The 55,918-nt window shown below is 69.8% G+C and carries 50 protein-coding genes, 1 tRNA gene and 2 pseudogenes (2 of these 53 cut by a window edge); 24 read left to right on the top strand and 29 right to left on the bottom strand.

Annotation, left to right across the window (positions count from 1 at the left end; genetic code table 11):
• On the top strand, positions 1-332 hold the 3' portion of the coding sequence (locus ID810_RS03540; protein ID WP_342355780.1) for an MFS transporter. It extends 115 nt beyond the left edge of the window; 332 of the gene's 447 nt are visible here — the last part of the coding sequence; its start codon lies beyond the left edge, outside the window; it ends in the stop codon at positions 330-332.
• On the opposite strand, the gene ID810_RS03535 is transcribed toward ID810_RS03540, so the two are convergent.
• From ID810_RS03535 to ID810_RS03525, 3 genes are read right to left on the bottom strand one after another with little or no spacing between them, the layout of a single operon-like run.
• Complete coding sequence (locus ID810_RS03535) at positions 308-1,744, bottom strand: sugar porter family MFS transporter (RefSeq protein WP_166855134.1); 1,437 nt, start codon at positions 1,742-1,744, stop codon at positions 308-310. The genes ID810_RS03540 and ID810_RS03535 overlap by 25 nt on opposite strands.
• A complete protein-coding gene (locus tag ID810_RS03530; protein ID WP_166855135.1) occupies positions 1,741-2,610 on the bottom strand; it encodes a TIM barrel protein in 870 nt (289 codons plus the stop codon). The genes ID810_RS03535 and ID810_RS03530 overlap by 4 nt, the downstream gene beginning before the upstream one ends.
• On the bottom strand, positions 2,607-3,632 hold the full coding sequence (locus tag ID810_RS03525; RefSeq protein WP_166855136.1) for a Gfo/Idh/MocA family oxidoreductase: 1,026 nt from the start codon (positions 3,630-3,632) through the stop codon (positions 2,607-2,609). Before ID810_RS03525 ends, ID810_RS03530 begins: the two co-directional genes overlap by 4 nt.
• A 314-nt stretch (positions 3,633-3,946) precedes the next feature.
• On the opposite strand from ID810_RS03525, the gene ID810_RS03520 reads away from it, so the two are divergent.
• Complete coding sequence (locus tag ID810_RS03520; protein WP_235931741.1) at positions 3,947-4,987, top strand: LacI family DNA-binding transcriptional regulator; 1,041 nt, start codon at positions 3,947-3,949, stop codon at positions 4,985-4,987.
• 29 nt (positions 4,988-5,016) lie between these two features.
• Here ID810_RS03520 and ID810_RS03515 read toward each other — a convergent pair whose 3' ends face one another.
• Genes ID810_RS03515 through ID810_RS03500 form a run of 4 tightly spaced genes read right to left on the bottom strand, consistent with a single transcriptional unit; the run spans position 5,017 to position 8,178 of the window.
• Positions 5,017-5,961, bottom strand: coding sequence for an ABC transporter substrate-binding protein (locus ID810_RS03515; protein WP_413227901.1), 945 nt, complete (start codon positions 5,959-5,961; stop codon positions 5,017-5,019).
• Positions 5,962-5,963: 2 nt separating this feature from the next.
• Entirely contained in the window at positions 5,964-6,638 is a 675-nt protein-coding gene (locus ID810_RS03510; protein WP_166855137.1) for an ABC transporter permease, read from the bottom strand.
• Positions 6,635-7,312, bottom strand: a complete 678-nt coding sequence (locus ID810_RS03505; RefSeq protein WP_166855138.1) for an ABC transporter permease — start codon at positions 7,310-7,312, stop codon at positions 6,635-6,637. The genes ID810_RS03510 and ID810_RS03505 overlap by 4 nt, the downstream gene beginning before the upstream one ends.
• Complete coding sequence (locus ID810_RS03500; RefSeq protein WP_166855139.1) at positions 7,309-8,178, bottom strand: ABC transporter ATP-binding protein; 870 nt, start codon at positions 8,176-8,178, stop codon at positions 7,309-7,311. The genes ID810_RS03505 and ID810_RS03500 overlap by 4 nt, the downstream gene beginning before the upstream one ends.
• A gap of 89 nt (positions 8,179-8,267) precedes the next feature.
• Here ID810_RS03500 and ID810_RS03495 point away from each other — a divergent pair, with 89 nt between their 5' ends.
• Positions 8,268-8,789: a PadR family transcriptional regulator gene (locus ID810_RS03495; protein WP_166855140.1), complete on the top strand. Its 522-nt coding sequence runs from the start codon at positions 8,268-8,270 to the stop codon at positions 8,787-8,789.
• A gap of 156 nt (positions 8,790-8,945) precedes the next feature.
• On the opposite strand, the gene ID810_RS03490 is transcribed toward ID810_RS03495, so the two are convergent.
• Together ID810_RS03490 and fumC are read right to left on the bottom strand one after the other, a co-directional pair.
• Positions 8,946-9,332: a DUF1304 domain-containing protein gene (locus tag ID810_RS03490; protein ID WP_166855339.1), complete on the bottom strand. Its 387-nt coding sequence runs from the start codon at positions 9,330-9,332 to the stop codon at positions 8,946-8,948.
• Positions 9,333-9,593: 261 nt separating this feature from the next.
• Complete coding sequence (gene fumC / locus ID810_RS03485) at positions 9,594-11,015, bottom strand: class II fumarate hydratase (protein WP_166855141.1); 1,422 nt, start codon at positions 11,013-11,015, stop codon at positions 9,594-9,596.
• Between the two features lie 586 nt (positions 11,016-11,601).
• Here fumC and ID810_RS03480 point away from each other — a divergent pair.
• From ID810_RS03480 to ID810_RS03470, 3 genes are all read left to right on the top strand, one after another.
• On the top strand, positions 11,602-13,203 hold the full coding sequence (locus ID810_RS03480) for an SLC13 family permease (RefSeq protein WP_166855142.1): 1,602 nt from the start codon (positions 11,602-11,604) through the stop codon (positions 13,201-13,203).
• Between the two features lie 2,182 nt (positions 13,204-15,385).
• Positions 15,386-15,928: a hypothetical protein gene (locus tag ID810_RS03475; protein WP_166855143.1), complete on the top strand. Its 543-nt coding sequence runs from the start codon at positions 15,386-15,388 to the stop codon at positions 15,926-15,928.
• Between the two features lie 320 nt (positions 15,929-16,248).
• Complete coding sequence (locus ID810_RS03470; RefSeq protein ID WP_166855144.1) at positions 16,249-16,584, top strand: recombinase family protein; 336 nt, start codon at positions 16,249-16,251, stop codon at positions 16,582-16,584.
• Between the two features lie 17 nt (positions 16,585-16,601).
• On the opposite strand, the gene ID810_RS03465 is transcribed toward ID810_RS03470, so the two are convergent.
• From ID810_RS03465 to ID810_RS12780, 8 genes are all read right to left on the bottom strand, one after another.
• The gene (locus ID810_RS03465) at positions 16,602-17,555 is read right to left on the bottom strand and encodes an IS3 family transposase (RefSeq protein ID WP_243856513.1); all 954 of its coding nucleotides are present in this window, start codon (positions 17,553-17,555) and stop codon (positions 16,602-16,604) included.
• Entirely contained in the window at positions 17,483-17,770 is a 288-nt protein-coding gene (locus tag ID810_RS03460; protein ID WP_166855145.1) for a transposase, read from the bottom strand. The genes ID810_RS03465 and ID810_RS03460 overlap by 73 nt, the downstream gene beginning before the upstream one ends.
• 289 nt (positions 17,771-18,059) lie before the next feature.
• Complete coding sequence (locus tag ID810_RS03455; protein WP_166855146.1) at positions 18,060-18,386, bottom strand: gamma-glutamyltransferase; 327 nt, start codon at positions 18,384-18,386, stop codon at positions 18,060-18,062.
• Between the two features lie 381 nt (positions 18,387-18,767).
• The gene (locus ID810_RS12390; protein ID WP_342355787.1) at positions 18,768-19,238 is read right to left on the bottom strand and encodes a tyrosine-type recombinase/integrase; all 471 of its coding nucleotides are present in this window, start codon (positions 19,236-19,238) and stop codon (positions 18,768-18,770) included.
• Positions 19,239-19,680: 442 nt separating this feature from the next.
• Positions 19,681-20,361 carry a DUF6036 family nucleotidyltransferase gene (locus tag ID810_RS12385; RefSeq protein ID WP_243856503.1) on the bottom strand — a complete coding sequence of 227 codons (681 nt, stop codon included), beginning with the start codon at positions 20,359-20,361 and terminating at the stop codon, positions 19,681-19,683.
• Entirely contained in the window at positions 20,358-20,858 is a 501-nt protein-coding gene (locus tag ID810_RS03445) for a hypothetical protein (protein ID WP_166855147.1), read from the bottom strand. Before ID810_RS03445 ends, ID810_RS12385 begins: the two co-directional genes overlap by 4 nt.
• Positions 20,859-20,978: 120 nt before the next feature.
• The gene (locus ID810_RS03440; RefSeq protein ID WP_166855148.1) at positions 20,979-21,368 is read right to left on the bottom strand and encodes a hypothetical protein; all 390 of its coding nucleotides are present in this window, start codon (positions 21,366-21,368) and stop codon (positions 20,979-20,981) included.
• Positions 21,365-21,535, bottom strand: a complete 171-nt coding sequence (locus ID810_RS12780; protein ID WP_166855113.1) for a hypothetical protein — start codon at positions 21,533-21,535, stop codon at positions 21,365-21,367. Before ID810_RS12780 ends, ID810_RS03440 begins: the two co-directional genes overlap by 4 nt.
• On the opposite strand from ID810_RS12780, the pseudogene ID810_RS12380 reads away from it, so the two are divergent.
• Positions 21,510-21,906 (top strand): annotated as a pseudogene (locus tag ID810_RS12380) (transposase). The gene ID810_RS12780 and the pseudogene ID810_RS12380 sit on opposite strands and share 26 nt — an antisense overlap.
• A 38-nt stretch (positions 21,907-21,944) precedes the next feature.
• Here ID810_RS12380 and ID810_RS12635 read toward each other — a convergent pair.
• Positions 21,945-22,271: pseudogene (locus ID810_RS12635) on the bottom strand (ParA family protein); the annotation flags it as partial.
• Between the two features lie 74 nt (positions 22,272-22,345).
• Between ID810_RS12635 and ID810_RS03420 the strand changes: the two are divergent.
• Positions 22,346-22,687: a ribbon-helix-helix domain-containing protein gene (locus tag ID810_RS03420; protein WP_166855150.1), complete on the top strand. Its 342-nt coding sequence runs from the start codon at positions 22,346-22,348 to the stop codon at positions 22,685-22,687.
• Positions 22,688-22,885: 198 nt separating this feature from the next.
• Here ID810_RS03420 and ID810_RS03415 read toward each other — a convergent pair.
• A tRNA-Met gene (locus ID810_RS03415) sits at positions 22,886-22,962 on the bottom strand.
• Between the two features lie 272 nt (positions 22,963-23,234).
• Positions 23,235-26,669, bottom strand: coding sequence for a UPF0182 family membrane protein (locus ID810_RS03410; RefSeq protein WP_243856505.1), 3,435 nt, complete (start codon positions 26,667-26,669; stop codon positions 23,235-23,237).
• A gap of 181 nt (positions 26,670-26,850) precedes the next feature.
• Between ID810_RS03410 and ID810_RS03405 the strand changes: the two genes are divergently transcribed.
• Complete coding sequence (locus ID810_RS03405) at positions 26,851-27,420, top strand: PPA1309 family protein (RefSeq protein ID WP_166855151.1); 570 nt, start codon at positions 26,851-26,853, stop codon at positions 27,418-27,420.
• 40 nt (positions 27,421-27,460) lie between these two features.
• On the opposite strand, the gene ID810_RS03400 is transcribed toward ID810_RS03405, so the two are convergent.
• Positions 27,461-28,963: a zinc-dependent metalloprotease gene (locus ID810_RS03400; RefSeq protein ID WP_166855152.1), complete on the bottom strand. Its 1,503-nt coding sequence runs from the start codon at positions 28,961-28,963 to the stop codon at positions 27,461-27,463.
• 163 nt (positions 28,964-29,126) lie between these two features.
• Between ID810_RS03400 and ID810_RS03395 the strand changes: the two genes are divergently transcribed.
• Complete coding sequence (locus tag ID810_RS03395; RefSeq protein WP_243856507.1) at positions 29,127-30,386, top strand: YlbL family protein; 1,260 nt, start codon at positions 29,127-29,129, stop codon at positions 30,384-30,386.
• Positions 30,387-30,522: 136 nt separating this feature from the next.
• Positions 30,523-31,470 (top strand): thiamine biosynthesis protein ThiF, encoded by a 948-nt coding sequence (locus ID810_RS03390; protein WP_166855153.1) that lies wholly within the window; start codon positions 30,523-30,525, stop codon positions 31,468-31,470.
• 5 nt (positions 31,471-31,475) lie between these two features.
• Here ID810_RS03390 and ID810_RS03385 read toward each other — a convergent pair whose 3' ends face one another.
• On the bottom strand, positions 31,476-33,557 hold the full coding sequence (locus tag ID810_RS03385) for an ATP-dependent DNA helicase UvrD2 (RefSeq protein WP_166855154.1): 2,082 nt from the start codon (positions 33,555-33,557) through the stop codon (positions 31,476-31,478).
• A gap of 105 nt (positions 33,558-33,662) precedes the next feature.
• On the bottom strand, positions 33,663-34,664 hold the full coding sequence (nudC, locus tag ID810_RS03380; protein WP_188232572.1) for an NAD(+) diphosphatase: 1,002 nt from the start codon (positions 34,662-34,664) through the stop codon (positions 33,663-33,665).
• 55 nt (positions 34,665-34,719) lie between these two features.
• On the opposite strand from nudC, the gene ID810_RS03375 reads away from it, so the two are divergent.
• The 8 genes from ID810_RS03375 (at position 34,720) to mnmA (ending at position 42,979) form a co-directional block, all read left to right on the top strand.
• Positions 34,720-35,937: a cysteine desulfurase family protein gene (locus ID810_RS03375; protein ID WP_166855352.1), complete on the top strand. Its 1,218-nt coding sequence runs from the start codon at positions 34,720-34,722 to the stop codon at positions 35,935-35,937.
• Positions 35,938-36,342: 405 nt separating this feature from the next.
• Complete coding sequence (locus ID810_RS03370) at positions 36,343-38,715, top strand: protease PrsW (protein ID WP_166855155.1); 2,373 nt, start codon at positions 36,343-36,345, stop codon at positions 38,713-38,715.
• 58 nt (positions 38,716-38,773) lie between these two features.
• Positions 38,774-39,319: a DUF6301 family protein gene (locus ID810_RS03365; protein WP_166855156.1), complete on the top strand. Its 546-nt coding sequence runs from the start codon at positions 38,774-38,776 to the stop codon at positions 39,317-39,319.
• A gap of 37 nt (positions 39,320-39,356) precedes the next feature.
• A complete protein-coding gene (locus ID810_RS03360) occupies positions 39,357-39,902 on the top strand; it encodes a DUF6301 family protein (protein ID WP_166855157.1) in 546 nt (181 codons plus the stop codon).
• Between the two features lie 37 nt (positions 39,903-39,939).
• Positions 39,940-40,485 (top strand): DUF6301 family protein, encoded by a 546-nt coding sequence (locus ID810_RS03355; RefSeq protein ID WP_166855158.1) that lies wholly within the window; start codon positions 39,940-39,942, stop codon positions 40,483-40,485.
• Positions 40,486-40,518: 33 nt separating this feature from the next.
• On the top strand, positions 40,519-41,064 hold the full coding sequence (locus ID810_RS03350; RefSeq protein WP_166855159.1) for a DUF6301 family protein: 546 nt from the start codon (positions 40,519-40,521) through the stop codon (positions 41,062-41,064).
• Between the two features lie 39 nt (positions 41,065-41,103).
• The gene (locus tag ID810_RS03345; protein WP_166855160.1) at positions 41,104-41,649 is read left to right on the top strand and encodes a DUF6301 family protein; all 546 of its coding nucleotides are present in this window, start codon (positions 41,104-41,106) and stop codon (positions 41,647-41,649) included.
• A gap of 208 nt (positions 41,650-41,857) precedes the next feature.
• Entirely contained in the window at positions 41,858-42,979 is a 1,122-nt protein-coding gene (gene mnmA / locus ID810_RS03340; RefSeq protein WP_166855161.1) for a tRNA 2-thiouridine(34) synthase MnmA, read from the top strand.
• Positions 42,980-43,014: 35 nt separating this feature from the next.
• On the opposite strand, the gene ID810_RS03335 is transcribed toward mnmA, so the two are convergent.
• From ID810_RS03335 to ID810_RS03325, 3 genes are read right to left on the bottom strand one after another with little or no spacing between them, the layout of a single operon-like run.
• Positions 43,015-43,830, bottom strand: coding sequence for a hypothetical protein (locus ID810_RS03335; RefSeq protein WP_166855162.1), 816 nt, complete (start codon positions 43,828-43,830; stop codon positions 43,015-43,017).
• Complete coding sequence (locus ID810_RS03330; RefSeq protein ID WP_166855163.1) at positions 43,827-44,609, bottom strand: ABC transporter ATP-binding protein; 783 nt, start codon at positions 44,607-44,609, stop codon at positions 43,827-43,829. The genes ID810_RS03335 and ID810_RS03330 overlap by 4 nt, the downstream gene beginning before the upstream one ends.
• Positions 44,606-44,986, bottom strand: coding sequence for a GntR family transcriptional regulator (locus ID810_RS03325; protein WP_166855164.1), 381 nt, complete (start codon positions 44,984-44,986; stop codon positions 44,606-44,608). Before ID810_RS03325 ends, ID810_RS03330 begins: the two co-directional genes overlap by 4 nt.
• 409 nt (positions 44,987-45,395) lie before the next feature.
• Here ID810_RS03325 and ID810_RS03320 point away from each other — a divergent pair, with 409 nt between their 5' ends.
• Positions 45,396-45,668, top strand: a complete 273-nt coding sequence (locus ID810_RS03320; RefSeq protein ID WP_166855165.1) for a DUF1540 domain-containing protein — start codon at positions 45,396-45,398, stop codon at positions 45,666-45,668.
• Between the two features lie 133 nt (positions 45,669-45,801).
• Here the strand turns inward: ID810_RS03320 and ID810_RS03315 are convergent, their stop codons facing one another.
• From ID810_RS03315 to ID810_RS03305, 3 genes are all read right to left on the bottom strand, one after another.
• Positions 45,802-46,674, bottom strand: a complete 873-nt coding sequence (locus tag ID810_RS03315; protein ID WP_243856509.1) for a hypothetical protein — start codon at positions 46,672-46,674, stop codon at positions 45,802-45,804.
• A gap of 108 nt (positions 46,675-46,782) precedes the next feature.
• Complete coding sequence (locus tag ID810_RS03310) at positions 46,783-47,820, bottom strand: electron transfer flavoprotein subunit alpha/FixB family protein (protein ID WP_166855166.1); 1,038 nt, start codon at positions 47,818-47,820, stop codon at positions 46,783-46,785.
• An 11-nt stretch (positions 47,821-47,831) separates the two neighbouring features.
• Positions 47,832-48,608 (bottom strand): electron transfer flavoprotein subunit beta/FixA family protein, encoded by a 777-nt coding sequence (locus tag ID810_RS03305; RefSeq protein WP_166855167.1) that lies wholly within the window; start codon positions 48,606-48,608, stop codon positions 47,832-47,834.
• Positions 48,609-48,770: 162 nt separating this feature from the next.
• On the opposite strand from ID810_RS03305, the gene glgX reads away from it, so the two are divergent.
• The 4 genes from glgX to treS all read left to right on the top strand — a co-directional run.
• A complete protein-coding gene (gene glgX, locus ID810_RS03300) occupies positions 48,771-51,131 on the top strand; it encodes a glycogen debranching protein GlgX (RefSeq protein ID WP_166855168.1) in 2,361 nt (786 codons plus the stop codon).
• A gap of 69 nt (positions 51,132-51,200) precedes the next feature.
• Positions 51,201-52,334, top strand: coding sequence for a tryptophan--tRNA ligase (trpS, locus tag ID810_RS03295; RefSeq protein WP_166855169.1), 1,134 nt, complete (start codon positions 51,201-51,203; stop codon positions 52,332-52,334).
• 109 nt (positions 52,335-52,443) lie between these two features.
• The gene (locus tag ID810_RS03290) at positions 52,444-54,546 is read left to right on the top strand and encodes an alpha-1,4-glucan--maltose-1-phosphate maltosyltransferase (RefSeq protein WP_425321779.1); all 2,103 of its coding nucleotides are present in this window, start codon (positions 52,444-52,446) and stop codon (positions 54,544-54,546) included.
• Positions 54,547-54,554: 8 nt separating this feature from the next.
• Positions 54,555-55,918 carry the 5' portion of a maltose alpha-D-glucosyltransferase gene (treS, locus tag ID810_RS03285; RefSeq protein ID WP_166855170.1) on the top strand. It continues 382 nt past the right edge of the window, so the window shows 1,364 of its 1,746 coding nt (coding positions 1-1,364); its start codon is at positions 54,555-54,557; its stop codon lies beyond the right edge, outside the window.

Raw genomic sequence — 55,918 nt, 5'->3', positions numbered from 1 at the left:
TCGCACCCACGCTGTGGCTCATGGCGACGGCGACCTTCTGCGTCGGCCTGGCCAACGGGCTGGTCGCGCCGGGCTACAGCGCGGGCGGCTCACTGGCGGTCAGGGCCGAGGAACAGGCCGCCGTCGCGGGGGTCCTCAGCGCGTCGGCGTCGGTCACCTGGATCTTTGCGCCGGTGATGGCAACAGCCCTGTACGGCTGGCACCCGGACGTGCCCTTCGCCCTCGCCCTGGCGGTCCTGTCGCTGAGCGCGGCGACCGCCTGGTTCAGCCCCGCGCTGCGCAGCCAGCACCGCCAGGGCAAGGAGGATCAGGAGTACTTCTCCTCGAAGTGACGCTCCAGCGACTCCAGGGAGTGGCCGAAGGTCTCCGGCAGGAACCTGGCGTAGAAGGCCAGCGTGCCGGCGTTGATCACCGCGAAGACGAAGAAGGTGTTGCCCTGCACCGCCGCGATGAGGTTCGGGAAGGCGAAGGCCACGATCACGTTGCCCATCCAGTTGCAGAACACCGCGACACCGTTGGCCAGGCCGCGCACCCGCATCGGGAAGATCTCCGAGAGCATGAGCCAGAAGGTCGGGCCGATGAAGCACTGCATCGAGAACAGGAAGGTGAGCATGAACAGCAGCACGAGGTAAGAGCGGGCCGTTGACTCAGGCAGGAGGAACATCGAGCCGAGCAGAATGAGCGAGAGGACCACGCCCGTCTGGCCGATGAGCATCATGCGCCTGCGAGGCAGCCTCTTGAGCAGGCCGATACCGATGGACACCGCCACGACCGACACCACGCCGTTGGCGATCGTGGCGACGAGAGCCGCCTGAGTGCCCAGGCCCGTGGTCTGAAGGATCGTCGGGGCGTAGTACATGATGCCGTTGACCCCGGTGAGCTGCGACAGTGCCGCCAGACCGATGCCGATCGCAGTGATCTTGCCGATCCACGGCGTCGCCAGATCCGCCCATGAGCCGGTGCCAAGCGCGGCCTCCTCCTCGACACGATGGAGGATGTCCTTGCCCTCGGCCTCGACGCCGTCGGCCATACGCACCTCGTTGAGCACCCTCCACATGTCGGCCACGCGCCCCCGGCTCGCCAGCCAGCGTGGTGACTCGGGCAGCAGGTGCATGCCGATCCACAGCCCGATGGCCGGGATCGAGGCGATGACGAGCATCCAGCGCCAAACGTGGGCCTGCGGCCACATGACGGCGATGAAGGCGTTGAAGGAGTACGCGAGCAGCTGGCCGGTGACGATCATGAGCTCATTGCGCGCCACCATGGTGCCGCGGATCGTCACCGGTGCCATCTCGGAGAGGTAGACGGGAACGGTCGCAGAGGCACCGCCGACGGCGAGGCCCAGGAAGAACCGGAAGCCCACCAGGACCGAGTAGTTCGGGGCCAGGGCGCAGCCGAGTGCACCGATGAGGAAGATGATGGCGACGGTGTAGATGTTCTTCTTGCGTCCATACCGGTCGGAGAGCCTGCCGCCCACGATGGCGCCGATGGCGGCGCCCATCGTGAGGGAGGAGGTGACAATTGATTCCTGGAAGGGCGACAGTCCCAGTCCCCCTTCCTCGGCGCCACGCGCGAGGAAGGGCAGGGCGCCGGAGATGACGCCGGTGTCGTAGCCGAACAACAGACCGCCGAGGGTGGCGATCGTGCGGATGGTGAACAGCCGCGCGTCGACCCGCTTGACCTCCGCGGGGGTTCCCGCGTCAGGGTGAGGGGCCGGTGCTGCCGCACTCGTGTACTGGCTCATGGCTGCGCCTCCACCGTGAAGGTGCGGATGAACTGGTCTAGGGCCTGGTCGGAGGCGCTGGTCGAGCCGGCCGGGGCGCTCGGGTCATCGGCGCCGGCGGGTCCCCAGGCGAAGGCCTCCATGCCGATGTTGCCGCGGTAGCCCATGTCTGCCAGGGCCAGGGCGACGTTGCGGTAGTTGACCTCGCCGGTGCCGGGCTGGGCGCGGCCGGGCACGTCCGCCACCTGCAGCTCACCGATGTGGTCCAGGGCCTGGCGGCACAGCTCGATGAGGTTCCCCTCGCCGATCTGAGCGTGGTACAGGTCGAGGTTCATCTTGAGGTGCGCATCGTCGACGGCGCTGACGAGGGCCAAGGTGTCCTTGGCCAGGGCGAAGGGGGTGCCGGGGTGGTCAACGGGCAGGTTGAGGTTCTCCAGGGTGAAGACCCGGCCCTCGCGTCGTCCGAGCTCGGCCAGGCGGCGGCAGGTGTCGGCGGCGCGCAGCCAGTCGCCGGGGGTGGGGTGTGCGTTGGCGACGACGGGGATGCCGCCCTCCCCCAAGCCTGTCCCGTGGAAGTTGAGGACGGGGCAGTCCAGGGTGTCGGCGGCCTTGAGGGAGTCCTCGGCGGTGGCGAGCATGTGCGTCACGCCGTCGTCGGTGGTCAGGTCCCCCTCGACGTATCCGGTCATGGAGACCACGCGCACGCCGTCGGCGCGGCGGGAGGCCAGGGCGTCCAGGTCCTTGGTGGTCCAGTCCCAGATCTCCACGCCCAGGCCGCGCGCAGCGATGGCCTCGACACGGTCCATGAAGGGCTTGTCCTGGTAGATCATCTCCGCGCAGGCCGCCAGGGTGAAGGCGTTGGTCGTGGGCACGCTCAGGATGCTCATCGGGCGACCTCCGTGAGGGCGACGGTCCGGGACTGCTGGACGGACAGGATCGCGGCGCGGGCGATCTCCAGCGCCTTGACGCCGTCCTCACCCGTGGGGATGGCGACGTCGGCCCCGTTGCTGGCCTCGACGAAGGCGGCGAACTCGGCGACGTAGGCCCCGTGAAGCAGGTCGGTGTCGGCTCGTGAGGTGTCGTAGGAGACCCCGGCCGGGCCGTAGTACTCCATGTCGCTGGTGCGCCCGGAGCCGGCGACGGCCATGCCGCCGTCGCCGAAGACCTCACCGCGCACGTCATAGCCGTAGGTCGCGCTGAAGGAGGCCTCGGCGGTGGCGAAGGCGCCGTTGTCGAAACGCAGGTGGACCACCGAGGTGTCGAGGAAGCCTGCGTCCCGGGCGTCGGGGCGCACGAGGGCGTCGGCGTGGGCGGTGACCTCGGTGACCTCGGAGCCGGGGTTGAGGAAGCGCAGCGTGTCGAAGTCATGGATGAGGGTCTCCAGGAAGATCGTCCACAGCGGAGTCCGTGCGGGGTCGCCGCCGTAGGGCCCCGGGTCACGGGTGAGGGAGCGCAGCAGCTGCGGGGTGCCGACGCGTCCGTCGTCGACGGCTGCCCGTGCGGCGACGAAGCCGGGGGCAAAACGTCGGTTGAAGCCGACCTGGAGGATGACGTCTGCCTCGCGGGCCGCGGCTACGCACTCGTCGGCCTCGCTCAGCTCGGTGGTGATGGGCTTCTCGGTGAAGATGTGCTTGCCGGCTCGGGCCGCCTCGATGATGAGGTCGCGGTGCAGGGCTGCCGGGGTGGTGATGACGACGGCGTCGATCTGCGGGTCGGTGAGGACGGCTGCAGTCTCCGACTCGGGGCGCGCTCCCGTCTGCTCGGCCACGGTGGTGGCGGCGTCGGTGCGGGGGTCGACGACGGCGACGAGGGTCGCTGTGTGCAGGTCGTGGGCGATGGCGTTGGCGTGGTGGGTGCCGATGCGTCCAGCACCGATGAGTGCTGTTCGCAAGGGCTTCGGGGGTGTCATGGTTCTTGACTCCTTCGTCATGGTCTGGGTGAAGAAGCCGGGCCCAACAGCGTCCTCGCTGCGGGTCCCGGCGACGTTTGCGACGGTAGTACGTTGCAATGACGCTAGAACATGAGCTCACGAAGTCTGCGTCATCAACCGAGGGTTTTCATTGCCATACCAACGTTTATACGACAGAGTCTTTCGACGGAACGTTCTATAATTCTCATCATGCAATCGCGTAGAGTGCGGCCAGGACGCCGCCCGCCACTGTGGCGGCGCACACACGATTGGGTGTGCCGGGCACGCAGTGACGCACAGGGACGGAGGACCACATGGCCGAGGGGGGCAAGGGCAGGAGAGTGACCCTGGTTGACGTCGCCCGGGAGGCCAACTGCTCGGTGTCCATGGCCTCGATCGTCATGAGGGACGCGGCCGGCGCCTCCGACGAGACTCGGCGTCGTGTCAAGGCCGTCGCCAAGCGGCTGGGGTACCGCACGGACCAGCGGGCACGGGCCCTGCGCTCGGCACGCTCGGGCCTCATCGGGGTGACCTTCGCCGTTCACCAGCCCTTCCACGCCGCGCTGGTCGAGAGCCTCTACCACGCGGCCGAACGCGTCCCCACGCACCGCCTTGTGCTGTCCGCGGTCATCGACACGATCGATGACCGCCGTGCCGCCGAGACCCTGCTGCGCGACCGCGTCGACGCACTCATCATGGTGGCGCCATCGACGGGGGTGGCGCGCCTGCGCGTCCTGTCCGACGAGGTGCCGGTGGTCACGGTCGCCCGCCCGATCTCCTGCGCGGCGGTGGACATCATCAGGATCGACGACCGCGGCGGGGTGGGCCTCGCGGTCGACCACCTGGTCTCCCTCGGGCACCGCAGGATCGTCCATGTCGACGGCGGGGCGGCGCCGTCCTCCGCGGAGCGCAGCGCCGGGTACCTGGAGGCGATGGGCTCGCACGGGCTGAGCGGTGAGGCCGAGATACTGCCGGGCGGCCTGGAGCAGGAGCACGGCCTGGCGGCAGCCGCCACCATGGTGGTGCGGGCGCAGGCCGCGGGCGGGCTGGAGCACCTGCCGACCGGCGTCGTCGCCTTCAACGACCGGGTGGCCGGTGGCATCGTGCTCGGCCTCCAGGCGGCCGGGGTGCACGTGCCGGTGCAGGTCAGCGTCGTCGGCTTCGACAATGCGCGACGGGCGCATGCCGGGCCGGTGTCGCTGACGACGATCGACCAGAACCCGGACCTCATGGCCCGGCTGGCGCTGGAGCGTGCGATCGGTCGCGCCGCGAACAGCTACCTGCCGACCGAGCAGGTGATCGTGCCGCGTCTGGTCGCCAGGGACTCGACCGCGGCCGCGCCCGGGCAGCGCTGATCAGCCCGGCCAGCGCCGAGAGTCCTGGGTCAGCCCAGGAGCCCCTGGGCGGTCAGCCAGTCCTTCGCGATCTTCGCTGACTCCAGCCCCTCGGAGGTCGAACGCTTGTTGAGCGCGCGCAGCTCGGAGGAGGTCAGGGCCGCCTGGACCTGCTCGACAGCCGTGCGCACGGCGGAGGGCAGACCGTCGGCCACGACGGGAACGACGTTCTGGGGCAGGATCAGGCCCTTCGGGTCCTCCAGGACGGTCAGGCCGTTGTCCTCGATGGCGGGGTCCGAGGTGTAGATGTCCGCGACGTCGACGTCGCCGTCGAGAAGGGCCTTGACGGTCAGCGGGCCACCGGAGTCCTCCACCGGTGTCACCTCGGCGTCGACGTCGTACTCCCGCGTGAGGCCCTGCGGGCCGTAGGGGCGGGTGGCGAACTCGGAGTTGGCGGCCACCTTGACGGTGCGGCCCAGCTTCGCCAGGTCCGCGAGGGTGACCAGGCCGCGCTCCTGGGCGAGGGCGGCGGTGACCGTGTAGGAGTCCTGGTCGGTGGCCTCGGCGTGGCGGTAGGCGGTCAGGCCCTGGGGCAGCGCCTTGACGAGGGCGGCGTGCAGAGCGTCGGCGTCGGTGGCGGAGGTGTCGCCGTCGAGGTACTGCAGGAGGTTGCCGACGTACTCGGGGATGACGTGGATGGAGCCCTTGGTCAACTCGGGCATGTAGATCTCGCGCTGGCCGATCTGGAACTGGCGGTCGACGTCCAGGCCCGCGTGCTCGATGGCCTGGGCGTAGATCTCGGCGAGGATCTCGTTGGAGTAGTACTGCTGGGATCCGACGACGATGGTTGTCAGGGTGCTGTTGTCCCTGCTGGCACTGCCTCCGGACGGCGTCTCGGACAGCGGGTCGGAGGAGGAGCAGGCGGCCAGGACGGTAGCGGCGGCGAGCGCGCCCGCGCCGGTGAGCAGCGAGCGGCGTGTGAGGGTGTTCATCATCATCAGGTGTCCTTTCGGGGACGGGAGCCTGCCGGTACGGCGAGCCTCTGGAGAGGAAGGAAGACGATGTCACTGACCAGGGCCAGGGCGATGACGAGCAGCGCGGAGGCGAGCATCATCGGGTAGTCCTGCGTCTTGAGACCGAGGAACATCAGCCGTCCCAGCCCGCCGGCACCCGTGTAGGCGGCGAGGGTGGCGGTGGCAATGACCTGCAGGACGGCTGCGCGCAGGCCGCCGACGAGCAGCGGGGCGCCGAGCGGGACCTCCACGCGGGCCAGGACCTGCAGCTCGGTCATGCCTGAGGCGCGGGCGGCGTCCACGGCGAGGCGGTCAGCGGACTCGACGCCCGCGTAGGCACCGGCCAGGACGCTGGGTAGGGCCAGGACGGCGAAAGCCAGCAGGGGCGCGGTCAGTCCGATGCCCAGCCAGAGGCCGAGGACGGTAACCAGGCCCAGGGTCGGCAGGGCGCGAGCCGCTCCCGAGAAGGCGGCGACGGCGTCACGGCCTCTGCCGCTGTGCCCCACGGCCCAGCCGAGCGGCACGCCGACGGCGGCGGCGATGACCACGCCCAGGAGGGAGTAAATGACGTGCTCGGTGAGCAGGTGGGCGATGCCGAGGGAGCCGGACCAGTTGGCGGGGTCGGCGATGTAGGCGAGTGCGGCGAGCAGGTTCGTCATGCTGCGGCCTCCTCGGTCTCGCCACCCGTGTTGCTCGGGCGCCTGCGCCGGGTCCACGGCATGAGCAGCCGGCCGACGGCGACGACGAGCAAGTCGAGGATGAGCGCGAGGGCGACGGTGAGGACCAGGCCGCTGAGGACCTCACTCCAGAGCCCGCGCTGGAAGCCGTCGGTGAAGAGGAAGCCGAGACTGCGCACGCCCAGCACCGCGCCGACGGTGGTCAGTGAGATCGTCGAGACGGTCACGACCCGCAGCCCGGCCAGGAGGGCGGGGCCCGCCAGGGGCAGCTCGACGGTGAGGAAGCGGCGCTCGATGCCCATGCCCATGGCGGTGGCGGCGGCGAGAGGGCCCCGGTCGACGGACTCGAGGGCCTCGACGGCGGCGGGGACCATGAGGGCCAGGCCGTAGAGGGTCAGGGCCACGATGACATTGAGGGTGTCGCGCACGCCGGTGCCGATGATGAGGGGCAGGACGATGAACAGGGCGAGGGAGGGGATGGCGTAGAGCAGTGAGGAGCCGGTGACGAGCAGGCTGCGCACGGGGCGTGACAGGCGAGCCAGCCGGGCTGCGGGCACGGCGAGCAGGAAGGTGGCGATGATGGCGGGCACTGCCTGGGTCAGGTGCGCAAGCGTGTACTGGCCGAGCAGCGGCAGGTTGGCGAGGACCCAGGTCACGAGTGCGCTCCAGCCCCGGGGCACACGTCGGTGGCGTCGGCGACCTGGCGCAGCCGGCGGGCGCGGGCGTCGTCGTCGAGTCCGAGGAAGCGCACGACGAAGTCGTCGGCCGGCGTCTGGAGCAGCTCGCTGCCCGTACCGCGCTGGGCGACCTGGGCGCCCTCGCCCAGGAGGATGATGTCGTCACCGAGGGCCAGGGCCTCGTCGACGTCGTGGGTGACGAAGACGATGGTCTTGGCCAGGCCGCTCTGGATGCGCCACAGCTCGCGCTGGAGCTCGCGGCGCACGAGGGGGTCGACGGCCCCGAAGGGCTCGTCCATGAGCAGGATCCCGGGGTCGGAGGCGAGGGCGCGGGCAACTCCGACGCGCTGGGCCTGTCCCCCGGAGAGCTCGTGGGGGTAACGCTCGGCGAGCGTGCTCGCCAGGCCAAGCATGTCCATGAGCTCGGCGGCGCGCTGGCGGGCGGTATCGCGGGGGACGCCGTCGAGCCTGGGGACGAGGGTGATGTTGTCGATGACGCGGCGGTGCGGCAGGAGCCCGGCGTTTTGCATGACGTAGCCAATGGAGCGGCGCAAGGTGACGGGGTTGCGGTCGGCGATGTCCTCGCCGTCGAGCAGGATCCTGCCTGAGGTGGGGTCGACCATGCGGTTGACCATGCGCAGCAGGGTGGTCTTGCCACAGCCGGAGGAGCCGAGCAGAACGGTGACGTGACCGGCTGCGAGTGTGGCGCCGAAGCAGTCCACGGCGGGGGCGGCGGTGCCGCGGTAGCGCTTGGTGACGGCCTCAAAGGTGAGGGCCGGGGCGTGGCGGAGGCTCGGGGCGCTGGTGCCGGGGCGCGCAGAGGAGGGCGCCGTCGGGGTGGTCATGGGGGACCTTCCTGTCGATAACGGCATCCACCGTAGTGCACACCCCCCGTTTATGTCGATTCGATGTAAACCTGGGGTAGCATGGCCCGGTGCTCGACCTCCAGATCCTCGGCCTTCTCGACGACGGCCCCCTCCACGGCTACGAGATCCGCCGCCGTCTGCTCGACCTCTCCGGCCCCGGCACCCGCTTGTCCGACGGCGCCCTCTACCCCGCGCTCTTACGACTCGAGCGCGCGGGGATGGTGACGCGCAGCCAGGACGCCGGAGCCCGCGGGCGCTCCCGCCAGGTTCTCACCCTCACAGACGCGGGCCGCGAGCGCCTGCACGCCCTCCTGCGCGACGTCAACGGCGCGGACGTCGAGTCCATGCCCCGCTTCATGATGGTGCTCGCCTTCTTATCCCACCTGCCCGATGCGGGCGAGCGCGAGGCCGTCCTCAGGCGGCGCCTGGCCGCCATGGAGACGGCCCCGGCCTTCTTCACCGACGACGGCGTCCCCCGGCGGCTCGCCCAGGAGACCGACCCCTACCGGCGGGCCATGCTCCTGATCGCTCGCGCCGCCCGCCAGGCCGAGCTCGCCTGGCTGCACGAGCAGCTGGGCGAGAGCGTCTGAGCCCCGCCCGCCTCACACACCGCCTACGCCGTCGGCGCCGGTGGGCTGACACCCCCAGGCCATGAGGTCGGATGCCCAACGAGGCGCGCCCGACCGCCTACTCGGGCGAATCGAGTGATGTGCCGACGGCGGAGCCGCAGCGGGTCCTGGACCGGATCAGGCCAGGAGCGCCACGACTGTGGAAGCGACGGCCAGCAGCGGCAGGGCCCCCTGCTTGGCGGCCGCAACACGGTGGGGCGCCGAGGACACTCCCAGGACGAGCGCCGCTGCCAGCATCGCCCCGGTGCCGGCAAGCATGAGGGCGGCCCCGACTCCCGTGTGCCCCAGGGCCGCGAGCGCGACGCCAATCAGCGCCTGCAGGGCCAGGAAGAGGTTGTAGAAACCCTGGTTGAAGGCGTAGAAGGCGTGCGGCCGGGCCTCCTCGGGCGTACCGCCGAAGGTCGAGCGGGCCAGCGGCCCCTCCCAGGCGATGGACTCCATGTAGAAGATGAGGACGTGGAGGGCAGCGGCCAGGACGGCAAAGACCATGCCAGCGGCAAACATCACAACTCGATTCTCGACGACGAACAGACAACGACGGTTTGAACCGGACGGGTGGTTTCGCTATTCCTGCCGCCGAGTCGCTCGGGCGGCGCCAGACCGGGGCGGGTCAGGAACCGATGCCACTGCCCCTGGCGCCAGCAGCGCCGCCAGGAGTACCGGCGCGCGGGGGTCTCGCGCACCGACGCACTGCTCCACACGCCAGCGGCGCCGCCACCCTCGTACGGGGTGACGACGCCGCTGGCGGATGGGTTGGGCAGAACCTCAGTTCTCAGCAGCGCTGGGGTGGGTCATGTCCATCGGGACGACCCAGGCGTCGAACTCCTCATCGGTGACGTAGCCGAGCTCGAGGGCGGATTCGCGCAGGGACAGGCCCTTCGTGTGCGCGTTCTTGGCGATCTTGGAGGCCTTGTCGTAGCCGATGTGGCGGTTGAGAGCCGTGACCTGCATGAGGTTGGACTCGAGGTTGGCCCGGATCCGCTCGTAGTTCGGCTCGATGCCGTAGGCGCAGTTCGTGTCGAAGGAGACGCAGGTGTCGCCCAGCAGCTGGATGGACTCCAGCACGCACCAGGCCATGACCGGCTTGAAGACGTTGAGCTGGAAGTTGCCCTGGGAGCCGGCGAAGCCGACCGTCGCGTCGTTGCCGAAGACCTTCGTGGCGACCATCGTCATGGCCTCGCACTGGGTGGGGTTGACCTTGCCGGGCATGATGGACGAGCCGGGCTCGTTCTCCGGGATGATGAGCTCGCCGATGCCGTTACGCGGGCCTGAGGCGTACCAGCGCACGTCGTTGGCGATCTTCATCAGGGCATCGGCCAGCACGCGCAGCGCACCGGAGACCAGCACCAGGGCGTCGTGGGCACCCAGGGCGGCGAAGAGGTTGTCGGCCTGGCGGAACTCGACGCCGATCTCCTCGGAGATCCTCTTGGCGGTCAGGGGGCCGAAGTCCGGGTGCGCGTTGAGGCCGGTGCCCACGGCGGTGCCGCCGATGGCGAGCTCGCGGGCGCGCGAGTCGGCGTAGCGGATGCCGTCGAGGGCGAAGTCGATCTGGGCGACCCATCCGGAGATGACCTGGCCGAGGGTGATGGGCGTGGCGTCCTGCAGGTGGGTGCGGCCCACCATGACGACCTCGGCGTACTCCTCGGCCTTGGCGTTGAGGGTGTCGCGCAGCTGGAGGACACGCGGGTACATGCGCTGGAGCTCGTCGACGACGGCGATGTGCATGGCGGTCGGGAAGGTGTCGTTGGAGGACTGGCCGCGGTTGACGTGGTCGTTGGGGTGGACGGGCGTCTTGGAGCCCATCTCGCCGCCGGCGAGCTCGATGGCGCGGTTGGAGATGACCTCGTTGGAGTTCATGTTCGACTGCGTGCCCGAGCCGGTCTGGAAGACGACGAGCGGGAAGTGGGAGTCGAGCTCACCGGAGATGACCTCGTCGGCGGCCGTGGCGATGAGCTGGGCGATGTCGCCGGGAAGCTCGCCCAGCTCGCCGTTGGCGAGGGCGGCGGACTTCTTGAGCACGCCCATGGCCTTGATGAGCGGGCGGGTGAGCACGAAGGTCTCGCGACCGATGTCGAAGTTCGTCAGGGAGCGCTGCGTCTGGGCGCCCCAGTAACGGTCGGAGGCGACCTCGACGGCGCCCATGGAGTCGGTCTCGGTGCGCGTGGTCGCGCTGGTCTCAGATGCCATGATCCCAGGCTATCGGGCCGGGGACGTTCGTAGGCGAGGACGGGCGTCCTACTGCCTGCACTGCCAGCACTGCCAGCACTGCCAGCACTGCCAGCATCGTGACCTGACGACGTCGCGCCCCGGCGGCCGAGGGTGGCGCGGGAGCCGCCGGGACGCCGTCGGGAGCTGCGGGGGCGCCGTCGGACACCGCCCAGGACTCAGGAACCGGTCACCACGCCTGCTCCGCCCTCTCAAGCGCACCCCAACTCCTGGGTCCTTCGTCCCCCCAGCCACCACGGGCGAGGCGGCGCCGCGGCCGACGGCGAGGCGGACGGAGCGCCACGCAACTGACTCGCGGCGGAAAACGGACTGCAATCTCGCCGATGTCGCATGCCGACGAGCCACCACTCCCCCGGGGGCACAACCACTGAGAGTTGGCGTCGCGCCCAATCCACGCACGAGGCACCACTCCCCCGGGGGCACAACCCATCTGAACAACATGGGTGTGCATTCCGACACATTTAGGACCAAATACCCCTATCGTGGGCACCTATGCGTCCGGTCTACCCCGCCTGCTCTCCCCACCCACGTCCCGCAGGAGATGAACATGAGCGTTCCCCATACCCTGACATCCTCCTCCAAGGCGCCAGCTGTCAACGAGGACCTTCCCGACAAAGCCACAGTCCGTCGACGGTTGATCGGCTTGTTCGTCGGCCTGGCCCTGGCTGCGCTGGCCTACTACCTGTTCCCGGCCGGCGGCGCAGAGCAGGTCAACGAGGTGGGCCGGGCCGCAGCCGAGGCAGCGGACAAGCCCTACACCGACGTCACCGACACCGGGCTGCGCACCGTCGCAGCCGCCGCGATCCTCATGGGCGTGTGGTGGATGACCGAGGCGATCCCGCTCGCCGCCACCGCGCTCCTGCCGCTGGTGCTGTTCCCGGCCATGCAGGTGTCGACCTTCAAGGAGACGGCCGCACCCTACGCGTCGGAGACGATCTTCCTGTTCATGGGCGGGTTCATGTTGGCCCTGGCCATGCAGCGGTGGAACCTGCACCGGCGCATCGCGCTGGGCGTGGTGATGGTGGTCGGCACCAAGCCCCGGCAGCTGATCCTGGGATTCATGATCGCCACCGGATTCCTCTCCATGTGGGTGTCCAACACGGCAACGGCCGTGGTCATGCTCCCCATCGGCATGTCCGTGCTCGCCCTGGTCTCAGACCTGGTGGGCGGCATCGACAAGATCAAGAAGTTCTCCACCGCCTTGATGCTCGGCATCGCCTACGCCGCCTCCATCGGCTCGGTTGCCACGATCATCGGCACGCCCCCCAACGCCCTCCTGGTGGCCTACCTTTCCGAGAACCACGGCATCCACATCGGATTCGGCCAGTGGATGATCCTGGGCGCCCCGCTCGCAGTGACGCTCATGGGTTTCGCCTGGTGGCTCATGGCCTTCGTGCTGTTCAAGCCTGAGGTCTCGGAGATCCCGGGCGGCCGCGAGCTCATCGCCCAGCAGTGGAAGGAACTGGGCAAGATGTCACGCGGAGAGGCACTGATGGCCGTCATCTTCGTCCTGACCGCCGTCTCCTGGGTGTTCGTGCCCATCTGGCTGGACAAGATCGGCTCGGAGCTGAAGATCCCGGACGCTCTGATCGCCATGACCTGCGCCGCCCTGCTGTTCCTCATCCCGGCGGACAGCAAAGGCCGGCGCCTGCTGGACTGGAAGTCCGCCAACGAGCTGCCGTGGGACGTGCTGCTCCTGTTCGGCGGTGGCCTGTCCCTGTCCTCCATGTTCGGCAAGCTGGGCTTGTCGGTGTGGATCGGTGAGCAGGCCAAGGGACTGGGAACGCTGCCGATCGTGGTGATCGTGGCAGCGGTTGCCACGATGATCATCTTCCTGACCGAGCTGACCTCCAACACGGCCACGGCCGCCGCGTTCCTGCCCATCATGGGCGGCGTGGCCACCGGTATCGGCATCACCTCGGACAACCCGATGAACATTCTGCTGCTGGTGGTCCCCGTGGCCCTGTCCGCAACCTTCGCGTTCATGCTGCCCGTGGCCACTCCCCCGAACGCCGTGGCCTACGGCTCCGGCTACATCAAGATGGGAGACATGGTCCGCACCGGCATCTGGCTGAACCTGGCGGGCATCGTCCTCATCACGCTGGCCATGCTGACGATCGGGGTGCCAGTCTTCGGGCTGACCTTCTGATCCACTCGGGGCTCACGCTCGCGCCCACCTGGCTCAGCCGGGGCGAGGCCGTGACGACCACCTGACGCGAGCCGGGGCCGATGAAAGCGCCTGAAGCGTCCTGGGTTTTGTTCCGATCTGCTTCCTCAAGTGAAGCGTCCTGGGTTTCGTTCCAACCTGCTTCCTCAAGGAGGATCGGAACATGCCCCAGAAGTACACCCCCGAGTTCAAGGCGAGGGCCCTGCCGCTCATCGAGGAACGCGGCCGGGCTTGTTGATATCAACGTGGACCAGCCCGCCCGGGCTGGTCCACTCGTAGCACGCCGGGGCCCGGCGGGGCACCACCAGCCCCGTAGCATGGTCCACCTCGGCCAGGCGAGGCACCACCAGCCCCGTAGCATGGTCCACCTCGGCCAGGCGGTGCACACGGTAACGCTTAAAAGGACCCGCCCCACCGTCGAGCGCGCCAGGCGCAGGTGCAAGGCGATGCGGCGGCCCCCACCGGCAGGGCGGTGGTGCACCGCTGGGCGCGGGCCGGCAGCCGACCCGGGCTGTGGCGGCAACGGCAGGAACACTCGCCCATGGCCTGACCAGCCCGGCAGCGCCCCACCCACCGGCCGACCGTCGTCGGCCAGACCTGCAAGCACCCAGCCACCCGACGCACAGACCAGCCCCCTCCACCACCAGACGACAACGCCCCTCAGGCGTCAAAGGAGCATCAGCGCCAGTCACGAAGGCCACCTCGGACTGTCCCGCGTCAAGTGGTTGGCAGGATTTCCTTGGATTTGAATGTTGGGATGCTCGGGTCGGCCAGTCCCAAGTGGACCTCCTTGCTCGTTCCTCGCCCATCCATCTCGTTCCTCCCCCGTCCATCTCGTTCCTCCCCCGTCCATCTCGTCCCTCCCCCGTCCATCTCGTCCCTCCCCCATCCATCTCGTCCCTCCCCCATCCATCTCGTCCCTCCCCCATCCATCTCGTCCCTCCCCCATCCATCTCGTCCCTCCCCCATCCATCTCGTTCGGTTAAGGAACGAGATCGACTTCTGGGGAACGAGATCAGAACCTGAGGAACGAGATCGACGGCAGTAGTCGAGTCCTCAGTGGGCCGCAACGGGTGCCAGCCGCGCTCAACCAAGCCCGACCATGCCCGCCACGCCAACCAGGCCCGCCACACCAGCCGTGTGCCGTGTCAAGTGGTTGGCGGGGTTTCGGGCTCTGGATAGTTGGGGATCGTCGGGTTGGCCTGTCCCAGGTGGGCCTGCTTGGGCTGGTTGCATGAGGTGGCCTCGTGTGGCTGGATCTCGTTGTGCTCGGCCCTGTGGTCCTTGGCCCGCTCAGCACAAGCATGAGTGTGTGTCGTCACTGTCGTCGGGGTGGGGCCGCTCGTGCTTCAGCGTGCCCAGGCAGCGTTCACGTGACCCGTTCTGCCCCGGACACCTTGACCCTGGTGCGCACGTGGGCCAGCGCGTGCTTGACCACCAGGTCCCGGGCTGCCCGGCGTGCCGGTTGTCGCGGCCACGCCCCCCTTGACCACCGTCACCGTGCGGGCCTGCCAGCGGCGCCAGGCCCGCACCGGGCACGCCGAGCATGCTCACAGAACCTCACGGTCGACATGCCCGCCTCCACACCGATCACCTCGAGGCCCTAAGGGCCCAGCCCGCCCCCGGCAGGCCTCTTCCACACACCCCCTGGCCTCCAGGTGCGCCTCACCCAGGGCCTGGGCCAGCCCCGCGACCCCGGCCTCCAGCTGCTCCTCCCGGGACAACGGCCCTGACCCGCCGACCACCACAACGCTCTTGCCGGCCACCAGGAAACCAGCCTTCCACCACCCGACGGACTGCACGCTGACTCTCTCCCTGCGTGCCGCCCCAGCAACGCACACCTCACCAGCCAGCACGCCAAACACGACCCGGACCCTCCTCCCCGCCAGCACCAAGGATGGCCTCCCCATGCCCACACTCTCCTCCAAGACCCACACAACAACCCCGCCACACACCCCGACGCGCGACGGGACCACACGTGAGCGTGTTAACCCACAGCCTGCCCAGGAAGCCTCCACCTACCCAACCCATCCACAACCCCCAAGGAGGTACAACTAGCGGGGTGAGGGAAACGCTGCGGGAGAGGGCCGAGCACGTACGTCAATTCTTGATCTCGATGGCGCGGCCTATACGGCATGGGATCGAGAGGAGTAAACTCACTTAAATGACAGACATTATTCCATTTGCGGTCGGGGTTGTTGGTGTCGTGGCCTTGATTGGTTTCGCGCTCTTGGTCGGGGAGGCTGTCAGCCGATATTTTCAATCTCACCTTGAAAGGTCCGATCCGCAGCCCTGGCAGCACTTTCCGGCCGTGTCGCGATACATATTGCTTGTCATACTGACGCCACTTTTGGTTTTTTTCATATATGCATTTTTCCTAACCAGCTCGACTCCAAGTGACCGTCTGCCGATTGCGGTACTTATCCTCATGGTTGCCGCTGGATACGGCTACGCGCTCCATGTGGCTTCGTATCGGATCCGAATTTATGAGGGCATTTTCCAGATCCGGTCGTTGTTCCGTAATATCGACTTCACCGCCGATGACGTCGCAGAAACCACAGAAGAATCATTAGGAAACCAAGCAATCTTCCGTGTGAGACTGAAGAGCGGCAAGAGGGTCTCGATTGACTACAACAAACTCAACCTTGGAGAGTTCCGGCAGGTCTTTCAAGAGAAGATGCGACGCCGGACCAAGAAGCGCAAATAAAGGCTAATCCTCCAGCGGAAGGACAGTACGAGCCGCCGTGCCGACGGCGTCGACCGCCTGCGGGTTGGGCTGGTGCCGGGCTTGCGGCTCACTCTGAGGCTAGCGCTGGGGTGGGTCAGGCAAGTCTCGTCTGTGCACGAGACGGAGGCGTCGGGCCTTTCGTCCGACGATGTGCGTCGCCGTCGGGTCTTCGCGGTCCGACCGTCTCGTCGACCGCCTAGCGGCCCGAATATACCGGTGGATCGGCGTATGGCTGGGTAGTTCCGAGGACGATTGCTACAGTAGCCCGTCGAGGTACCGGGATCAGCGGGGACACGAACGTGTGGCGGCTGCTGCGCACGATGCGCAAGGCGCAGACCTACCGCGTCGGCGACACCGACCCGATGAGCCGCCTCCTGCTCGGCGCCGTCGCCGAGTTCGAGCGGGCCATCATCCGCGAGAGGCGGGCCGAGGACATCGCCGCCGCCCGCGCCCGCGGCGTCTACCGCGGCCGTGCCCGATCCCTGACCGAGACCGAGGTCGCCCAGGCCAGGCAGCGCCTGGCCGCAGGCGTGCCCAAGGCCGCCGTCGCCCGTGACCTGGGCGTGCACCGCTCCACCCTCCACCGAGCACTCAGCCGACAGACTGTGGTCTGCCATAGGTTTTGTGGACAGTGACGAAAATCATGTTTGATTTAGGCTGCTGTCTGGTTGCTGTACCATTCATTGTGGACTTCGTTCGGGGTTTTGTAGCCCAGTGTTGAATGGAGTCTGGTTTGATTGTAACAGGTTTCTATCCAGTGTGTCACATCCTTGATTGCTTTGTCGCGGGTGGGGTAGATTTTCCGGTTGACTAGTTCTTTCTTCAGGGCGGCGTTGAAGGATTCAGCGGCGGCGTTGTCGTAACAGCTTCCCGTGCGTCCCAGTGATGGCTGGATGCCGTGTCGGGCCATGGCTTGGGCGTATTCTTCTGAGGTGTACTGGGATCCTTTGTCGGAATGGAAGATCGTGTGACCGGGTTCGGTCGGGCAGTTGCGTGTGGCCATGTCGAGGGCTTGAGTGACCAAACTGGTGCGCATGTGGGACGCGATGGCGTATCCGATGATCTTGCGTGAGTAGCAGTCCATCACCGTGGCCAGGTAGGCATGTCCGTCCCAGGTGGGGATGTAGGTGATGTCACCGACCCACTTGTGTCCTGGTGCCTGGGCGGTGAAGTCCCGCTGGACCAGGTCAGGACGCGTCTGGATGCCCGTGGCCAGGATCGTGGTGCGGGGTCGGGGACGGGGCTGGCAGGCCACCAGTCCTTCCTGGAGCATGATCTTGCGGACCAGCTCCGGCCCCACCTCGATGCCGTTGCGGACCAGCATCGCGTGGATCCTGCGGTACCCGTAGGTCTGTTGTGACTGGTCGAAGAAGTGCCGGATCAGCACGGTGAGTTCGTCTCGTCGTTTCTGCTGCGCGGAGAGTCCCCGACGCCGCCACGCGTAGTAGCCCGACCTGGACACATCAGCCCATCTGCACATCAGGTACACCGGGTAATTGCCTTCTTCGCGATGAAGGTAGACGTACTTGACGGCTACCGGGACTCCCGGGCGAAGAAGGCCGCTGCTTTTTTCAGGAACTCGATCTCCATCTGGGCTTCCCGCAATTGGGCCTTGACCTTCCTCAACTCCGCCAGCTCGGCAGAAGTGAGTTCTTCTCCACTGCTGTCTGGATGGGTCCTGCGCCACTTGTTCACCCAGTTCCCCGCGGTCTGGGGAACCAGCCCGTACGCTTTCGCCACCTCACTAACCGGACGCGACTTCTCGATCACCTCCGCCACGATCTGTTCCTTGAACTCATCGCTGTACCTTGATCCTGCCATGATACCGATTTTACCTCACCTGTTCGAAATGGATCAGAATTTTCATCGGTGTCCACAAAACGTGTAGCAGTCCACTGAGTGAGGGGTTGGAGAGCGGCGAGCGAGACCCAGATGATGGCAGTGACGCCCCGGCCCTCAGCCAGTGATAGCGAGTCAATGGGCTGGGTGTAGCCCGGGGTCCACCACATCCCCTGGGAATCCACCTGCCACACATCGCACTCGACGTCGAGCACGACGGAGCCGGTGGGCAGGGTGCTGAGGAGGTCGGCTGTCAGGCCGGCCGTCGTGGTCAGGCGTTGGTGAGGTAGGCCTCGAGTGCGTTGCGGATGACGGCGCTGGCGGTGGTGTTGTGCTTGGCGGCGTAGGCGTCGAGGGCGGTGTTGGTGTGCTCGGGCAGGCGGACCTGGCGACGCGCGGAGGCGCCGTGGCCGGTGGCGTGGTCGTGTCCGAGGGTGGGGTGGCCGCTCATGATCGCTCGGAGCTCGTCCTCGTCGGCGATGTCGCCTCCGCCGAGCGGCTGGCCGATGGGGTGCAGCCTGCCTTCGGTGGCCAGGGTGTCGAGCTCGTCGTCGGTCGTGGTGACGGGCAGGTGCTTGCTGATCGTGTTGTGGGTCATCGTTCCTCCCATTCGGTGTGGCCGGGTGCATACAGCAGCTAGCGCCACTTGTCTGTGGGTGCCTTCTCCGGCACCTTCTCCCGGAACACCTAGTGTCCTTGCCGGGGAGGAAGTGAGGTCAGGGAGGAGGTGGGGGCCGTGTCCAAGCCGCATGGCAAGCACGCCAAAGTCCGCAGGGGCAAGGGAACGGCCCGGAAGGTGAGCGCGCTTCTCAACTCAAGCGCTCGCCTGATCCGGGCCGTCAGTGTCCTTGTGGATGCCCTCGGTAGGTGGTTCAGCTGAGCCTCCTACCTCGGGGAGCCAACCGGTGTCCGCCGGGTGGCTCCCCTTCATTGTGCCTGTCGGCCTGCCTGTCTGGCAAGCATGGTGGGGAGTCTGGCTTCAGGCTGCGGCGTTGAGGGCTTGTCGCATGGCGTTGTCGGGTGGTGCGGTGTAGCGCTGGGTGGTGGCGACGCTGGTGTGGCCGAGGAGGCGTTGGACGGCGAGGATGTCGCGGTCGGCGGCGTAGGCGGTGGTGGCGAAGCGGTGGCGCAGTGTGTGCAGGCTCCATCCGGGTGGGAGGACTCGGCTGGCCAGGCGGGCGGCCCATCGGGGTGTGATGTGTCCGCCGTCGCGTGAGGGGAAGGCCCAGCCCTCGGGGCTGGTGGCGCACATGGTGCGGATGAGGGCGGTCAGCTCGTCGGTCAGGGGGATGAGGCGGTCGCGGCCTCCCTTGGCGTGCACCACGAGGCTGGTGGCGGTCAGGTCGTCGATGAGGTCGCGGATGTTGACCTGGACGATCTCGCTGCGGCGCAGGCCGGCGGCGCCGGCCAGGGTCAGGATGGCGCGGGTGCGCTCGTCGGCGTCGGCCAGGGCACGGCGGTAGACGGTCTCTGGGGTCGGCCTGGGTGGTGGGACGGGGCGGGAGATCGGTGGCAGCGCGTCGGCCGGGCTGGGGCGCAGCTCGATCGCGGCGTAGAGCAGGCGGATGGAGACGTAGTAGGCGTGGCGGGTCTCGGGCTGCCAGTGCTGGGCTCCGGCCCAGGTGAGCAGCTGGTCGCTGGTGACCTGGTCGGGGGGGAGTGTAGGCCAGGGCGCGTGCGAGCTGGCGGATGTGGCGCAGGCGCGTGGCGATGGTGGTCTCGCGTCGTCCCGCGGCGCGCAGGACGGTCTCGAAGCGGGCGACGGCGTCGGCCCAGGCGGTGGGTACCGGCAGGGTGCAGGGGCTGGTGTCCATGGGAGTGGATCGTGGTCGCCTGGTACGGGTACGCGAGAACGCCAGCGTTCGGCGAAACGCCGGCGTTCTATTTCCTGGTCAGCAGGGCGCTGTGCGGTGGCGGCTAGAGGGTGTGGCCCTGGTGTGTGGTCGGCGGGTCGTGGCGACGGGCGGCTCCGGTTGTGCGGTGCTGGGTGCCTGACGGTGCGAGATGGTGCTGTCAGTGAGATGGCGTGTGCGGTCGAGCTTCGCGGCGCGTTCGGCGACGTCGGCAGCGATGTACTGGTCTCGGGGCAGGAGCACGCGAGGCGGGTAGGTCCGTTCGAGGAGGTCAATGATCTGGTCGGCACTGGTGTAGCCGGCGATCCGGTACAGGAGGACGGCGTCTTCGATGTCCTTGTCCGTGCGGCCGGCGTGGACCTTCATAGCGAGCAGGTACTCGGGCGAGGGTACCTGCACGAGGAGGCTGTCGGTCTCGAGGACGGTGCGGGCGTCGGCGTCGGTGCTGGGCATGAAGCCCTTGGCGGCGTCATTGAGCCAGTCCTCCTCGAGTCCGTTCTCGGCGCCGATCTTCTCGGCGAGCTCGCGGACGATGAGGCTGGGCTGGAAGGCGGCGTCGAGGTCTCGGGTGGAGCGGGCCCGGTCGTAGGCAAGGGCCATTGCGGCCCCGCCTACGATGAAGAGCTGGGCGCTGGCCTGCCGTTGGGCGAGACGGCCGGAGAGCTCGTGCAGCAGTTGAGTGATTCTGGCCGCGTCGAGCTGCGGGCCACGGTCGCTCATGCGCGCTCCAGCCCGCGTGGGGTGATGTAGATGCCCCGCTGGCGGAAGGCCGGAGGGCTCGTGCGGCGGGCTTCGTCGCGTTCCCACGCAATGACGTCGGGGTACCAGCCGGTGGTGACTCGCCAGGGCTGACCGGCCCAGGTGGGCGCTTCCCACCCGTCGCGTTCGGCCAGGTGCTCGGCCAGGGCCGCGAAGGCGGCGTCCACCTCGATGGCGCCGGTGGGGGCGGGTTCGTCGTCGAAGAACCTCGCGCCCAGGCGGATGCCTCCGCGTCGGACGGTGGAGGCGTAGTCGTCCAGGGCCTGGATGATGCCGAAGCGCCAGACGTCTGTGAGGCTTGCTCCTCGGCGCAGGAGCATGGCGCCGTCGGCCGCTTCGCCGGCGGCTGTGTGGAGGAGACGGTGGTCGTCGGGCTTGGTCGGCCCCTGGGAGGAGGGTTCGGCCTGGGCCTGCTCGACGAGTTCACCGATGCTCAGCACGATGCCCTTGAAAGCCATGGGATCCTCCTTGCCTGTCGTCGTGGTCTGATAATGCTGCCTCTAGTGTCGCCCAGGCGCGGGGGTGAGAGCCAGGGGGCACGCTATCGATGACGACCACGTCTGACGTTACTGCGGCGTTCATTCGAGGGCGCGTGGTCGGCCGGTGGGGATCTGGCCGGCTGGGATGGGGGCGTAGGGGGCGCCGTCGTTGCGTGCCTGCTCGGTGGCCTCGACCTGGTCCATGATCAGCTCGACGATCCAGGCGTTGAGGCTGGGGCAGTGGCCCCCGTGGGCGAGGTCGTTGATCCAGGCGGCCCGGATGCGGCCGAGGTCGTGCTCGTCGAGGCGCAGCGTCATCTTCTTGACGGTGGTGGTGCGACGGGCTGTCGGTCTGCCAGCGTTCGGCTGAACGCTGGCGTTGGTCGCAACGCCAGCGTTGTTCCTAACGCTGGCGTTGAGGTTGGCGGGGTCGGGGCCGGTGGCCTTGGGGATGGGTGGGGTCGGGCGGCGGCGGGGTTGGGGCTTCATCGGGTCTCCTGGGTCAGGTGGCGGGCGACGGCGTCGAGGGCGAGCACGTAGTCGCGTCCCTCCTGGCGGGGGACGGGGACGCGGTTGGTGGCGGACGTGCTGGTCGTGTGCTGCGACGGGCTGACCGGGTTCCCCGGGGCGATGGAGGCGACCTGGCCGCAGGCCACCGTCCAGACCTGCGTGGTGCACCATCCGGGCCGCCACAAGGCTCGTGTCCCACAAGGACCGCAAAGCCGTGTGCGCCGCGCTGCGGCCGGTCTACCAGGCCGCCAACGAGGAGGCCGCCACAAAGGCCCTGGCTGCCTTCGAGGCCAGCGAGCTCGGCCAGCGCCACCCGGCGGCTCTCAGGACCCTCACCGACGCCTGGGAGCGTTTCACGCCGTTCCTGGCGTTCGCCGATGCTGCGCCGGGTCATCTGCACCACCAACAGTATCGAGTCGCTGAGCTACCAGCTGCGCAAGGTGTCGAAGAACCGGGGCCGGCTCCCCTCCGACGCCGCCGCCATCAAGCTGCTGTGGCTGGCCATCCGCAGCATTGAGGACAAGCGCGCCAGACAGCGCGAGAAGGGACAGGAACCTACCCGCCAGCACACGCAAGGCCAAGGGCCGGCTCGTGGAGGGAGCGGTGGCCACCACCTGGAAACAACCCCTCCAGCAACTGGCCCTGGCCTACCCGGAACGAATCAACCCCCCACCTATGACACAAACCACTTACACAAACACATCGACAGGCTCGCGTGATGGCCGCGGCGATGGCGCCGGCCTGGCCGGTGGCCACGGCGGCCAGCACGTCGTTGAGGGTGCGGGTGTCGTCGTCGACCTCGACGTCCAGGGTGCTGGTGGCGTTAGCCTGGGGGTCGGCGTCGACGACGAGGACCCGCTGGCCAGCGGCTGTGAGACGGGCAGCGAGGTTGACGGTCGTCGACGTCTTGCCGACCCCGCCCTTCCATCGACGACAACCGCTGAGAAAGGAGCGCCATGTCCAACAACCACACCTTCACCGAGGCCGAGCAGGCCTACTACGACCAGCTCGATGAGGACGTCACCGCCGGACGGATCCCCATCATCGGTCGCGGCACGCCTCGTGGCGGCTCACGCATCAGCGACGACGAGCTCGACGCCATCCTCCAAGGGCGCCCCAACCTCGGACACGACCACGCCACCGGACGCGGCCGCTCGCCCCGCCGACAGGTCCGCCTGCCCGAGCACACCAACAATGCCCTCGACGCGTACTCCGCCAAGCACAACACCACTGCCAGCGCCGTCATCCGCGACGCCCTCGAGGCCTACCTCTCTAGGCGCACCACCCCCGGAGCCTGACCGCCGCCGACCCCGCAGCCCATACACCAGACGTCCAAGGTCAAACTCCACCCACACCAACACCCACAAAGCCGCCACACACCAACGAAAACCAGAACCCACACCAACACGAACTGTCGTATAAGCCGGAATCGCCTTCATCCGGCCAAAACAAAGCCCGGTATCTCAGCGACTTTTCGCCTGGATACCGGGCTTTTCTGGTAGCGGGGACAGGATTCGAACCTGCGACCTCCGGGTTATGAGCCCGGCGAGCTACCGAACTGCTCCACCCCGCGTCGGTGAGGCCTACTGTAGGCCGCCCCGGCAGGCGAACTCAAACAGATTGGCCGTGCCCTTGCTCACCCGCGTGTGAGCCAGGAGGCTCCGGCCCCTCAACAGGCGGGTCAGGCGAAGCACGTGCCGGTCGCGCACCTGGAGGCCGGCCCGGCCCCTCAGTAGGCGCGTCGGGCTGCCGGGCCAACCTCAGACGGGCGAGCCCAAGACTGGCACGGGGTGCCGGCCCGGACTCCCCGCCCGGCCCGTCACCCCGTGCCCTCAGCCCGCGTTCTCAGCCTTGGCTGTTGATCTGCTTCTGGGCGGCGACCGCCCGGTTGATGGCCTCGTTCAGCCGTGTCTGGGCATCACCGTAGGCCGCCCAGTCACCGGCTGTGAGAGCGGCGTCCGCGTCCGCCAGCGCCGTCTGGGCGTCCGCCAGCGCCGCGTTGAGGTCGGCCTGCGGGTTCCCGGAGCCGGGGGCCGCCGGGGTGGCCGGGGCGGCCGGGGTGGCCGGGGTGGCCGTGGACGAGGGGGCGGGCACCGGGTCGGTGGCCGCACCCGTCGCAGAGGCGCCCGCACCGTCGCCCTGCTCCAGAGTCTCGGAGGTGTCATTGGCGGCAGCGGCATCGCCGTCGACCGCCTCCTCACCCGTGGTGGCGCCCGAGTCCCCACCGAAGACCTGGTCCAGCGCCTCGGAGAGCGTGTCCGCGAAGCCGACCTGGTCGCCGAAGTAGACCAGGACCTTGCGCAGCAGCGGGTACTTCGTGTCCGAGGAGGACTGGACGTACACGGGCTGCACGTACAGCAGGCCCCCGCCCACGGGCAGGGTGAGCAGGTTGCCCTTGATGACCTCAGAGCCCTGCTGGCTCAGCAGGTTGAGGACCTGAGAGACGGCAGCGTTGGAGTCGAAGTTGTTCTGCACCTGACCGGGCCCGGCAACGTTCGACGAGCGCGGCAGCTCCAGCAGGCGGATCCGCCCGTAGTTCGGGTTGCGCACACCCGACTGCCCCGAGGAGGTCTCGGAGTCGACGGCCATGAAGCCCGTGAGCACGTTGCGGTCGGTGTTACCGCCGATGATGTAGACGCTGGACAGGGAGAAGGAGGCCGAGTCCTGGTCCGGCATCTGCAACGTGAGGTAGTACGGGTCCTGCGTGTCCTCACGGGAGGTCGTCGGGTCGTCCGGGACCTTCCAGAAGTCACCGCCGGAGTAGAACTCGTTGGCGTCGGTCACGTGGTAGCTCGCCATGATGGTGCGCTGGACCTTGAACAGGTCCTCCGGGTATCGCATGTGCGACATGAGGTCGGCGCTCATCTCACTCATGGGGGTCACCGAGCCGGGGAAGATGGCCTCCCAGGCGGAGAGCACCGGGTCGTCCTCGTCCCACTCGTAAAGGGTGACGGAGCCGTCGTAGGCGTCAACGACCGCCTTGACGGAGTTGCGCACGTAGTTGGACTCGGCGGGCGCACCCAGCAGGAGGGGCCCGCCGTTGGGCGAGGCCATAACGGTCTCGAGGGACTCGTGCTGCGAGTACGGATAGTTGTTCGTCGTCGTATAGCCGTCCAGGACCCACACGACCCGCTTGGGGGTGGTCGGGTCGTCGTCGTGGTCGACAACGGCCGGGTAGGGGTTGCCGTCAAGAGTCAGCCAGGGGGCTATCTTGCGCACACGCGCGGCGGGGTCGCGCTCGTAGAGGATCTGCGAGCCGTCGCGCACCTCGGTGGAGAACAGGATGTTCATCTCCTGGAACCTGACCGCGTACAGCAGGCGGTTCCAGGGGTTGGAGACATCGGGCCCGCCGTTGCCGGCGAAGGTCGTGTTGACCTGGCCGGAGGCGGAGGCGTCGTCCGGGTAGTCGAGCTCGCGCGGGTTGCCGCCGTCGTCGCCACCAACAATGGAGTACGACGGCGAGGCCTGGCCGAAGTAGATGCGCGGCTCGTACTCACCCAGGTCACCGGTCGAGGGGATGCCACCCTCCCAGAAGGAGGGGTAGCCACCTGAGGCGACCGTGTTGCCGTAGGCGGTGACAACGCCGTAGCCGTGCGTGTACACGGTGTGCTCGTTGATCCAGGTGCGCTGGCTGGCGTCGAGCCCGTCGAAGTTGAGCTCGCGCACGGCGATGACCGTGTCCCGGCTGGCGCCGTCGATCATGTAGCGGTCGACGTTGAGCGAGCCGGCGAAGGAGTAGTACTGCTTGTTCTGCTGCAGCTGGCGGAAGGTCGGTGAGACGAGGTTCGGGTCCAGCAGGCGGATCGACGTCGTCGACTCGGCGTCCTCCTTGAGCTGGCCCGCCTGGGCGGTGGTGGCCGCGTCGTAGGACGTGACCTTGATGCCCTCCAGCCCGTAGGCGGCCAGGGTCGCCCTGATGTTGCGGTCGATGTAGGTGGACTCCTGACGCTGGGCATTGGGGTCGACGACGAAGCGCTGGATGACGAGCGGGTAGCCGGTGCCGATGAGCAGGGCGGAGACGACCATGACGACGACGCCCGTCACCGGCAGGCGCCACGAGCTCGAGCGCACCGACAGCAGGAACATCACGGCGATGACCGCGCTGATGGCTGCCAGGATCGCGTCGGCCGGGATTGAGGCGTGCACGGCCGTATAGCCGGCGCCGTCGAACTTCGTGCCGGAGGCGTACAGGGCCTCGTAGCGGTTGAGCCAGTAGCCGGCGCCGCGCAGCAGGGCGTACAGGGCGAGGAAGACGGCCAGGTGGACGCGGGCGGGCCGGGTGAAGTGCGGGCTGCGGGCCACGGAGATGCCGCCGTAGAGGTAGTGGACCGCGACACTGGCGATCGCGGAGAAGACGACAATCCCTCGCAGGTAGGAGACCGCGACGGTCAGCGCCGGCAGGATGAAGACGTAGAAGGAGACGTCGTGGCCGAACTCGGGGTCGCTCACGCCGAAGGGCTGGGAGTTGACCGCGAGCAGCACCTCACGCCAGTGGGGGGCGAGCTCCCAGGCGGAGGAGAACAGGGCCAGCACGGCGGGCACCACCCACATGAGCGGCCGGCGCAGCGGCTCGACCGCCGTGCGGTAGGCCTCAAGGTTGCGGGCGGCCTCGTCCCGGGGCAGGTCGATCTCCCGGGTGCGGTAGGCCGAGCGCATCGCCCAGCTCACGGCGCCGAACGTCAGCAGGAAGCCGACGGCGAAGAGCACGCCCGCCGCAATCCACTGGGTCCACAGGACCCTGGCGAAGCCGAGCTGGTTGAACCACAGGACCTCGGTCCAGGTGCGTGAGAGGAATCCGATGGCGAGGGCGGCCGCCGCCAGGATGATGACGGTCCAGGCCAGGGGGCCGGGACGGAATGAGGGGGCCTCCACGGGGCGGGTGGGGCGCCCACCGCCACCGGAGGAGCCCGAGCCCGCCGGACGGGCGGCGCGACCGCCTGCGGCACCGGCGCCCGCGGCACCGAGACCGAAGAGGACAGCCGGGTCGAAGCCGAGCATCGACGCCGGGGAGAAGCTCTCGTCGTCGGGCCCGGCGGCCTCCACGGCCTCCTCCTCGGGCTCGTCGTCCTTGCGGCCACTGCGGCCGTCATCGCCCCGGGAGCTGTCGCCCTGGGAGGCGCGGTCAGAGCCTCGGTCCGAGGACGAGGCCCTGCGGCCGGCGCCGTCGGGCTGGAAGAAACCGCCACGGACCCGGTCCTCGCGGCTCAGGGACTCGGACCCGGAGGGTCCGGACTCGTCGTCGGGCTTGTCGGGGGACTCGTCGTCGGGCCTCATGCTCACAGGAACACTCCGTCGTCTCGGCAGCATCAGCACCGCGTAGCGGCGCGTGGTCCCCCGGTGCACCAGGGGTCTGGGTGTGCCCATCGTCCCATGCCGCCGTCGCCGTGGCCAAAGCCGTCCGCCCCTGGCGCACACTCACCGGGCCGGTGCCGACCTGCCCGAACGCACCTAGGCTGCGCCCATGCCCTCCTCCCAGCCCAGCACCCGCATGAGTCCCCAGCAGACCTCCCTCGCCCGCACCGTCGTCGAGGTCGAGTCCCACGTCGCGCAGCGGGGCTGGGACGCCCCGGTTGGCGTCTTCGCGCTCGTGCGCACCGCCGCGGCGCTCGAGCAGGACCCGTCCCTGGCCTCCCTGCTCGACGCCGCCGCCCTCGCCGAGTCCCAGGCGGACCCGACGGCGCTGACCGTCATCGAGCAGGAGGACCTGCCGGCGTCGGCGAATCTCGAGCAGCTCCTCGGCCAGCTGGCCTGGCCGGAGACGGTTGACGGCGTCGTGCTGAGCGTGGAGCAGATGACCGTGCCCCTTGAGGCGCAGGAGCGGGCGGCGGCGATCGCGGACGCGGAGCAGCGCCTGGCCGTCATGCGCCAGGACCCCGGCACGAACGACGTGCGCATGGTCGTGGGCGTCCTGCGCACGGGCGAGTCCTGGTGCGCGGTGCGCGGGCGGCGCCAGGACGACGATGCCAATGTCACCCAGGGCGAGGCGATCATCCCCGGGCTTATCGAGGCGCTGCGCAGCACCCTGGACTGAGCCGGTCGGCCCGCACTCCCCCGGCCCACCCAGGCCGTCGTCACTCCTCCGCGGGACCGTCCTCCTCCGTGGGACCGTCCTCCTCCGTGGGACCGTCCTCCTCGGAGGGCGCGTCCTGGCGTGTGTCGGCGTCGCGCACGCCCTCGGCGTAGCCGAGCGTGCCCTCAAGCAGGGAGGCCAGGTCCGCGTCGATCTCGGAGTCCATGTCCGCGGCCGCCCGGCGCATCGTGAGGAAGTCATCGGGGCTGGCGAGTTCGGCCGCCGTCGGCATGACGTCGGGGTGGAGCCAGAAGGCGTCACGCTCGGCGTCCCCGGCCTGCACCCCCAACCGTTCCCACAGGCGCGCGGCCTCACGCACGAGCCGCGGCCGGAACTGCAGGCCGATGAGACGCGCAAAGACCTGCTCGGCCGCACCTCCGGCCAGGCGACGACGGCGCAGCATCTCCTGCAGTGCCGCGGCCCGCGGCAGGTGCGGGGCGGTGGCGCGCGCGGTGACGACCTCCACCCAGCCCTCCACGAGCGCCAGCAGCGTCTCCAGGCTCTCCAGGGCGGCGCGCTGCGCCGGGCTGTCCTGGGACGCGAACATGCCGGACTCAAGGGCCGTGCGGATCGCCTCCGGGTCGGAGGGGTCCACCTGCGCGACCGCCTCCTCAACGGCCTCGGTGTCGATGCGGATCTCCCTCGCGTAGGCCTCGAGCGCCCCCAGGACCTGGCCGCGCAGCCAGGGCACGTGGGCGTACAGGCGTGCGGTGGCCGCCTCGCGCACCGCCAGGAAGAGCCTGACCTGCTCCTCGTCCGCCACGAGGCCGTCAGCGAAGTCCGCCACGCCCGCGGGCACGAGGGCGGTCCCCGGCTCCGTGGTCAGGGGCAGACCGACATCCGTGGCGGACAGGGCCTCGGCGGCGAGCTGCCCGACGGCGTGGCCGAGCTGCATGCCAAAGGCCGTGCCCGCCATTGAGCGCATGATGCCGCCGAGCGCGCCGACCTGGCGGACGACGGCCTCGTCCTCAGCTGTCGCGTCCAGCTGCTCGACCTGGTGCTGGAGGGCGTCGGTCAGCGCGCTGGTGGCGGCCTCGGCGACCGGGGCGCAGACCTCCTGCCAGGTGGCGAGGGTGCGCTCGACCCACTGCTGGCGTGTCCATGCCTCGCGGGGCCCCGGCGCGGGCATGAGATCGGTGACGGAGTCGAGCCACAGATCCGCCACGCGCAGCGCGCCCCGCGTGGTCTCGGCGACGGCGGCCGTCACCACCGGGTCACCCTGGGCGCCGGCGGTGCGCAGCGCGAGGTCCTTGCCCATCGTCCAGTTGACGGTCTCGTTGGCAGAGGCGGCCATCATCTGCTGCATCTGCGCCTGCAGGGCCATCATCTGGCCGGGGCTCACCTGCGACAGGTCCGGCAAGGCGCCCGAGCGCACCAGGTCCTCGGGGCTGACTCCTGAGGCGCGCAACGCGCCGACGGCGTCGCCGGCGACCTCAGCACCGAACAGGGAGGCGAGCACCTGCTCGATCTGGTCGAAGGGGTCGGGGGCGGAATCGCTGCTCATCAGTGTCCTTCCTGGTGGTGCCGACGGGGCGCGACGCGTCCCACCGGGGTCAGGGCAACAGCCTGCCATGGGTTCCTGGAAGTATCTGAACATGGGCCATGAGCAGGCTGGGGCCGACATGCTGTTGCGGCGCGTTCCCAGACCGGTGCCCCATGATGGGGCCGTGACCGACCTGCTGCCCACTGACAACCCCGACGGCCCCAGCGGCCCCAGTGACCCCAGTGGTCCTGACGGCCCCGGTGGCCCTGAGCGTCCCGACGCGCCCCCGCCCAACCCCCTGCCGTCACCGGCGGCTAGCGCCACCTCCCGGCGTCGCCGCCTCTGGCGGGCCGCGCGCATCGCCCTGCCCGTGCTGCTGGCCGTCGCGGTCGTCGTCGCGGCAGCGACCGTCCCGGTCGACTACGTCATCGAGAGCCCCGGGCCAACCTGGAACGTCCTCGGCACGGTTGACCAGGACGGTTCCGGCGGCGCGGACGCCGCGCAGGTCATCACCGTCAGCGGCGCTCAGACCTACCCCGCTGAGGGCGCCCTGCGCATGACAACGGTCGCCGTGCGGGGCTGCCCCGGCTACCCCGTCACACTCCTCGACGTGCTGGGGGCATGGTTCGACACGAACGAGAGCGTTATCGACCGCGAGCTCGTGTGCCCGGAGACGATGAGCGCCGAGGAGGTTGAGGAGGCCAACCAGTCGCTCATGAACTCCTCCCAGTCCACCGCCGTCGTCGCCGCCCTCCTCGAGGCGGGACTGGCCGACACCGTCGTCCTGGAGATCCGGGGCGTGACCGACGCCCAGGCGGGGGCGGGGTTCGTCCCGGGTGACGTCCTCACAGCCCTGACTGTTGACGGCGAGCGCACCGAGATCACCGGCTACCCCCAGCTGCGCGCCCTCATGACGACGCTTGCCCCCGGGACCCGTGTCACCGTCACCGTCGAGCGCGACGGCACCCCGACCGACGTCGCGCTCACGACGCTCTCACCGCAGGAGGTCGGGGCTCCCGAGGACACGGAGGGCTCCTTGCTCGGGATCACGCTCACCGTGCGGGTGGACTCCGACGTCGACGCCCAGTTCGGCCTGGAGGCGGTGGGAGGCCCGAGTGCGGGCTCGATGTTTGCCCTGGGCATCATCGACGCGCTCACGCCCGGCAGCCTCACCGGCGGGCAGGACATCGCCGGCACGGGCACGATCTCGACGGACGGCAGTATCGGGCCGATTGGCGGGATCCAGCAGAAGATGGCGGGGGCGGCGCAGGCCGGCTCCTCCTGGTTCCTGGCCCCGGTGGACAACTGCTCCGAAGTTGTCGGCCATGAGCCCGAGGGCATGACGGTGGTGGCCGTGTCCACCTTGCACGAGGCGGTCGAGGCCGTCGAGGCCATCGCCTCCGGGCAGACCGACGCGCTGCCCTCCTGCCAGGCCGCCAACTGAGACAAGGGGCGGGCACGCCGTCGGCCCCTCCCCCGCGAGTTATCCACAGGCGGTCGCCTTGCCCTGGCAGACAGCGGCCCCGGGTGGGACGCTCCTTGTGCATGGCCCGACGACGGGCCCGGCCACAGGAGACGCCATGAGCGTGAGGTTGCGAGGTGGGGCGAGCGTGCTGCGGCGCGCCGACGGCGAGGTCCAGGTGGGTGCGGAGCCCGGCCGCGCGCCCGTGCTCACTGGGCTCAGTGAGGATGACACCGCCATGCTGGTCCAGCTCGGCGAGCAGGCCCACAGCGCCAGGCGCCGGGCCCGCCGCAAACAGGTGGGGCCCGCGCGGACTCGCGAGCTCTACGCCGAGCTCTCGCGCCACGGGGTCCTGGCCGACGACGCCGCCCCCACGGACCCGGACCTGCTGCACTGGGAGGCGCACGGCGTTGACGCCCGCGAGCGCGCGCGGCGGCTGTCTCGCAGTGCCGTCCTCGTGCGTGGTCAGGGCCCCATCGCCTCCCGTCTGGCGGCGCTGCTGGCCTCGGTGGGGCTCGGTGCGGTGCGGCCCTTCGGACAGGCCGGTGACGTGGGCGGGTTGCCCATGGGCGTCACGCCCGCCCTGGCGGTGACCGTGGACGACTACACCCTCCACCCGCTCTCGGCGCGGGCGGTGGCCCAGTCCGGGCTGGTGCATCTGCCGGTGGTGGTGCGTCCCTTGTCGGTGCGTGTGGGGCCCGCGCTGGGGCCCGAGCGCTTGCTGTGCGCGACCTGCCTGGCGCTGCACGAGACGGATGCGGACCCCGCCTGGCCGCTGCTGACCGTGCAGTCCCTGCTACTGCCCGCCGCCCCGATGGAGGGTCTGCTTGTGGAGCAGGCTGCCGTCCTGGCGGCACGCGCGGTGCTCGACTGCCTGGGGGATGCACCGTGGCGCTGGCAGGCCACCAGTGTCGACATCGGCGTGGACGAGCCGCTGGGCCTGGTGCGCCGGTGGGAGCCTCACCCGCAGTGCCTGTGCGGTCAGCTCCTGGCGGGCACGCAGGCGGACACGCCCGCCACCTGCGTGTCTGAGCAGCTCAAGCCCCCGAGCAGCTCAAGCTCCTGACCAACTCAAGCCCCTGAGCCGGCCGCCCCGTGGGCGGACACGAGCCTGAGGATGTCCGCGCCGTACTCCTTGAGCTTGACGGCCCCGACCCCGTGCACCGCGGACAGCTGGGGCAGCGTCGTCGGCTTGATGATGGCGATCGACTGCAAGGTGACGTCCGGGAAGACGGTGTAGGCCGGGTGGCTGCGCTCTTTGGCGACACCGGCCCGCCACTGCCGCAGAGCCTCGAAGAGCGCGACCGTGCCCGCGTCATTGTCCTCAAGGAACTCCTCCATCGCCTGGCGGCGCGAGGCCTTCGATGAGGAGGACTGCCTGCGGCGCGTGTCCTTGGCCTCCTCGGGAGAGGGCCAGGACGAGGCCAGGAAGCGGGTGGGTCGGCGCGAGGCCCGGCCGCCGGCGTGACGGGCGCGCGCATAGGACAGGACCAGGTGCTCACGGGCCCGGGTCACGGCCACGTACAGCAGTCGCTTCTCCTCCTCGATCGCCTCGGGGCCCTCAGCGAGGCTGATGGGCAGCAGCCCGTCACTGGTGCCGATGATGAGGACGGCGTCCCACTCCAAGCCCTTGGCCGCGTGGATGGTGGACAGGGTGACGCCGTCGTAGGTGGGGGCGTTCTGGGCCTCGGCCCGCTCCTCCAGCTCCCGGGCGAGCTCGGCCAGGCCGGCTCCGCGCACCTGGGCGAGCTGATCGCCCAGCTCGACGATGGCGTTGAGGGAGTCCCAGCGCTCGCGCACGGCACCACGCTGGGCCGGCGGTGCCTCGGACCATCCTTCGCGTGCCAGCACCGCGCGCACGTCCACGCTCAGGTCCCCGCTCAGGTTCGCGGTCTCGGTGCGGGCGGCCCCGCGCAGCAGGACCATCGCGCGCCTGACCTCCGGCCGCTGGAAGAAGCGCGTGCCCCCGCGCACAAGCACGCCGATGCCCGCCTGGGCCAGCGCCTGCTCCAGCACCTCCGACTGTGCCGTTGTGCGGTACAGGACGGCGATCTCGCTCAACGGGACCCCGGCCGCAGCCAGGCGCTGGACGTGGGCGACAACACCGGCGGCCTCGGCCTCGTCGTCGTCGTAGGTGTCGAAGCGCACGGCGGGGCCGCTGGGCCGTTGGGCGACGAGCTCGACCGCCCCGGATGGCAGGCTCCGCCCGCCCCTGCCCGCCAGGACCGTGTTCGCCAGGGACACGACCTGCGGGGTCGAGCGGTAGTCGCGGCTCAGACGCACCGTGCGCGCGCCGGAGAACTCCTGAGTGAAGCCCGTGAGGTAGGCGGGGCTGGCGCCGGTGAAGGAGTAGATCGTCTGGGACACGTCCCCGACGACGCACAGCTGGCGCCGCTGCGGACCCAGCCACAGCTGCAGCAGACGGTGCTGCAGCGGCGAGACGTCCTGGTACTCGTCGACGACGAAATGCTTGTACTGCCCGCGCACCTGGGCGGCGATGTCCGAGCGCGAGCGCAGGATCCCGACCATGGACAGCAGGACGTCCTCGAAGTCCATGACGTCGCGCTCGGTCTTGGCCGACTCGTAGGCCTCGTAGAGGCGGGCGACCTCTTCCGCCGCGAGCCCGCCGGGAGTCTCGCGGCGCAGCCGGCGCACACGCTCGGAGTAGTCCTCCGGCCGGAGCATCTGGACCTTGGCCCACTCGACCTCGGCGGACAGGTCGCGCACGAGCGCGCGGTCTGAGGGCAGGCCCACACGCCGGGCGGCGGTGGCGACGAGGCCGGCCTTGTGCTCGACGAGTTCCGGGCGCCGGCCGCCGACGGCCACCGGGTAGAAGTAGTCGAGTTGGCGCAGGGCCGCGGAGTGGAAGGTGCGGGCCTGCGCCCCGCTCACTCCGAGGTCGCGCAGGCGCGAGCGCATCTCCCCGGCGGCGCGCGCGGTGAAGGTGACGGCCAGGACCTGGGTGGGTTCGTAGGCGCCCGTGGCGACGCCGTGGGCGATGCGGTAGGTGATGGCCCGGGTCTTGCCCGTGCCCGCACCGGCGAGCACGCACATGGGGCCCTCAAGGTGCTCAGCGACCTCCCGCTGGTCCGGGTCGAGGGCGGCCAGCAGTTCCTGGGGGCTGCGCAGGGTGGGTGCGGAGGAGGTCTTCATCGGCACCAGCCTGCCACGGGCCTGTGACACGAATTCACAGCCGGGGTGGCCGCCGTCGGACAGCAGCCGGAACCGGGGCGGTCGCCGTCGGGACGCACGACCCACTCACCGCCCAAGGGGGCCGCCGAACCAGTCCTCGATGAGCCGACGGGCGATCGAGGCCGCCCCCGGCAGGACAAGTCGGCCGCTGTCCACCGCCGCAGCCAGCTCGGCGCGTGAGAGCACGCGGACGTCGGTGACCTCCGTGCCGTCGGGGCGCGCCGCGCTCTGTCCGGGCTCGAGCCAGGCCCGGTAGCCCAGCATGAGCGAACGCGGGAAGGGCCACGGCTGGGTGGCGACCTGCTCCACACGAGAGACCCTGAGCCCCGTCTCCTCGGCGACCTCACGCACCACGGCCGCCTCGGCGGACTCCCCCGCCTCAATGAAGCCGGCGATGGTCGAGTAGCGCCCCGCCTCCCAGGTTGAGCCGTGGACGAGGATGATCCTGTCCTGCTCGTCGGTCACGGACATGATGACGGCCGGGTCCGTGCGGGGAAAGGACATACGCCCGCAGCCCGTGCAGCGCTGCGCCCAGCCGGCCTCGGCCTGCACGGTGCGCGCCCCGCAGGCGGGGCAGTAGTGGTGCGAGGCGTGCCATGCGGCCAGGGCGACCGCGGGCGTGGTGAGGCTGAGGGCGCAGGCACTGAGATCGGCGCCCACCGCGCGCAGGGCGGACAGGGGGAAGCGGGCGAGCAGCGAGTCGAGGTCCACGTGGGGGTGGGCGGCGCCCTCGGCGTCCGGGGGCTCCGTGGTCTCGTCGGGGACGACGACGGCGAGCCAGGAGGTGGCGTCCGACTCTTGCCGCCCCAGGTAGTAGGTCTCCAGGCCGGTGAGGTCGAGGTCTGCGGCGGTGACGGGGGCGAGCTCGAGCACCTGCCCGGCGGACCGGCCGTGGGTCGGTGTCAGCCCGTCCTGGGGTAGGTCCGCGCCCTGGCCGGGGGCGTCGAGGCTCACGCGTCCGCGGGCGTCGACGACGACGAGCCGGGTGGAGGGGTCCTCGGCGAGCGCCTGGAGCAGTCCGGGGCGAGCGCGCCTGGCGGCGTCACGGTCGAGGAGTGCGGCGGTCATAACGAACAGCCTATGTGTCACGATCCCGGCTTATTGCCCCGGTTCGTGACAGGCTCTGCCCGTGACGTACCTGGACCATGCGGCCACGACCCCGCTCCACCCCGCTGTCGCCGACCAGCTGGCCCGCGACCTCGCCGTCCTTCCGGAGGCGGGCAACCCCTCCTCCCAGCACGCCGCCGGGCGTCGTGCCGGCGCCCTGCTCAGCGAGGCCCGCGCCCGCCTCGCCCGCGCCCTGGGCGTGGACACCCACGAGGTCCTGTTCACCTCCGGCGGGACGGAGGCGGACGCGCTCGTCGTGGCCGGCAGGGCGCTCGCGGCACGGCGCGCCGGCACGGAGCACCCGGGGCTCGTCGTCTCCGCCGTCGAGCACCCGGCGGTGCTCGACACCGCCCGACGCGCCGAGGAGATGCTCGGGGCGCGACTGACGGTCCTGGGCGTCGACGCCGCGGGCCGGGTAAGTGCCGAGGCGCTGTCCGCAGCGGTCGAGCCGGGAACGACGGCCCTCGTGAGCGTCATGGCGGCGAACAACGAGACGGGTGCCGTCGAGGACCTCGCCGGGCTGGTCGCCGCGGTCCGCGCGCACACAGGCACCGCCCGTCCCGGTGAGCCCGGCTGGGTGGCGGTGCACGCGGACGCGGTCGCCGCCGTCGGGCGGGTGGCCGTGGATGTCCACAACTGGGGGCTGGACGCCGTGAGCCTGAGCGGCCACAAGCTGGGCGCGCCGGTGGGCACCGGTGCGCTCGTGCTGCGCCGTGAGGTGACGCTCGTGGCACCGACCGGCGGGGGTCTGCAGGAGCGCGGGACCCGCTCGGGCACGCAGGACGTCGTCGGGGCGCGCGCCCTGGCGCTGGCCGTCGAGCTGGCCGTGGCCGAGCGGCAGGAGGAGGCGGTGCGGTTGGAGGCCCTGCGCTCGCGGCTGCTGGCGGGGGCAACGGTGCTGGAGGGCGTGCACGCGACGCTTCCCGACGACGCCGCCCACCTGCCGGGCACGGCCCACCTGTGGGTGGAGGACACCGACGCCGAGGCCCTGCTCATGGCGCTGGATTTGGCGGGGGTGGAGGCCTCAGCGGGCTCGGCCTGCCATGCGGGGGTGTTCCAGCCCAGCGAGGTGGTGCTGGCGATGGGGCTGGGCGAGGAGGCGGCGCGCGCACCTCTGCGCCTGTCGATGGGGCGCACGACGACCGTGGAGGACATTGACCGGTTTCTTGCGGTGCTGCCCGGCGCCGTCGATACGGCTCGGCGCGCCCGCCGGGGAAGCAGCAGGTACGCGTAGCCGGACCGACGCGACGAGTCCCGTGCGGGAGACCATGCACCGGTGACCGCGGTCCCCGGGGAGGTCATGGGCACCATGGGGACCAGGTGGTGACTGCCCGGGTACCAGTGGTTGCCGAGCGCGCGGGCGTCTGGTTACGGTCGTGTGGCGGGCGCCCTGACCCGTGAGGCTTGTCACTGTGACTGAGGAGTGCTGATGTCCGCTGGCTGGTTGTCTGGTCCGACGCTTCCGGTGGCACCTGGCGGCCGTGGGGCGTCATGGTCCGCAGCGGAGGAGGCGTCGGCGGGGGCTCTCGTGCGGGTGCCGCCGGAGGGCTGGGAGCGGGCACGGGACCGGCTGAGCGGTTGGTTGGGGCGCCGCCCACGCGTGGTGCGGGTGCTGGCTCGGGTGGCGCAGGTCAGTCAGGTGGCGTCCGTGGTGCTGCTGGGGGTGGCGCTGCTGGTCATCGAGGGGCTTGCCGAGGCGCTGGTGCCGGCGGTGAGCCTGTTGGCGGGGCTGGGTGTGCTGGTGCTGGTGGCGCGTACGCGTACGGTCAGGCTGCGGTCCTTGACGGTGCTGCTGAGCGTGAGCACGGTGTGGGCACTGCTCGTCGCGTTGTTCACGGCGGGTGTGGGCCGGCTCGTGGGGCTGACGACGTCCGACGACGGGGCGCCCATCGCCCTGGCGGCGTTCATCGAGGAGCCGGGCAAGCTGCTCATCCTGCTCGTGCCGGCGCTGGTGGCGCCGGGACGTATGCGACGTCTGGCGGCCAGCGACTGGATGCTGCTGGGGTATGCGGCGGGGGCCGGTTTCACGGTGGCGGAGGACTTCGCCCGGCGCATCAGCATGACGGCGATCTCGCCGTGGCTGTCGCTGCTGGCCGAGCTGCTGGGGACGGGGACGAGCTACTCGCTCAACCCATTGACCTCGGGGTCCTTCCAGACCGGCGTCACCGTGCCGTGGACGGGTGAGTGGGGGCAGGTGATGGTGGTGGGCCACCAGGTGTCGACGATGCTGGTGGCCTCGACGGTCGGGCTGGGGATGTGGGCGTGGCGTCACGCCGGGCACCGGGGTGCGGGTGCGGTGACGCCGTGGTGGCGGCTGGTGGCGGTGGGCGGCCCGGCGGCGGCGCTGGCCTGGGCGGTGATGGATCACGCGGCCTACAACGCGACGGTGGCCTCAGCGGGGTGGACGCAGAAGGAGGGGCTGCTGCTGGGGGTGGTCAAGCTCGTGTGGCTGGCGGGCGGTATGGGGCGCGGGCAGGTGGTCCTGGCGGTGGTGGCGCTGGGGGCGTGCCTGGTGGTGGACGCGCACCGCCGCCTGCTGGCAGGCCCGTTGGGAACCCTGGGGGAGGGTGTGGGGGTGGTGCCCGAGCTGAGCGGGCTCGCCGCCCCGTGGCGGGCGCCGGTGCGCGCGGTGGTGGCGCTGGGGGTGCTCACCTGGGCGGACCTGACCGTGACCGCGGCCGGGTACGCGCAGCCGGGCCTGACACGCCGGGCGCGTATGCGTGCGGGGCGGCGTACGGGGCGGCTGGTGATGGAGGTGCGTCGTCAGGCCATGGGCGTGACGGTGCCGGGGGCGGAGCCGGCTGCGCGCCGTCGGTGGGCGCTGGCCGCCCTGGCGATAGCGGTGGTGGTGGCGCTGGTGTGCCTGGGCGTGGGCGGGGCGCTCGGCCGGGTCATCGGCCCGGACGTCATCGACGCGGATGACGCACTGTTCTTCGCGGGCCTGCTGGACTCGCTGGCGTCCTGGTGGGACTCGCTGGGACTGGGCGGCCAGATCCTGCTCACGGCCCTGGGGGTTGTCGCCCTGATGAGCCTGGGGGCCTCCGGGGCGCTGGCGCTGGGCGCCTTCGGGGTGTTCGCGTGGGCGGCTGAGCACGGTCACGGGGTGGCCGACTTCATGCGCGACCCGCGCCAGGCGACCATCGACTACCTGCGCACCGTCACCCTCGGCCAGCTCCTGTGGGACGTGCTCGACTTCGCCACCACCTTCATTCCCGGCTCGGCCCTCGGCCTGGGCGCCCGCAGCGCCGCGCGCTCGCTGGAAGCCACCGTCGCCCTGCGCCGCAACGTCGACGACCTGGTTGAGCTGAGCAGCCTCTTCGAGCAGCGCAGCGTGCTCACCGCAGCGCGCAACGACGCCGTGGACCGCCTGCGCTCCCTCCTGCCCGAGGGCACCACCATGAGAGACTTCAACCAGAGGAACTACAAAAACACACTGCGCAACCTGCATGACGCCGGGTACAGGAGCTACGACCTGGACCGGTTGCGTCAGGCCGCTCGTACCGTCCATCAGGCCCGTCCTCGGGTGACGCGGGCGGCTGAGGTCGCCGGTGAGGTCGGGGGTGTGCAGGACCTGACCCGCCGCGGCTACGAGATCCCCGACGCCTTCCGCCCCCAGGGCCTGGCCGGAAAACCCACCGGACCGCGGCGGGTGGACATGCTGGCGGTGTCCTCGGACGGCACGAGCATCCACGTCCCTGAGCTCAAGGGCGGCACCAGCCGCCTGAACACGGGTTCCGTGCCCACGACCTTCGAAGGCGACGCGCTCCAGGGCACTCCCGCCTACGTGCGCGACCACCTGTTGACCGACCCGCGTGTCATCGAACTCTTCCGCGACAACCCCGGCATCTGGCACGGTGTGCGCAGCGGCAGGATCGCCGTGACCAGCGAGGTCATCTCCACCCCCAACCCGTTCACCGTCCTCCACTCCCACCCCATCGACGTTGACCTGGCCTCGTATCCCCAGATCATCGCCGCCATCGAGGACAAGATCGCCGCCCTAGGACCGCCCTGACCCCAGGGCACCATCCCCCCCGCACACACCTGTACCACAGCCTGAAGGAGAACCGCTTATGAAGATGGAGACTCTGCCCGTTGAGACCGCGGTCGAGTGGATCACCGCGTGGACCGACCTGGAGTGGCCCGTGTCCTGGCAGACCGCTTTCGCTATCCGAGACCGGCTCGGGTGGATCGCGGAGTCGGAGGACGGCCGGTTTTTCAGGACGGTGCTGACACCCCCAGGAAAGGAGGGTGAGGGGGTGATAGGAGCCCGGGACGACCACGAGTTCGATGGTGTCGTGTTTCTGCTGGCGACGCCCGTGATCCGAGGCATGAAGGACGAGACGACGGCGCCGACGACATGGGCGGCCTACGAGTCCTACGTGACCGCCTTGACGAAGATATTTGGCGAACCACGAGAAGTTCGTCGGCATTCTGGTAGCAATAAAGAGGATCGCGAGTCGACGTGGTACCTCCCGAATGGCTCGTCGTTCTCGCTGGGCGCACAATCCGGCATTATCGAGGTCTCAATCCTCTCGCCTGAGGATACGTGGGCGGACCTGGAGTCCCAGCGTCTGGAGGAGAAGTACGGCCCGGACTGGGAGGAGCAGTTCGAGTGAGCCGGCATGAGTGCTGCCTGCGTGAGGAGAACCGCTTATGAAGATGGAGACTCTGCCCGTTGAGACCGCGGTCGAGTGGGTGACCGCGTGGACCGACCTGGAGTGGCCCGTGTCCTGGGAGACCACCTTCGCCATCCGAGACCGGCTCGGGTGGATCGCGGAGTCGCAGGACGGCCGGTACTTCAGGACGGTGCTGACACCCCCAGGAAAGGAGGGTGAGGGCGTGATAGGAGCTCGGGACGACCACGAGTTCGATGGTGTCGTGTTTCTGCTGGCGACGCCCGTGATCCGAGGCATGAAGGACGAGACTACGGCGCCGACGACATGGGCGGCCTACGAGTCCTACGTGACCGCCTTGACGAAGATATTTGGCGAACCACGAGAAGTTCGTCGGCATTCTGGTAGCAATAAAGAGGATCGCGAGTCGACATGGTACCTCCCGAATGATTCATCGTTCTCGCTGGGAGCCCAATCCGGCATTATCGAGGTCTCAATCCTCTCGCCTGAGGATACGTGGGCGGACCTAGAGTCCCAGCGCCTGGAGGAGAAGTACGGCCCCAACTGGGAGGAACAGTTCGAGTGAGCCGGCATGAGTGCTGCCTGCGTGAGGAGAACCGCTTATGAAGATGGAGACTCTGCCCGTTGAGACCGCGGTCGAGTGGATCACCGCGTGGACCAACCTCACCTGGCCCGTGTCCTGGGACACCGCATTCGCCATACGAGACCAGCTCGGGTGGACCCCATACTCAGAAGACGGAATGCTGTTCACCACCGTGCTGACACCTCCCGGGGAGAAGCATGGCGGCTATATGACAGACCGGGACGATTCCGAGTTCAACGGAGTGACGTTCCCGCTGGCGACGCGGATCGTCCGGGGAATGAAGGATAAACTGACCGCGCCAACGACATGGGCGGCCTACAAGTCCTACGTGACCGCCTTGACGAAGACATTCGGCGCCCCTCGACACGATCGAAGGAATGTCGGCGCCGACAACGAACACCGCCAATCCACATGGTATTTGGAAAACGGTTCATCATTCAGCCTAACGGCAATGTCGGGCATCATCTCCGTATACATCAATTCCCCAGAATCGACCTATGCGGACCTGGAGTCTCAGCGACTGGAGGAGAAGTACGGCCCGGACTGGGAGGAGCTCATTAACTGACCTGCCCCCACCCACCGAACGACTGGAGCTGACATGAAGATGGAGACTCTGCCCGTCGAGACGGCGGTCGAGTGGGTCACCGCCTGGACCAACCTCACGTGGCCCGTGTCCTGGGAGACCGCTTTCGCTATCAGGGATAGGCTCGGGTGGATCGCGGAGTCGCAGGACGGCCGGTTTTTCAGGACGGTGCTGACGCTGCCCGGGAAGGAGGGTGAGGGGGTGATAGGAGCCCGGGACGACCACGAGTTCGACGGTGTCGTGTTTCTGCTGGCAACACTCGTGACCCGAGACCTGAAGGACAAGACAACAGCGCCGACGACATGGGCGGCCTACGAGTCCTACGTGACCGCCTTGATAAATATTTTTGGCGAGCCAAGGACAACCGTTAACCGTCGGGGCGCAAGCAACGAGTACCGCCAGTGCAAGTGGTACCTTTCGAATGGCTCGTCGTTCTCGTTGGGTGCCCAATCCGGCATTATCGAGGTCTCGATCAACTCGCCTGAGGATACGTGGGTGGACCTAGAGTATCAGCGCCTGGAGGAGAAGTACGGCCCCAACTGGGAGGAACAGTTCGAGTGAGCCGACATGAGTGCCGGCTGCGTAAGGAGAGAATCTGATATGAAGATGGAGACCCTGCCCGTTGAGACCGCGGTCGAGTGGGTCACCGCCTGGACCGACCTGGAGTGGCCCGTGTCCTGGGAGACCGCCTTCGCCGTCCGAGACCAGCTCGGATGGATCCCATACTCAGAAGACGGAATGCTGTTCACTACCGTGCTGACGCCTCCCGGGGAGAAGCATGGCGGCTATATGACAGACCGGGACGATTCCGAGTTCAACGGAGTGGAGTTCCCGCTGGCGACGAGGGTCATCAAAGGTTTCAAGGATGAACTGACCGCGCCGACGACATGGGCGGCCTACGAGTCCTACGTGACCGCCTTGATAAATATTTTTGGCGAGCCAAGGACAACCGTTAACCGTCGGGGCGCAGGCAACGAGTACCGCCAGTGCGAGTGGTACCTCCCGAATAGCTCGTCGTTCTCGCTAGGCGCCCAATCCGGAGTTATCGAGGTCTCGATCAACTCGCCTGAGGATACGTGGGTGGACCTAGAGTATCAGCGGATGGAGGAGAAGTACGGTCCGGACTGGGAGGAGCAGTTCGAGTGAGCCGGCATGAGTGCATGAGTGCCGGCTGCGTAAGGAGAGAATCTGGTATGAAAATGGAGACCCTGCCCGTCGAGACCGCGGTCGAGTGGATTACCGCGTGGACCAACTTGAAGTGGCCCGTGTCCTGGGAAGCCGCCTGCACCTTCCGCGGCGGTAGGCTGCACCCGCCGACTGGGGTCTCGTCGTAGAAGAATCAGCAGGAGGGGATATGCGCGTTCTGGCTGCTCTGTCCGGGGGAGTCGACTCCGCTGTGGCGGCCGCGCGCGCTTGTGACGCCGGCCACGACGTCGTCGGGGTGCACATGGCCCTGACCCGCAACCGCGCCGCGACGCGCTCGGGCTCCCGCGGCTGCTGCTCCATCGAGGACGCGGCTGACGCCCGCTGGGCCGCCGAGATCCTCGGGATTCCCTTTTACGTGTGGGACCTGTCGGAGGAGTTCGAGGACCGGGTGGTCGCCGACTTCCTTAGCGAGTACCGGGCGGGCCGCACCCCCAACCCGTGCGTGCGCTGCAACGAGCGAGTGAAGTTCGACGCCCTGCTCGAGCGGGGCCTGGCGATGGGCTTCGACGCGGTGGCGACGGGCCACTACGCGCGCCTGTCGGGGGGTGCGGCCGCCGGCCGGCCGGGCGACCTCTCGGAGCTGGCCCTCTCACGCGCGGCCGACCGGGCCAAGGACCAGTCCTACGTGCTCGCGGTCTCCGGCCGCACGGGGCTGAGCCGGGCGCTGTTCCCGCTCGGTGACGCGCCCTCCAAGGCGGCGGTGCGAGCCGAGGCCCAGGCCCGGGGCCTGCCGGTGGCGGACAAGCCGGACTCCTACGACATCTGCTTCGTTGCCGACGGCGACACCCGAGGCTTCCTGCAGCGCTCGCTGGGCGTGCAGCAGGGGGCGCTCGTCTCCCCCGACGGCGAGGCCCTGGGGTCGCACGAGGGGTACTTCGGCTTCACGGTGGGCCAGCGCCGAGGCCTGGGCCTGACCCGCCCGGCCCCGGACGGCCGCCCCCGCTACGTCATCGAGACGCGTCCGGCCACCAACGAGGTTGTCGTCGGCCCCGAGGAGCTGCTCACCCGCCGGGCCGTGGATGCCGACGGCCTCGTCCTGCTGGCCTCACCCGAGCCCCTCGACGACGACCGCGAGGGCTGGGCCGACGTGAGCGTGCAGGTGCGCGCCCACGGTCGCGCCGTACCGGCTGACGTCGTCGTCGATGCGCAGGCCGGGACCTTGCGCGCTGAGCTGCACGAGGGGCTGCGCGCCCTGGCGGCGGGCCAGTCCGCCGTCGTCTACGGCGGGGCCGACGGCGAACGGGTGCTCGCCCAGGCCACCGTGCGCTGAACGGCGCACGGCGACCTGAGTCGGCTCACCTCAGCTCAGCGCAGGGAGGCGTGGTGCTCCAGAGCGTGCACGGCCCACCACGCGAGGGCGACGGACACCAGGACGGAGACCGGCACGAAGCCGAGCCCCAGGACCGTCGGTTCGACCCCACTCAGCAGATCGGGCAGCATGGAGCGGGCCACGAGGTCCCCGGTACCCATGTCCATGCCGAGGGGCACCAGCATCATCGCGGCGGCGAAGAGCACCTGGCAGACGAGGTAGACCAGGACCATCCCGATGACGGCGCCGCCGATGCCGAGGTGGTTCCACCGCGTCTGGGCAGCAACGCTCATGACGGAGACCCACATGACGAGGAAGCTGAGCAGCTGCACGACCGCAACGGCGCCGATGCTCCACGCCGCGGCGGTGCCGATGAGATCGAGCAGGCTGAGGATTCCGTCCCACACGTCGGCGGGCGGCACGTCGTTCATCCAGGCGCGGACGAGGACGACGACGGTGAGCCCGCCGACGGCGACGGCGAGCGCCACCATGACGGCTGCCATGAGGTAGAGGAGCTTGGCCCCGAAGATCTCGCGGCCGCGGGCAGGCAGGCTCATGGTGAGGTAGCCGCGTCGGCCGTGCATGGTCTGCCAGTACTCGGCCAGAGTGTGGATGGCGATGATGGGGACGGGCAGGGCGAAGGCGATGGCGGCGCCGGTGACGGCCATGAGGGTCGGCGCGTCCGCGCCCATGGCGTGCGGGACGAGTCCGACGGCGAGCGCGCCGATGCCGGCGATGAGCAGGACGCCGATGGTTTTGGCGTGGACGGGACCGAGGGTTCGCGTCTCCTCGGCGAGCAGGGTGCGCATCATGAGCGGTACTCCTTCCTGAACAGGGCGTCGAGGCTCATGCCTGAGGCCTCACGGAGCTCGTCGGCGTCGGCGGCCAGCAGGAGGCGGCCGTCCTTGAGGAAGACGACGGAGTCGACGATGCTCTCGACGTCGGCAATGAGGTGGGTGGAGATGAGCATGAGGGCCTCGGGGTCGAAGTCGCGCAGGACGCCCTCGAGGATGACGTCGCGCGCAGCGGGGTCGACGCCGGACAGTGGCTCGTCGAGGAGGTAGATGCGGGCGCGTCGGCTCATGGCGAGCGTGATACGCAGCTTGTCGCCCATGCCCTTGCTCATGGCCTTGAGGGTGCGGTCGGAGGGTAGGCCGAAGAAGCCAATGAGCTCGCGGGCCTTGGCGGCGTCGAAGTCGGCGAAGAGCCGGGAGAACTGGGCCACGGCCCGCTCGGCGGTGAGGTCCTCGGCAAGGAAGGCGGCGTCGGGAAGGAAGGAGACGAGGGCTTTGCTCTCGGGGCCGGGGGTGTGACCGGCGATCGTCACCTCACCCTCGTAGTCGGCGAGCAGGCCGGCCAGAACCTTGAGCAGGGTGGTCTTGCCGCAGCCGTTGGCACCCATGAGGCCGACGATGCGTCCGGCGGGCAGCTCGAGGGTGAGGTCGGCCAGGACGGGGGTGCCCCGGTAGCCGCGGGTCAGGTGGTGGACGGTGACGGCGGGTGGGGCGGCGGGGTCGGCTCCCCAGGCGGGTGGGATGGTGCGGAATCTCTCGGTGAGGCCGGTACCCGGTGCTGGTGTGCGGGTGCTCATGGTGTGTCTCCTGGGACGCCCTGCGTGCTCCAGCGCTCCGCCAGGAGGGCGTTGGCGCTCTCGAGGCTGAGGCCGAGGCCGGTCAGAGCGGTGATGTAGGTGTCGGTGAAGCCGGTGGCGAGCTCGCGCCGGACCCTGTCGAGGACATGCGGGTCGGCGGTGACGAAGCGGCCCGAGGTGCGCTCGGCACTGGTGAGGCCGCTGCGGTCAAGCTCGGCGAGGGCTCGCTGGACGGTGTTGGGGTTGACCCCGGCGTCGGAGGCGAGCTCACGGACGGAGGGGATGCGGGTTCCAGGCGGCCAGTGGCCCGAGACGATGCGCAGGCGGAAGGTCTCGACCAACTGGACCCAGATGGGTCTGGTGTCGTCGACAGGCACGTGACCTCCTGGTGCTCGGATGTGGACGAGTGCTCATGAGCGGGTGATCGGGCGCCCGGCCGGAACGCTTGTATCACTGCACTAATACAGTGACACAGAGATCCGACGGCGTCAACCCGACTCCCTGCACCACCCCTGACACGGCGCACACCCACCAGGCAAGGGCCGCCTCAGGAAGGCAGGGCTCCACTCATTTGGAAATAGGACACACACGCAACACAGGGGCCCAGCCGGAGCCGCCAGCATCGCGACACCGAGCCATCGACCACCATGTTCCACTGGAATATCAACGATTCACCCACGTTCCCAAGGCTCTCGCGCATTCCGCCTTGCCGAGACCCCCCACCCCTCTTACGGTGATTTACGTCAGCCGCTCCGGCCACCGCACGTCTCCCGAGAGGAACCGATCATGCCCACCGTCGCCCCCATCACCTCCTGCTCCACCACCACCTGCGCCTTCAACCACGAGGGCTGCACCGCCTTCGCCGTCACCATCGGCGGCACGGGCACCTGCAGCACCCTCATCAACCTCGACGCCCGCGGCGGCCTGCCCGTCGCTGAGGCTCACGTCGGGGCCTGCCAGCGCCTGGAGTGCGTCCACAACAAGGACCTCATGTGCTCCGCCGAGGGCATCGCCCTGGGGCCCGACACCGCAGCCTGCCTCACCTACGAGGCCCGCTGACACCCGGTAAGAACCACGCAGCGCACCTCGCACGCGCGAGGCCCGGCCACCGGAGCCTGAACGGAGCCGGTCCCGCCAAGGACGGCGGGGCCGGTTCTGCCCCTGTGTCGCGCTCACCCGCCCGGGGCGGGGCTCAGCCGCGCAGCAGGTCCTCGAGCAGGGCCTCCTGGACACAACCACGCAGGAAGGGCCCCACCTCGCAGGCCCGGCGGGTGCCGCTGGGCAGCCAGACCTGCACCGTCTCAACGCAGGTCGGGGACACGTGCATGAGCGTCACGCCGTCGGGAGCGACGTCGGCGCACACGACCCGCCCGTGCAGTGACGGGCACAACCCGTCGGCCGGACGGTGGGAGCACAGCACCCCGGGAAGGCGCCCCTTGACCACGCTCTCGCACACAAGGGTGAGCGCGGCGTCACCGAGCTCGCGCACCTCCTCCTGGGCGCTGGCGGAGTCGAGGTCATTCCACAGCAGGGAGGGGGCGGAGTCGGCCGCCACGACCTCGGCGAGCGTGTGGCCGGACACGCCCATGGCGTCGTGGACCATCACGCGCTCGGCGGTGATGACGCCCAGGCGGCCGCCGGGCTCCCCGGCCAGCGAACCGAGCCCGTCGAGTGGGTCCTCGCCCGTGATCGGACAGTGGCAGCCGGCAGTCTCGCCGGCGAGCACAAGGGCGGTCTCGTCCGCATCCAGCCAGGTGAGCAGGCCCAGGAGGTGGGCAGTTGCCGAGGTCACGCGCAGGCTGGGCTCGGCGGCCTCGAGGGTGACGTCGAGACGGACCTCGACCACCTCGCCATCGAGGGCGTCGGACAGGGGGTGGTCAGCACTGGGGCAGGCGGCGATGATGACGCGCCCGTCCTCGTCGAGGGCGTGCATGACGGCGAGCGGTTGACCCCCGGCGTGGCGGTAGGCGGTGATGTCAGCGGCTCCGGCCCCGGCGAGGAGCCGGCGCGCCATCCGGCGCGAGGAGACGGGTGCGGCGCCTGCCGTGCTGCCCTGCTCGCTCACGCGTCCTCCTTCGTCGGGTCCCGCTCGGAGGTAAGGCTAGCCTGAGGGGCCGTCGGGCACCATGTGTTCCACCCCTCAGGATCGCCCCGTCAGTTCAGCCCCGACCGGTCAGGCCCGCAGGCGGTCCAGCTCCTCGACCAGCTGCGGCACCACCGTCGTGACATCCCCGACGACGCCGAAGTCCGCCATCTGGAAGATCGGGGCCTCGGCGTCGTCACAGACCGCGACGACCGTGCCCGCCCCCTGGATGCCGCTCGTGTGGTGAATGGCCCCGGAGACTCCCAGACCGATGTACAGGCGCGGGGCGATGCTCACCCCGGTCTGACCCACCTGGGCGCTGCGCTCGAGCCAGCCCTCATCGCACACGACGCGGGTCGCGCCGACGGCGGCCCCCAGCGGGTCCGCCAGCGAGCGCACGAGGTCGATGTCGCCGCCGACACCGCGTCCGGCGACGACCACGGTGCGGGCCCCCGCCAGGTCCGGGCCGCTGGCCGTGGGGGCGGGCTCGCGCGAGACGACCCGCACGGCCAGCGACTCGGGGGTCAGGACGACGTCGAGGGCCTCGACCGCCACGGGGGCTGCGGGCCCGGGGACCTCGACCTCGGGGGCTCGCACGGCCACGACCGGTGTCGTACCGGCCCCGCCGATCCTCAGGGTGGTGGACCAGGAGCCGGACAGGACGGTCTTGGAGGCGGTCAGGGCACCCTCGCGGACCCGCAGGTCGCTGGCGTCGGCGGTGCAGGCCGAGCCGAGGAGGACCGCGGCACGAGCAGCGACCTCCTTGCCGTGGTAGTCCGAGAGCACAAGCGCGACGGCCGGCTTGACGGTGCGCACGGCACTGACGAGGGCGTCCGCCACGACACCGGCCTGCGTGCCGGCCTGCCCAAGGTCGGCTGCGAGCACGCGCGTGGCGCCCGCCCCGGCCAGTGCGGCGCTGGCATCCGCCCCCACGGGCCCGAGGGCGAGGGCCACCACGTCGGCGCGGGTGAGGGCCGCGGCCCCGGCGACGAGCGCGAGCCCGGCGCGAGAAGGGGCGAGAAGGGAGACGGCCTCGGCGGCGCTCGCCCTCGGCGTCTCGAGGTCGACGAGGACGAGGACAGGGGCGTCGAAGGTCTCGCCCACGCTCCCGGCAGGGATCTCAGTCATGTGCGTTCCTCTCAGACGAGCTGGTTCTCGACGAGCCAGGCGGCCAGCTCGCGGCCGGCCTCGCCGGCGTCGGTGCGGATGATGCCTGCGGCTCGCCCCGGGCGCTCCTGGTCGCACAGCACGGCCACCGACGGCTCGGCCGGCTCCAGGCCGAGCGCGGCCAGGTCCCAGGTCTCCAGGGGCTTGCGGCGGGCGGCGCGCATGGCCGCGAAGTTCGGGTAGCGCGGCTCGTTGGCCTGGTCGGTGACGGAGACGAGGGCGGGCAGGGGCGCGCTGAGCACCTCGCGCACGGCCCCCACGGTCCGGGTGATGACGACGTCGCCGTCGCCGACCTCCAGGTCCGTGGCAAGCGTGAGGGCGGGCACGTGCAGCTCGGCGGCGAGCGCGCCGGGAAGCAGCGAGGTCAGCGCGTCGAGGGAGGCCATGCCGGTGACGACGAGGTCGACGTCGCCGGTGCCCTGTCCCCCACCGACGCGCCGGATGGCGGCGGCCAGGGTGCGGGCCGTGACCACGACGTCGGATCCGGCCAGCGCCTCGTCGCTCACGAGGACAGCGGAGTCCGCGCCCATCTGCAGGGCGCGGCGCAGGGCGTCCTCGGCGTCCTCGGGGCCCATTGTCAGTGCGACGACCTCGCCGCCGTGCTCCTCGACGAGGCTGACGGCGGCCTCAACGGCGTTCTCGTCGAGCTCGTTGAGGACGTCCTCCTCACCTCGCACGAGGTGCCCGTCCTCCATCCGTCGTTCGGACTGCACGTCGGGAACGTGCTTGACACAGACCACGATCTTCATGCGGCCCAGGCTGCCACATGGCAGCTGCCGCGGTCACCGGCCCCCGGGGGCGTGAGACGCGCACCACCCGCCCCGGTCAGCGGCGCGCCTTACGCAACACGCCAACGCGCCGAAAGCCCCTGTCGGATTGCCGCTCCCCCTCGACCTGGCAAGAATGCCCCCATGCCAGACACGACCACGACGCAGCCCACTGCGCCCCCGGCCGCCGATCCCCTGCGGCCCGCCGCCCTGGCGGAGCTGGACGCACGGGACCGCAGCCGTCTGGGTGCGACACCGGCCGAGGAGGGCACGAGCTTCGTCGTCGTCGCCCCCGATGCTGCCGCGGTCGACCTGTGCCTGCTCGAGACGGACGGCAGCGGCCGTGTCCTGTCCGAGCGGCGTATCGGCATGCACGGCCCCGTGCGCGGGGCCTGGGGGGCTCATGTGCCCGGCGTCGGCCCCGGCCAGCGCTACGGCTACCGCGTCCACGGCGAGTGGAACCCCTCGGCGGGCTTCCTGCTCAACCCGCACAAGCTCCTCCTCGACCCCTACGCCCGGGCCCTGGAGGGCGCGCCCGGCCTGGGTCCGGAGATCTTCGCCCACACGGTCGACGAGGACTACAACCCCACCTCCGTGCCCTTCACCCTCTCCCACCTGGACTCGGCCGGGCACGTGGCCCTCGGCGTCGTCACCGCGGCCCCGTCCTTCCCGGTGGTCCCCGGCCCGCGCGTGAGCGAGGCGCGCGTGGTCATCTACGAGACGCACGTCAAGGGCCTGACCCTCACCCTGCCGGGGGTGCCCGCCGAGCTGCGGGGCACCTACGCGGGGCTCGCCCATCCGGCCACCATCGAGCACCTGAAGTCCCTGGGCGTGACAACGGTCGAGCTGCTGCCGATCCAGGCGGCCTTCTCCGAGACCTTCCTGCTGGCGCGCGGGCGCAGGAACTACTGGGGCTACTCGACGCTGTCCTACTTCGCGCCCGAGGCCTCCTACGCCATGCGCTCCTCTCAGGAGGCCGGCCCCCAGGCGGTCCTCGACGAGGTGCGCGGCATGGTCTCGCTGCTGCACGAGGCGGGCCTGGAAGTGGTGATGGACGTCGTCTACAACCACACCTGCGAGTCCGGCTTCGGCGGCCCGAGCCTGAGCCTGCGCGGCCTGGACGACCGCCGCTACTACCTGCACGCGCCCGGCCAGAGCGGCCAGTACTACGACGTCACGGGCACGGGGGCGAGCGTGGACATGCGCTACGCGCGCGCCGTCCAGCTGACCCTGGACTCCCTGCGCTACTGGGTCAGTGAGATGGGGGTGGACGGGTTCCGCTTCGACCTGGCGGCGACGCTGGGGCGCCACGCCACCGAGTACAGCTCGCGTCACCCGCTGCTCGTCGCCATGGCGACGGACCCCGTGCTGCGCGGCGCCCGACTCATCGCCGAGCCCTGGGACGTGGGCCCCGGCGGCTGGCGCACCGGCGAGTTCCCCGAGCCCTTCCACGACTGGAATGACCGCTACCGCGGGACCGTGCGCTCCTTCTGGCTGCGCGACGCCTCGGAGATGTCCAAGGGGCGCACGGGCGCGGACCTGCGCGACCTCGCCACGCGCCTGTCGGGCAGTGTGGACACCTTCGGCCACGGCGAGTACCCGGGCGGGCGCGGGCCCCTGGCGAGCGTCAACTTCGTCACCGCCCACGACGGCTTCACGCTGCGCGACCTCGTCTGTTACGACCACAAGCACAACGAGGACAACGGCGAGGGCAACCGGGACGGCACGGACGACAACCGCTCCTGGAACCACGGCTTCGAGGGGCCGATCCCCGAGGGTGTGGACATGGGCCCGCACGAGCTCATGCGCCGGCGCTCCATGCGCAACGTCCTGGCGACCCTGCTCGTCTCCGCGGGAACGCCGATGCTCCTGGGCGGCGACGAGATCGGTCGCACCCAGCAGGGCAACAACAACTCCTACTGTCAGGACTCCCCGATCTCCTGGTACAGCTGGGAGCTGGAGCCGTGGCAGCGCGACCTGCTGGCCACCTCCCAGTTCCTTGTGCGCACCCGCCAGGACCACCCGGTCATGCGGCCCTCCTCCTTCGCCTCGGGCACCATCCGCCCGGGGGACACGATCGCGGACCTGTCGTGGCTGGGTGCCGACGGCGAGACACTGAGTAACGACGCCTGGCACGACCCGCACACCCGGGTCGTGCAGATGCTGCGCTCGGGGCGACTCGTGGACGATGACGACCTGCTCGTCGTCATCAACGGCAGTCTCGACCAGTGCGAGGTGGTGCTGGCCGACGGGCACGGCACCGACTGGCACCTGGCGTGGGACTCGACCTGGCCGGTGCCGCGCCCGCACACCTCCTCCTTCTCCCTGGCGCGCCGGGTCGCCCGGGGTGAGGCGGCGCGGGCCCGTGCCGTCAACCCCGAGCGTGCCCGCGCGTCGCGGCCGGGGGCCACCGACTGCCGCCAGGACCGTCCGGGGGACACGACGACGCTGGAGGCGCTGAGCATGCGGGTGTACTTCTCCGGGGAGGTCCTGGCGCAGCCCTGAGCCGGGCCGACGCCGAGGGCACAAGACGGGCGGACGGGCCGACCGCCGTCGGTCCCTAGGATGAGCGGTATGACGCACACGCCCGAGCACGAGACGACCACGCCCACCCCCGCCGAGGAGGCGCTGGCCAACGCCACGAACGACGCCTCCCTGGCGCGGTCCCTGGCGCGCAGCGAGGAGATCCGCGCGGACCTCGACGTCAACCCGGGCCGCTACCGGATGCTCACGGGCGTGCGCCCCACCGGCAACATGCACCTGGGCCACTACTTCGGCACGATGCACTCCTGGAGGCGCATCCAGGACCTGGGGGTGGACACGTGGATCCTCGTTGCCGACTACCAGGTCATCACCGACCGCGACGGCGTCGGCCCGATCCGTGAGCGCGTGCTGTCCCTCGTGGCGGACACGCTCGCCGTCGGGGTGGACCCCGAGCGCTCGACCGTCTTCGCCCACTCGGCCGTCCCGGCGGCCAACCAGCTCATGCTGCCCTTCCTGTCGCTGGTCACCGAGTCCGAGCTGCACCGCAACCCGACCGTCAAGGCCGAGCTCGAGGCCACTGACGGGCGCGCCATGTCCGGCCTCATGCTCACCTACCCGGTGCACCAGGCGGCGGACATCCTCTTCTGCCAGGCGAACCTTGTGCCCGTGGGCAAGGACCAGCTACCGCACCTGGAGCAGGCCCGGCTCATCGCCCAGCGCTTCGACAAGCGTTACGGCCGCGCGGACAAGCACCGTCCGGTCTTCCGCCGCCCCGAGGCGCTGCTGAGCGAGGCGCCGCTGCTGCTGGGGCTCGACGGGGAGAAGATGAGCAAGTCCCGTCACAACACGATCGAGCTGCGCATGAGCGCGGACGAGACGGCCAAGGCGCTGAAGAAGGCCAAGACGGACTCGGATCGTGTCATCACCTACGACCCGGCCGACCGCCCCGAGGTGTCCAACCTGCTCATGCTGGCCAGCCTGTGCGGGGCGGGCACGCCCGAGGACATTGCCGCGCGGATCAGCGACGGCGGGGCGGGTGCCCTCAAGAAGCTGACGACGGAGGCCGTCAACGAGTTCTTCGCCCCGATCCGTGCCCGCCGTGCTGAGCTGGCGGCGAACGAGGACTACCTGCGTGAGGTCCTGCACGGGGGCAACGCGCGCGCCTGCGAGGTCGCTGAGGCCACCCTTGAGGACGTGCGCGCCGCCATGCACATGAACTACTGACGCCCCACACCTACGCGCACGTTGTGCGTGTGACGTGACGGCGACCAGTGACCCACGGGCACGCTCACAGCGATATGACTCGCGCCCGCACACCCCGTACCCTTGAACTGTGACCGCGAACACGCAGAATCCTGCCCCCACCCCTGCGACCTCCCGCGTGTCGAGGAGATCCGCTCGCTCAGCTCCCAGCGTCCCCGGCCCCGCCGCCTACTCCCCCGTGGGCCGCATCCCCGTCACCGAGGTCTTTCCCGTGGTCGAGGACGGGCGCTGGCCCGCCAAGGCCGTCCCCGGTGAGGTTGTGCCCGTGCGCGCCACCGTTTTCCGCGAGGGCCACGACCGCTTCGGCGCCACCGCCGTCCTCGTGCGCCCCGACGGCACGGACGGTCCCAGTGCCCGCATGTACGAGGTCGGCCTGGGCCTGGACCGCTACGAAGCCCGCCTGGCCGCCGACGCCCCCGGAGACTGGGGTCTGCGCGTGGAGGGCTGGTCCGACCCCTACGCCACCTGGAGCCACGACGCCGGCATCAAGGTCCCGGCCGGCATTGACGTCGAGCTCATGCTCGAGGAGGGTGCCCGCGTCCTCGAGCGCGCCGCGGGTGTCAGCGGCCGCGAGTCGGCCGACGTCGATGTCCTCACCAGGGCCGCCGCCTTCCTGCGTGACACCACGGTGCAGCCCACCCTGCGCCTGGCGGCCGGCCACAGCCCCGAGGTCACCGACGCGCTCGAGCGCCTGCCGCTGCGCGACCACGTCTCACCCAGCGCCACCTACCCGCTGCAGGTGGACCGCGAGCGCGCCCTGGCCGGCTCCTGGTACGAGATCTTCCCGCGCTCGCTCGGCTCCGGCGTCGACGAGCACGGCGTGTGGCACACGGGCACGCTGCGCACGGCCACCGCCCACCTGGACCGTATCGCCGCCATGGGCTTCGACGTGCTCTACCTCACCCCCATCTCCCCCATCGGCACCACCAACCGCAAGGGCCGCAACAACACCCTCGACGCCCGCCCCGGGGACCCGGGATCGCCCTACGGCATCGGCTCACCGGCCGGCGGACACGACGCCATCCACCCGGACCTGGGCACCTTCGAGGACTTCGACGCCCTCGTCGCCCGCGCCGACGAGCTCGGCATGGAGGTCGCCCTCGACCTGGCCCTGCAGTGTTCCCCGGACCACCCGTGGGTGACCGAGCACCCCGAGTGGTTCACCGTCCTGGCCGACGGGTCCATCGCCTACGCCGAGAACCCTCCCAAGAAGTACCAGGACATCTACCCGCTCAACTTCGACAACGACCCCGAGGGCATCTACCAGGCCATCCGCGACGTCGTCTACACGTGGATCGGGCACGGCGTGACGATCTTCCGCGTCGACAACCCCCACACCAAGCCCCTGGTGTTCTGGCAGCGCCTGCTGCGCGAGGTCCGTTCGACCAACCCCGAGGTCCTGTTCCTCGCCGAGGCCTTCACGCGCCCGGCGATGATGCGCACGCTCGGCAAGATCGGCTTCCACCAGTCCTACACGTACTTCGCGTGGCGCAACACCAGGCAGGAGCTGACCGACTACCTCGTGGAGCTGTCGCAGGAGACCGCCCACGTCCTGCGCCCGACCTTCTGGCCGACGACCCATGACATCCTCACCCCCTTCATGACGCACGGCGGCGTCCCGGCCTTCAAGCTGCGGGCCGTGCTGGCGGCGACCATGAGCCCCACCTGGGGCATCTACTCGGGCTACGAGCTGGCCGAGTCCGTGCCGCGCCCCGGTTACGAGGAGCAGATCGACAACGAGAAGTACGAGCTCAAGCCTCGTGACTTCGCCGCCGCGCGCGCCAACGGCATCGAGGACCTGCTCACCACCCTCAACGCCGCGCGTGCCGCCCACCCGGCCCTGCGCCAGCTGCGCGACGTGTGGTTCCACGGCACCAGCGACGAGCACCTCATCGCCTACTCCAAGCGCGTCGCCGCCGCCCACAGCCCCACCGGGCGTGAGGACGTCGTGCTCACGGTGGTCAACCTGGACCCGCACAGCGCCCATGCGGGGCACGTGTTCCTCAACCTGGCTCAGCTCGGCCTGCCCGAGGGCACGGACGGCTCCCACCCGGTCATCCGGGTCACCGACGAGCTCACCGGCTGGTCCTTCGAGTGGGGCGCCCAGAACTACGTGCGCCTGGACCCCTTCGAGGGTCGCGTCGCGCACGTGTTCCACGTCGAGGTCCCGTGATCGCCACCATGACGAGCACTGCCCTCCCCACGAGCCCGCCCGGTGTCCCCGCCCTGCCCCCGGCGCCGCGCACCGGTCTGGGCGAGGACCCCCAGTGGTTCCGCACCGCCGTCTTCTATGAGGCGCTGCTGCGGTCCTTCGCCGACTCCGACGGCGACGGCGTGGGGGACTTCAGGGGGCTGACCTCCCGCCTGGACTACCTGGCCTGGCTGGGCGTCGACGCCATCTGGGTGCCGCCCTTCTACCCCTCGCCCATGCGCGACGGCGGCTACGACATCAGCGACTACACGGGCATCGACCCACGCTACGGCACGGTCGAGGACTTTGAGGAGATGGTCCACGAGGCCCACGCCCGCGGCATCCGCGTCGTCATCGACATGGTCCTCAACCACACCTCTGACGCCCACCCCTGGTTTCAGGCCTCGCGCTCGGACCCGGAAGGCCCCTACGGCGACTTCTACGTGTGGTCCGACTCCGATGAGGTCTACGTCGGCACGCGCATCATCTTCGTCGACACCGAGTCCTCGAACTGGACCTGGGACGAGGAGCGCGGCCAGTTCTTCTGGCACCGTTTCTTCTCCCACCAGCCGGACCTCAACTACGACAACCCGGCCGTGGTCGAGGCCGTCACCGACGTCGTGCGCTTCTGGGCGCGCACGGGCGTGGATGGCTTCCGTCTGGACGCGATCCCCTACCTCGTCGAGCGCGAGGGCACGAGCAGCGAGAACCTGCCCGGCACGCATGCGATCGTCGCCCGGCTGGCGGCGGTGCTCGCCGAGGAGTTCCCCGGCACCATCACCATCGCCGAGGCCAACCAGATGCCCAGCGAGGTCGTCGCCTACTTCGGGACCCCCGACGCCCCCGAGTGCACCATGTGCTTCCACTTCCCCGTCATGCCGCGCATCTTCCGCTCCCTGCGCGAGGGCCGCGCGGACTCGATCCGCCAGGTGCTCGCCGAGACGCCCGAGATCCCGGCCCACGGGCAGTGGGGCACCTTCCTGCGCAACCACGACGAGCTCACCCTCGAGATGGTCTCCGACGACGAGCGCGCCCTCATGTACGGCTGGTACGCCCCCGAGGGCCGTATGCGTGCCAACGTGGGGATCCGACGGCGGCTGTCTCCCCTGCTGGGTGACAGCCGGGACGAGATCATGCTGGCGCACGCCCTGCTGCTGTCCCTGCCGGGATCGCCCTGCCTGTACTACGGCGATGAGATCGGCATGGGCGAGAGCATCTGGCTTGAGGACCGCGACGCGGTGCGCACCCCCATGCAGTGGGACCGCAGCGCACACATGGGCTTCTCGGCCGCGCCGGAGACCACCGCGCTCACGCTGCCGCTCATCAGCGCCCCGGGCTGGGCCGAGCGCAACGT

Origin of the sequence: Actinomyces respiraculi, assembly GCF_014595995.2 — a bacterium.
GTDB lineage: Bacteria > Actinomycetota > Actinomycetes > Actinomycetales > Actinomycetaceae > Actinomyces > Actinomyces respiraculi.
Note: the sequence above shows the minus strand (reverse complement) of the source record. Positions and strands in the feature narration are given on the sequence as shown.

What these genes read in the sequence shown, in the direction of transcription:
- trpS (WP_166855169.1), top strand. Translation starts at nt 51,201, where the DNA reads ATGACGCACACGCCCGAGCACGAGACGACCACGCCCACCCCCGCCGAG.
- ID810_RS03500 (WP_166855139.1), bottom strand. Translation starts at nt 8,178, where the DNA reads ATGACCACCCCGACGGCGCCCTCCTCTGCGCGCCCCGGCACCAGCGCC.
- ID810_RS03525 (WP_166855136.1), bottom strand. Translation starts at nt 3,632, where the DNA reads ATGACACCCCCGAAGCCCTTGCGAACAGCACTCATCGGTGCTGGACGC.
- ID810_RS03455 (WP_166855146.1), bottom strand. Translation starts at nt 18,386, where the DNA reads ATGACCCACAACACGATCAGCAAGCACCTGCCCGTCACCACGACCGAC.
- ID810_RS03390 (WP_166855153.1), top strand. Translation starts at nt 30,523, where the DNA reads ATGAGCGTGAGGTTGCGAGGTGGGGCGAGCGTGCTGCGGCGCGCCGAC.
- ID810_RS03510 (WP_166855137.1), bottom strand. Translation starts at nt 6,638, where the DNA reads ATGACGAACCTGCTCGCCGCACTCGCCTACATCGCCGACCCCGCCAAC.
- nudC (WP_188232572.1), bottom strand. Translation starts at nt 34,664, where the DNA reads ATGACCGCCGCACTCCTCGACCGTGACGCCGCCAGGCGCGCTCGCCCC.
- ID810_RS03535 (WP_166855134.1), bottom strand. Translation starts at nt 1,744, where the DNA reads ATGAGCCAGTACACGAGTGCGGCAGCACCGGCCCCTCACCCTGACGCG.
- ID810_RS03310 (WP_166855166.1), bottom strand. Translation starts at nt 47,820, where the DNA reads ATGACTGAGATCCCTGCCGGGAGCGTGGGCGAGACCTTCGACGCCCCT.
- ID810_RS03480 (WP_166855142.1), top strand. Translation starts at nt 11,602, where the DNA reads ATGAGCGTTCCCCATACCCTGACATCCTCCTCCAAGGCGCCAGCTGTC.
- ID810_RS03400 (WP_166855152.1), bottom strand. Translation starts at nt 28,963, where the DNA reads ATGAGCAGCGATTCCGCCCCCGACCCCTTCGACCAGATCGAGCAGGTG.
- ID810_RS03515 (WP_413227901.1), bottom strand. Translation starts at nt 5,961, where the DNA reads ATGATGAACACCCTCACACGCCGCTCGCTGCTCACCGGCGCGGGCGCG.
- ID810_RS12385 (WP_243856503.1), bottom strand. Translation starts at nt 20,361, where the DNA reads ATGAGCGACCGTGGCCCGCAGCTCGACGCGGCCAGAATCACTCAACTG.
- ID810_RS03490 (WP_166855339.1), bottom strand. Translation starts at nt 9,332, where the DNA reads ATGTTTGCCGCTGGCATGGTCTTTGCCGTCCTGGCCGCTGCCCTCCAC.
- mnmA (WP_166855161.1), top strand. Translation starts at nt 41,858, where the DNA reads ATGCGCGTTCTGGCTGCTCTGTCCGGGGGAGTCGACTCCGCTGTGGCG.
- ID810_RS03385 (WP_166855154.1), bottom strand. Translation starts at nt 33,557, where the DNA reads ATGAAGACCTCCTCCGCACCCACCCTGCGCAGCCCCCAGGAACTGCTG.
- ID810_RS03360 (WP_166855157.1), top strand. Translation starts at nt 39,357, where the DNA reads ATGAAGATGGAGACTCTGCCCGTTGAGACCGCGGTCGAGTGGGTGACC.
- ID810_RS03305 (WP_166855167.1), bottom strand. Translation starts at nt 48,608, where the DNA reads ATGAAGATCGTGGTCTGTGTCAAGCACGTTCCCGACGTGCAGTCCGAA.
- ID810_RS03460 (WP_166855145.1), bottom strand. Translation starts at nt 17,770, where the DNA reads ATGGCAGGATCAAGGTACAGCGATGAGTTCAAGGAACAGATCGTGGCG.
- ID810_RS03345 (WP_166855160.1), top strand. Translation starts at nt 41,104, where the DNA reads ATGAAGATGGAGACCCTGCCCGTTGAGACCGCGGTCGAGTGGGTCACC.
- ID810_RS03475 (WP_166855143.1), top strand. Translation starts at nt 15,386, where the DNA reads ATGACAGACATTATTCCATTTGCGGTCGGGGTTGTTGGTGTCGTGGCC.
- ID810_RS03445 (WP_166855147.1), bottom strand. Translation starts at nt 20,858, where the DNA reads ATGGCTTTCAAGGGCATCGTGCTGAGCATCGGTGAACTCGTCGAGCAG.
- ID810_RS03365 (WP_166855156.1), top strand. Translation starts at nt 38,774, where the DNA reads ATGAAGATGGAGACTCTGCCCGTTGAGACCGCGGTCGAGTGGATCACC.
- fumC (WP_166855141.1), bottom strand. Translation starts at nt 11,015, where the DNA reads ATGGCATCTGAGACCAGCGCGACCACGCGCACCGAGACCGACTCCATG.
- ID810_RS03440 (WP_166855148.1), bottom strand. Translation starts at nt 21,368, where the DNA reads ATGAAGCCCCAACCCCGCCGCCGCCCGACCCCACCCATCCCCAAGGCC.
- ID810_RS03320 (WP_166855165.1), top strand. Translation starts at nt 45,396, where the DNA reads ATGCCCACCGTCGCCCCCATCACCTCCTGCTCCACCACCACCTGCGCC.
- ID810_RS03335 (WP_166855162.1), bottom strand. Translation starts at nt 43,830, where the DNA reads ATGATGCGCACCCTGCTCGCCGAGGAGACGCGAACCCTCGGTCCCGTC.
- ID810_RS03420 (WP_166855150.1), top strand. Translation starts at nt 22,346, where the DNA reads ATGTCCAACAACCACACCTTCACCGAGGCCGAGCAGGCCTACTACGAC.
- glgX (WP_166855168.1), top strand. Translation starts at nt 48,771, where the DNA reads ATGCCAGACACGACCACGACGCAGCCCACTGCGCCCCCGGCCGCCGAT.
- ID810_RS03355 (WP_166855158.1), top strand. Translation starts at nt 39,940, where the DNA reads ATGAAGATGGAGACTCTGCCCGTTGAGACCGCGGTCGAGTGGATCACC.
- ID810_RS03350 (WP_166855159.1), top strand. Translation starts at nt 40,519, where the DNA reads ATGAAGATGGAGACTCTGCCCGTCGAGACGGCGGTCGAGTGGGTCACC.
- ID810_RS03405 (WP_166855151.1), top strand. Translation starts at nt 26,851, where the DNA reads ATGCCCTCCTCCCAGCCCAGCACCCGCATGAGTCCCCAGCAGACCTCC.
- ID810_RS03530 (WP_166855135.1), bottom strand. Translation starts at nt 2,610, where the DNA reads ATGAGCATCCTGAGCGTGCCCACGACCAACGCCTTCACCCTGGCGGCC.
- ID810_RS03330 (WP_166855163.1), bottom strand. Translation starts at nt 44,609, where the DNA reads ATGAGCACCCGCACACCAGCACCGGGTACCGGCCTCACCGAGAGATTC.
- ID810_RS03520 (WP_235931741.1), top strand. Translation starts at nt 3,947, where the DNA reads ATGGCCGAGGGGGGCAAGGGCAGGAGAGTGACCCTGGTTGACGTCGCC.